Here is a 50,358-nt window from a genome sequence, read left to right as displayed (position 1 = left end):
GCAGCATCGGCAACGTGGGGGCGGTGCGGTCCAGCGCCTGGATCTGGGGTTTTTCGTCCACGGCGAACACGACCGCCGCTTCTGGCGGGTTCAGATACAACCCCACGATGTCACGGATCTTTTCGATAAGCTCTGGATCGGGAGAGACCTTGAACGAGTCCTGCTGCCACGGCTTGAGCCCGAACGCCCGCCAGATCTCAGCCACCGTGGTCTTGGACAGCCCGTGCTTTTTCGCCAGATCACGCGTCGACCAGTGCGTCGCGTCGGCAGGTGCGGACTCCAACGTGTCGACCACCACCGCCTCGACGGTCTGATCGGAGATGGTGCGTTTGGCGCCAGGCCGCGGAGCGTCCACCAGCCCCTCCAGGCGATGCTCGGCGAACCGGCGCCGCCACTTGCCCACCGTGACCGGATTGCACCCCAGCTCGGCCGCGACCTCGACGTTGCTGGCACCCTGCGCGCAGCCCAACACAATCCGGCAGCGCAACGCCAACGCCTGCGACGACGTGTGCCGCCGCGCCCACCGCTGCAAGGTCTGCCGCTCGTCGTCGTTCAGCTCGATCGCCACCGTCGGTCGCCCCGCACGCCCCATGCCAGCTCCTGGTCGCCACCATCAGCCCGTCACAGGGAATCTACACCCGCCCAGCCATTATTTACCGTATTTAGCGGACGGCACACTAGATATCTGTGAGCCTCCTCGAGAACCACTAGCACAGGTCGAGGTCGGCCTATGCCTCCACTATCGGCTGGTGTACGAACGGCGGCTTCAAAGAGCAAGTGCATCACAACCCCAATGGCGAGTTCTGCGCTTGCTCTGGTACTCCGCTGAAGTCGAGAACGGAGACGGGTTTCGTGCCCCCCAGCCAGTCGTGCATCGCGGGTACAAGCGGGTCCGGCCCCTCAAATTCTCCTACTGGCTCCTGGAGGAACTTGAGCCTAGGATCTTGCAGTCCGAGCCTCAGCAACTCTGGCACTCGCCCATGGACGTCGAAGAACGGACCTTGGTGGGGAGGCTGTGCTCCCGGCCCATGGGGAACGTACTCAGCCGGAGTCAGGCTCGCCGCGTCACCCACCTTCACCAATTCGGCACTCTCCCTGTCACCCTTCGTTGCTACTGTCTCGCGATTCTCGCCGTCGAGCTCGTGCCAGACGGCCTTCAAGTCAAAGGGCACGGGCGTATCTGCCGTTACGGCCGCCGGATCTAGGTGTAACCAGTCAGCTGATGCCACGAATTCACGACGCGCGTCAGCGACGAGTTCCGTGAATCTTGCCTGTTGTCCCGCCTCCAGTCGTTCCCGCGAACACGCGAAGGACATCCAAGGCTGGTAGCGCCCAGTAGGGGACCTGCAATCTCTGATCGCCGGTGCCTAGGACGGATCGAACCTCGGCATCGTCGCCGAGTGCCTCGCCGTACTCACCATGCGGGTCGATGACAACGATGTTCGCTGATTTCCAGCCACCACGAGCGAACCCTTGCAGGATGGTCGCGACCGCGCTCGTCTTGCCGGCACCAGTCGAGCCGACGACGGCAGCATGTCGCGTCACGAGCCTTCCAACGTCCAAGGAGACGGGAACCTGCTCGGCTGCCGACAGCCGTCCGATCTGTAGATGCCCAGGTCCTGGAGGCGGAAACACCGCCGCGAGTTCAGCGGCTGTTGCGAAGTGGACAGGATCGTCGAGGCCCGGGTATGTGCCGACCCCGCGTTGGAACTGTCCAGACGCTCCCTGAATTTCTCCTAGCAACTGGACCTGAAGCCAACGCTCTCCAGTCTGAAGGGCTTCGAGCGGAGCTTGAGGGCCGCTTAGTTCCGCTATTCCGACAAGCGTGACGGTGGCAATCAGATCCACGAGGCCTTGGGGGATTCGGACAAGCGATCCGATCTGCCCCACGGGCATCAGCCGACCTCGGTAGATGGGGGCTACACCAGCGAGATTCGGATCGAGAGCGATTGTCACACGAGCGCCGAGGACGTGCCTTACTCTCCCGATGTATGTGGGGTTCCGTTCAGCCATCGGTCGGCATTTCTAGCTGAGCGAGCAATTCATCGAGTCGTGCCTGAACACGTCCTTGTTGCGCTGAGCTCTGTGCAAGGAACTGGGCGAACCGCGAGAAATCGCCGAGACGGAACGAACTCCAATTCCTTCCCCGCCATCCCCTCAGGACACGCTCCGTTGGCGGTCGCCGCGCACACCCATTGCGGCCAGATCGCGCTACCCGGTTTACAGAGCTGGTCATACCTGGCACTCATGTCCGACGAGCCGCAAGTCGTCGTCGACGGCTTCGCCCCACAGGACTATGGGGCTCCTAGGAACCAGCTCTTTGTGACGTGCGGCATTGGATTCAGCCTTGCCCCAATGAGGATCGCCGCTGCCCCACAGTTGGTCTTCTTCGAGCTCTCGGGCGCCTCGTGACGCGCAGAAGCCATTGCAACTCCGTACGTAGGTTTATCAACTTGTCTTGGCCCTAGTGTGGTGATTTGTACTGGTCCCCACCCGTAGCCAGAGGATCAGCCGCCACCAGGAGTAGTACGCGGTTGTCGCTCGCACCGATGAACTCACTGACGTCCTCCACGTCGACCGCGACCCGGACGGCCATCCCGTCGGCGTCGAGTTCCTCGACCGCGTTCACGCACTCCGGACACCGGGCTGGTGCGAGACCGCTACGGCGTCGAGCTCGTTGTGCCGTTCTCGTTCGCTGCCTGAGCCGGCAGCACACCAGCCGCCGAGCTGTGCGCAGCGTCACACCTGACGGGCACGATGTCGCGTCGACGTCGAGGCGGTCGACCGGTGGTTCCTGGACTGGTTCAGGGCGGGCCGAAGGACGTCGGCGTCTCGACGAGCCAGGTGCTGGGAAGCGTGTGCTCACCAGGCGAACTGCCGGGCGCCGCCCGCCGGTACTACGAACGGGACCCGGGGCGAGCCGCCGGCAACGGCAGCCTCATGCCCGCCGCGCCGGTCGCCCTCGCCCACCTCGGCGACGCGACGCCATCGCCGCGGCGGCCACCGAGGTCTCGTTCTTGACGCACGGCGACCCGTTGGCCGCCGAAGGTTGCGTCACGTGGTGTATCGCCATCGACCGTGCGGTCGCGAGGCCCACCTCGGCGGCGTGCGCGACGGCCTGGACCTCCTACCGGCCCCCATCGCGTGACCGCTGGGCCCGGTGGCTGGGGGAGGCCGAGTCGCAGCCAGCCGCGTCCTTCTCGAACAACGGGTTCGTCGTCACCACGCTCCAGGCCGGCCTACGCGTCCATCCTCGGACGCCGGTGCCCGACGATGCCCCACCACGGCACCTCGAGGAGGCGTTCGGACCGCGCCGGCCTGGTCGGTGACGGGGACCGTGAAGGTCGAGCCCTGCCTTCGGCCTAGAGGAGGCCTTAGAGGACGTGCTCGGCCAGCGCCTTCTGGACGCCCATGATGTTCGACTTCTTCCCGAACGTCTTGCGGATCGGTGCCGCGCCGCCGGAGACGTGGATCTCGAGCTCCGCCTCGGCGTCGAACGTTCCGGCCGTTTCGACCTTGAACTGCGTGATCGCGCGGTAGGGCACCGAGTGGTACTCGACCTTCTTCCCGGTCATCCCCTGCTTGTCGACGAGCAGCAGGCGGCGGCTGCTGAACACGAACAGGTCACGGAACACCGCGAAGGCGACCTCCACCTTCTCGTCGGGTAGGAGGAGGTCGGAGAGGTCCTCCTGCACGCTCGCCGCGTCGACGTCGGAAGCGTTCCCCATCAGGTTGTCGAGCAGACCCATCGTTCGCTCCTCGTCGGTCTTCGGCCGTCGTGGTGCACCGAAACGGTCGAGATGCCGTGGCAGACGCGAGGCGACCTACGCTCAGCGTCGTGATGGACCTGGCCGGCCTGCGTGCGCACTGCCTCGCGCAACCGGGTGCCGCCGGGAGCTACCCGTTCGGGCCCGGCGCCCTGGTCATGAAGGTCGGCGGGAAGGTGTTCGCGATCATCGGCGAGAACGACCAGCCGTTGACGATCAGCGTGAAGTGCGATCCGGATTGGGCACTCATCCTGCGGGATACCTACGACGCGGTGCAGCCGGGCTACCACCTGAACAAGCGGCACTGGAACACCGTCACCCTGGACGGCACCGTCGACGACGACGAGGTGCGGGACTGGATCGACGCGTCGTGGGACGCCGTCGTCGACGGTTTGCCACGGGACGTCCGACGCGGACTGCGTGACGGACACGAGTGAGTCACAGTGGCGCCGGGCGTCACGCCTGGAGGGTGCCGGCAACCAGGGTCGTGGTGCCGCCACCGACCCAGATGGTGCCCTCACCGTCCTGGTCGATCCGAGGCCGGCCGGTGCGTCCGAGCCGGGTGCCCTGACTCACGACGTATGGCGGCTCGACACGGCCGGTGCGCACCAGCCACTGGGCGACGGACGCGTTGAGGCTGCCGGTGACGGGATCCTCCATCATCGGCCGCGCTCGTCGTGGAACAGCGCGCGCACCTCGTACGCGGACGGTGACCCGGGCGGGTAGAACCCGACGAGCCCGACGTCGAGCGGGCCGTCCCCGTCGTGGACGGCGACGTCGGGCTCGACCGCCAGGACCGACTCGGCATCCGGCAGCAGGACCGCCACCCAGCCGGGTCCGTTGTCTACCCACTCCGCGTCGACGATCGCGTCCCGCTCGACGCCGAGGACCGCCGCCATCCGCTCGAGGAGGAGGTCGTCGACCGGTCCCGACCGGACCAGTGGCGGGGCCTCGAACGCCAGACCGTCGTTGGTCCGGCGCAGGCGCACCGGTCCGGCGCCGCACTCCTGCACGACGGTGTTGTCGCGTGCCGGTCGGCCGCCGGCTCGCAGCCACACGTGGCAGCTGCCGAGCGTGGGGTGACCGGCGAACGGCAGCTCACCGGACAGTGTGAAGATCCTGACGCGGTAGTCCGCCTGCCCGTCGGAGGGAGGGAGCAGGAACGCCGACTCGGAGAGGTTGAACCAGCGCGTGATCCGCAGCATGTCCTCGGTGCTGAGCCCCTCGGCGTCGACCACGACTGCCAGCGGGTTGCCTCGGTAGGGCTCGGGGGAGAACACGTCGACCATCTCGAACGCGTGCTGCACGGCCAGCCTCCCACCACACGCCGGAACCGCACCGTAGGCGCGAAGGTCCGCGTGCTCGAGTGCGACTCGCCGGAGGCCACCACCTCGACCGAGTGCTTCGGCCCCGAGGCCACGCGTCACCTCCCGGAGCTGCTCGGCGGGGTCGGCGCCGAGGCTGGTCGCCGACCGCGAGGACACCGACCCCGAGGACACCGACCGCTACGACCTCGTCAACCGAACTACGGTCAGGTCCGTGGGTTACGGAGAGTGCTCAGGCGTCATGTAAGCCTCAGCTGGAAATCTTCACCTGCGAGTGCTGCTCGATCATTGGAACGTCCTGCTGGCAGAAGGTCATATTCGAACCGCGTGAATGCCTTCATCTCAGCGAGCCACAGGTCCAGATCGGTCTGGCCAGCCCATCCACCTGACGACCGCGCTCGTGGCCTCCGTCGCGGATGCCGACACCTACCTTGACCGCGCCCGTGCACTGGGAGCCGCAGGCGAGGGGCCGGCGAGGAGCCGACTCAGTGCCGCTAAAGCAGCCTACGTCGTCGACCCTGAGGGCCAGACCTTCGGACTGCTGAGCGAGCGGTAGCGCAGAGGAGCCGACAATCAGCGAGCCGAGCAGGACGATGGCGCGGCGTGCGACTCACGTCTCGTTGGCCCGTCCAGACCGCGCCGGGCGGCGGGCGGACGAAGGTGCGACGCAACCCTGCCCAAACTGTTCGGCCGCCCTTGGTTCCCCCACGCCCGCTTCCGGCGAGCTGTTTGCTCTGGCGGAGGAGCCACCGGATTGCGCTGCTCGCGATCGTTGCTCGCACCCAACGACGCTCGACAGGATCCGCATGCGTCCATCCCGCCAGGACCTGCGATTTCCGTCGACCGCTCGGTGCCAGACTTCGAGTCAAAGAACAAAACCGCGCGTCGAAGGCCTTCGTCCTCCGTCACTTCACAAACGTGGAGGCGCTCGCGCAAGGACCAGCCGTCCTCGTCCGGGTGGCACAGCCGTGACGGACGAACCCTTGTGAAATATAGGATCTCGGATCCGACGGAATCTTGCCTCAGATGAGAGTTCCGCCCGTATGACCGCAACCATTGTCGTCCTTGGCGATGGCAGCAGTTCTCGGCCGTAGGCTCAGGCTCAGGTCGCAGCGGAGGGTGCGTGGGCATGCTGGTCGTGAGTCGCGGTGAGGTCGAGGCGCTCCTCGACCTCGACCGGCTGGTCGAGGCCGTAGGCGCGGCGATGGCGGATCTGAGTGCGGCCCGTGCGTCGATGCCGGCTCGGATCGCGGCTCGGGTGGTGGATCGCGACGCGTTGCTGGTGGCCATGCCCGCGTTCCTGCCGTCGTCCCGGGCGCTCACCACGAAGCTCGTTTCGCTGTTCCCGCACAATCGCGACCGGCCGACCCACCAAGCCGTGATCGTCTGCTTCGATGCCACGAACGGCACGCCGATCGCCTTCTTGGACGGCACGGCCATCACCGCCGCCCGCACGGCTGCAGGTTCGGCGCTGTCAACGAAGCTTCTCGCCCGTCCGGATGCCAAGACGCTGGCGATCCTAGGCACGGGCGTGTAGGCGAGGGCTCATGCTCGTGCTGTCGTCCGGGTGCGCCCGATCCGGCGTGTGCGCGTCGCCGGCCGCGACCCTGACAAGGCGCGGCGAATGGCGGCCGAGCTCGCCACGGAGCTCGGTGTGCCGGTGGATGCGGCGCCGGACTTTGTGGCCGCCTTGCGTGACGCCGACGTGGTTTGCGCCACGACCCATTCCCCTGCGCCGGTCGTGCGTCGGGCCTGGCTCTCTCCGGGTACCCACGTCACCTCCGTGGGCTACAACCCCGAGGGCCGCGAGGTCGACGCCCCCACCATCGTGGACGCGCTGGTGGTGGTCGAATCCCGCGCCTCCGTCCTGGCACCCCCGCCGGCGGGTTCCAACGACTTGCTTTGGCCGATCCGTGACGGGCTCATAGGGCCCGATCACATCCGCGCCGAGATCGGCGAGCTGGTCGCCGGGACTGTCGCCGGCCGCACTTCCTCACAGCAGATCACCCTCTACAAGTCGGTCGGCGTGGCAGTGCAGGACGCGGCGGCAGCCGCGCTGGTCCTTGACGCTGCCCGCCAGCGCGGCGCCGGCACCGAAGTGGAGGTTTAACACCGACCTCTTCGACGATTTGGCTATGGACCCTGCCCAGCTGCCACGGCTGCTTCAGATCGAACGAAACACCGAGGAGCGCCTCGAGGAAGCCCGCCAGCAGCACTTCTTGGGAGAGGCCCAAGCTCGAACTGGATCTGCAACACATCGGGGAGAAGAAGGCCCAGGTCGAGCGAATCCACCAACAGCTCACGACCGGGGCGCTGCCCCTGCTCAGTGGCGAGCCGGCGCACGCACAGTCACTGATAGCCGTTCCTGGCAAGTACAGAGAAACCGCTACCTCCGCCACGTGTGGACGGCCGACGGGACGTTCGTCAACGAGCGGATGGTCGCCGACGGGTTCGGCGAGGCGGTCCGGTACGAGCCCAACGACCGCTACATCGAGCGTCTGCGCACCGCCGAGACCAGTGCGCGCGACGCCGGCAGGGCATGTGGACGGCGTGCGCCGCGCCGCCACCGCCGCCGGCGGATGAGCCGACCGGGGGCGGCGGTGAGGGCTGCGATCCCGCCTACCCCGACGTGTGCATCCCACCGCCACCACAGACCTGGACTGCGGCGACATCTCCCACCGCCGGTTCCGCGTCCTGCCGCCCGACCCGCACCGCTTGGACGGCAACGACGACGACGGGCTGGGCTGCGAGTCCGGCTGACCGACACAGGTCTGCGCTCCCCGCGACATGCTACTATATGAGCATGCCGAAGACCCGGCGGCTCCAGGTGCTCCTCGAGCAGGAGCAGTGGGACCGTCTCGAGGCGCTCGCGCGCGAACGCGGGGTCACGGTCGCGGCCGTCGTGCGTGAGGGCATCGACCTCGTCGTGCCGCTCGAGCGCGAGGTGCGCGAAGCAGCCTTCCGGACGGTCCTCCAGGCGGCCCCCATGGACGTCCCCGAGCCCGACAAGCTGCCGTCCGAGCTCGAGGCCATCCGAGCGCGCTCCGGGTGATCGTCGTGGACACGACCATCCTCGTGTACGCGGTCGGCGGCGACCACCCGCTGGCGGACCCGTGTCGGAGCCTGCTGGCAGAGGTCGCCTCCGCCAGCGTCCGTGCGACGACGACCGTGGAGGTGATCCAGGGGTTCGCGCACGTCCGGGCGCGCCGACGCGGACGCGAGGACGCCGCGCGGCTCGCACGTAGCTACCGGCAGCTGCTGCACCCGCTCGTTGCCGTCTCCGAGGACGACCTCGAGGCAGGACTCGACCGGTTCGCGTCGGACGAGCGTCTCGGCGCGTTCGACGCGGTCCTGGCGGCACGGGCGCTGCGGCTGGGAGCCGCCGTCGCGTCGGCGGATCGCGCCTTCGCGGGCATCGACGGCCTCACCCACCTCGACCCGGCGGACGCCGACTTCACCTCCGCCGTACGAGCCGTGGGCAGTTCACGCTGACCGTCCGCTGACGACGGCGTCGACCGCCTCGTCGATCGGCGTACCGCCGGCGACGAGCTCGAGGACGTGCCCGGCCGTTCGGTCGTCGCGGGCGACCGCAGCGAGCACCGCGGCGACGTCGTCACGCGGGACCTCACCGCGTTCGACGTGCTCGGCCAGCGTCACGCGCCCCGTGCCGGCGTCCTCGGTGAGGTGTCCGGGGCCACGATCGTCCAGCGCAGGCCACTCGAGCGCAGCTCGTCGTCGGCCCGCGCCTTGGCGCGGAGGGAGACGGCGAACACGTCGTCGCCGGCTGGCGGATCAGCGGCTCCCATCCCGCTGACCTGACGTACCGGGCGACACCCGAACGCCGGCAGGCCTCGATGAGCTTCACCGCGCCGCCGTACAGGTCACCTGGGCCCACGGGCGCCCCACCCTGCACCCCCCGGACACCGCACCGGCCCCGGCCCGTGATGCTGTGAACGCGTCGGACGCCAGGACGGCCTTGACTCCGTCCCTTGCTGGGTACGGTCGACGGATGGGCCTCCCCGAAGCGCACCTGACGCACCGTGGCGTGATCTACCGGCCCCTCGACCGGGACGCCGGCGACTACGAGCAGGTGGTGGATCTGCAGGCCGAGATCTGGGGCCCGACCAACGTCACGCCGGCCTCGCACCTGATCGCCGCCGCATCCTGTGGCGCGATCCTGATCGGCGCTTTCGACGACATGAGCGGCTCGTGCGTCGGCTTCTGCTACGGGTTCCCGGCCCACGACCGTGGCCAGGTCTGGCTGCACTCGCACCAGACCGCGGTGTCTCCCGGGTCACGCGACCGGCAGGTCGGCGAGACGCTGAAGTGGTTGCAGCGTGCGCTGGCGCTCGATGCCGGGCACGAGCAGATCACGTGGACCTTCGATCCGCTGCAGGCCCGCAACGCCCACGTCAACCTCGAGAAGCTCGGCGGGACCAGCCGTCGGTACCTCGTCGACTACTACGGTCGCATGCGCGACCCGCTCAACGAAGACCTCCCGACCGACCGGCTATGGCTGGACTGGTCGCTCCGCGCCGCGCGTGTCCGGCGCCGGTTCGCCGGCTACGTCGCCCGCAGCGGTGTCCAGTGGCCCGCCGCGCTCGGGGGCGGTGCAACCGACACGCCCAGCGCCCCGGATGCCCCCACGCCGTCCTCCCCGCAGTTGGTGTTCTCGACGGTCTGGTCGGACGTCGACGTCACGCTGCCCGCAGGTGAGCCGCTGGTGGAACTCGACGCCGTCGCGGTCGTCGTCGAGGTCCCCGCCGACCTCGGCCGGGTCCGCGCTCAGCTCGGGATGGACGCGGCGTCGCGTTGGCGGCTGCAGGTCCGGAGAGCCTTCCTGGCGTACCTCCGCCGCGGGTACGTGGTAGCCGGGTTCCGTCGCTGGGACGACGACCGCGGTCGCCGGGGCGGGCACGTGCTGGTCGACCCGGCGCAGGTCGGCCCGGCCGTGGGCGGCATGTGACCGTCGAGTGCCCCCGCGGTGCGCGGTCGGCCCGATGAACGTCACCGGCCACGTCGTGGGCGCGGGCGCTTACCGGCACACGTCGTCGACGAGCTGGTCGAGGACCTGTTCCTCGTGGACGGCGACACCGCGGCGCTGCATCCGCGGCGCCAGTGCCGGATCCCAGGGGGCCGGAACCGCCCGGCCGTGGAGGCGAGGCCCCGCCGGGGCGCGGGCGTAGGACGCGGCGTCGAAGCGCCACGGCCGGGCATCGAACCGCTCCATCACCAGACCTGCGATGCGCAGTCCCGCCCAGTCGAAGTCGCCGTGGTAGGCCAGGTCCGCGCCGGCGTCGCGGAGCTGGGTCAGCAGCGTCTGCGCCGCGGAGGCCGGTTGGCCTTCCACGCAGACCAGCGGGGCGGACGCGTCCGCCAGCGTGTCGGCCGCAGCGGCGATGACGGCGGGGTTCTCGCAGACGAACACGCGCCGTGCATGCAACGGCGAGAGGTCGGGTGGGTGGCGGACGAGCTGGCGCAGGGTGAGCCGGGCGGGTTCCCCGGACTCACCGCAGGCTCGCAGCATCACGTCGGTGACGCCGCTCCCGGCAGCCAGCAGGTTGACGACCAGGACGGGGCGGGCCAGCTCCCCCAGCAGGATCCCGGCGGAGGCCCACAGCGCCCGGCGTTCCTCACCGGTCGGCAGCGGACCGGCCGCGCGTCGGGGTTCACGGCGGTGGCGCAGCGCCCGCAGCACGAGTGTGGCGATCGGGCGATCGTCATCCAAGCCGTGGCTGTCGGACAGGACGGCCGCGGCCAACCGCTCGCGTCCGACGCCTGTGGCCGGGAGCGCGGCGATCACCTCGGTCGCGTGCTGCAGCAGCCTGCGGCCCCCGGCCGGGTCGCCCGCGAGGCGGCGGACGAGCCCGCTGGTGCGTACCTCCTGCACCCACGCCGCCGCCCACGGCTCATCGGGGATCCACCGCTCGGCGTCGGCGAACACGTCTTCCCATGCTGCTTCCTCGGCCTCCTGACGAGCCCGCCGGTCCTCCACCGGGCCGTCGAGCGTGACGACCGCCGCGGCCAGACCGTCGCAGATCCCCGATCTGCGCAGGATCCCGTCGACCTCGTCGAGCCGCACGGTCAGCGCCGCACCGGACGTGGGTCTGCGCCCGACCAGCCGGTCGACGCCTTCGCGCTGGCGCGGGGTCGGGTCGCGGAGCGTCGCCGTGCCCCCGACCGCTCGCCCCGTCTCCAGGCGTGCACGCACCCGGGCGCGGAGCCAGGCCAGCTCGGGGCCGCCCAGCAGCTGCTCGAGCCGCGCACGGTCGCCCGCGACCGGTCCAGTCACGCAAGCCGCGCGGGGATAGCGGCCTGGCCGTCGCCTGCCGCGACGCGCTCGCGACCGTTCCACACCCAGCGGCTCACCCCCACGGCGTCGATCCCCGGCCGGGTCGTGAGCTGCGCGATCGCGATCGCCGGGACGGTCGGGTAGCAGCCCCACTCCCGTTCGCTGGTCATGACCAGATCGAGGTCGAACTGTTCGAGCAGCCCCATGCACTTGCTGCGCATGTCCGAGTCGATCCCGACGAACGCCTCGTCGAGCATGATCAGACGCGGGGCGTGAGGGTCGGCGCTGCGGTAGTGGGCGGCTGCGGCGGCGAACTGCGGGACGGTGAGGGCCAGGGCCTTCTCGCCGCCGGAGCTGGTGCCGTGCGTGCGGCGGGTCAGCGGCTTCCACTCGCCGTCCTGGTGCCGTTCGACCACGAAGCTGTGCCACAGGCGGTAGTCGAGCGCCTCGGCGAGGTGCTGCTGCCAGGTCCCGGTGTCGTCCGCTCCCCGCACCTCGGCGATGCGTTCCTGGAGGAACGCACCGACATCGTGCCGCTGCTCGGGGGACCAGCCGGCGTGGTGGGCGAGCATCCGCCGGCGTGCCTCTGTCAGCCCGGCCGGGCCGTCCGACCTCGGCCGCCAGGCGAACCGCAGCTTCATGCCCGTGGAGGTCGGCATCCGTTCGAGCTCGGCGTTGACCTCCGCCACCCACTCCTCGCCGGCCCGCAACAGCTCGTGCAGGTGCGCCGCGACGTCCCCGATCAGGTGGTTCTCGATGATCTCGCGCTCGCGTGCGCTGAGCAGCGCTTGGCGGTTCTCGATTTCGGACGCCAGCAGGTCACGGAGGGCGGGGATCGCGCGGACCTCGCCCTGGAACGTCGTCGTCACCACGAAGAGTTCGTCGTCGAAGCTGCCCGCCGGCCGCAGGTCGTGAGCCAGCAGCTCACGTTCGAGGTCGGAGAAGTGCCCGAGGATGGTCTGCTGCGTCCGCGTCCAGGCCACGTCGTCGGTCGCGACGTCGTCGAGGGCTTGGTCGATGCGCCGGGCTGTGCGCACCGCCCGGTCGGCGGACCACTCGTCGGCCGTCCCGGATCGCGCGTCATCGTCGTCGACGCCGGCGACGGGCAGCAGCCCGGCACGCACGGCGGCGGCGAGACGTTCGATCGCCTGACCACGTCGTTCCGCGTCGCCGGCCAGCGCCTCGGTGAGGTCCTCGATGCGGGTCTCGGCGACCCCGACCGCGACCCGGGCCTCCTCGTGGGCGGTCTGCAGCGCGTCGAGGCGTCGCTGGGTCGCCTCCATCCGGCGCTTGGCGTCCTCGAGGCGGGACAGGATCTCCTCGACCTCCGCACCGACGGTGGCCTCCAGCGTGTCGCGGCGGGACGCCGCGGCGATCGCGTCGCCGCGCAGAGCCGCCGCCCGCTCCACCAGCCGGGCGTGCTCGGCGGCGGCCGCGGTGTGGTCGGCCGTGGCACGGTCGAGGTCGTCGAGCCGGGCGGCGTGCCCGTCGAGGGTCGGCCACAGCCGCGCGAGACGTTCGCGGTAGTCGGCGAGCGCAGCTGTGAGCCCGTCGAGCCGATCGAGGTGGTCGGCGAGTCCCAGGTCGGTGGCTGCCTCGGTCCGGGCGCGCTCCGCTTTCTCGAGCTCGCGGCGACGTGCGGCGACCGCCTCCTCGCCGACGGCCACCTCACCCCGCAGGCGCGCGACGCGCGCTGCGGCTTGCGCCCGGGCGGCTTCGGCCGCGCGGATCGCGGTGTCGGTCGGGGCAGCCTCGACCTCGGCGGCGAGCCGCACGGCGCGCCGGTCGATGCGGTCAGCGTCTGCGGCCAGGCCGTCCAGCCGCTCATCGATCGCGGCCAGTACCCGGTCGAGTTCGGCCAGCCGGCGGCGTCGGGCAGCCTGGCGGGCAGCGTGGCCCAGGTGCTCGGCCTGCTGCTTGTGCCACACGCCGTGCAGGGGTCCGACCCGGAAGCGTCCGTCGGCGGACACCCATACTTCACCGGCGTCGGGGGCGGCGCCGATCCGGGCCAGGACGTCGGCGACGGTGGCGTCACCGACGGCGGCGGCCTGGGGATCGTCGCGGTCGATCGCCGGCCGCAGGAGGCGGGCCAGCCCGCCATCGGGGGCGGGCGCTCCCGTCGCCAGGATCGCGGTGTCGTGATCGTCGGCGTCGAGGACTCGACCGTCGGGCGTGACCCAGGCGTCGAGCAGGCCGGCGGCCTCCAACGCGGACTCGTACCCGGCGACCTCAGCGGCGACGCCGTCGGTGAGCTCGACCAGCTGCCACAGTGGCGCACCCGCCCGACCCTGTCGTGACGTCGCGTCGCGGGTGTGCGGCGGAGGTGGCGGCAGGTGCCGCGCCGTCGCGACCTGCTCGTGCTCCGCCGCCACCTCGGCGCGTTCCTGCTCGGCGTCACCGCGGCGCCCGTCGAGCTCGGCACGGTCGGTGGCGAGCGTGGCCCGCGCCGCGGCCACCGCGTCGTCGACGGCGACGGTAAGCGGTGAGCGGCCGTCGTCGACGGCGCGCCACGCCTCCAGCTGCCAGGCGACGTCGTCGGCGTCCACCGCCCGCACCTCCCGCGCCTCCGTCGCCCAGCGCCGGTAGCGCTCGAGCGCTGCGGCCACGGCCCGTTCACCGGCCGCGGCCGCCTCGACCTCCTCGTCGCGGGCACCAGCCAGCGCGCTCACCTGGGCGCCCAGCCGGGTCCTGGCGTCGCGGACGTCGCCGGCGGAGCGGTCACGTGCGGCGGTGAGCTGGCGGAGGTGCGCCAGACCGCGGCCGCGGCGCTCGACCGCGTCGGCGAGTCGGTCACCGGCGGCCAGGCGTGACGCGCCATCACGGACGTCGGGGAGACCCAGCCCCGTGACCCACCGCGCGTGGTCGTCGTCGACGGCGGCCCCGGACGCCGCCTCCTGCGCCCACCGGCTCGCCTCGCGTACCTGCTGGCGGGTCTGGTCGCTGGCGGTGCGGGCCGCGTCACGGCGACGCTCGCGCTCACCCAGCGCGTCCCCGGCGCGCGCGACGTCCTGATCGGCGTCGTCGGCGAGGCGCTTCGTGGTGGCTGCGTCCTGACGGGCGTGGTCCAGCTCGCGGGCGCGGTCCATCGCCGGGGACGCCTCGAGGGTCCGGACCTGTTCGCCCCGGCGTCGCGCGTCCTCGCGGGCGTCACGCCGCTCCCCCTCGATGCGGTCGAGGTCCGACCGGGCCTCTTCCCCGGCGGTCGCTGCGGCGCGCAGGCTGCGCTGCGTGGTCTCGTACGCGCTGTTGGCGGAGGTGACCGCCTTCGCGCGCCGCCGGACCGCGATCCCGGCGTAGCGTCGGTACGCGCCGAGGAACGCTCGGGTCGCCTCGGCCGCAGCGACGAAGGAGGCGAGCGCGGCGCGGTCGTTCTCGAGCGTGCGGAACGCCTCGGCGACGTCGTCGACGACCGCCTGGGGCAGCGGCGACAGCGACTCGGACAACGCGGCGGACAGCGCCGCCTCGTCGAGCTGGCGGGACAGCTGCGGCCGACGCAGCTGGATCAGCAGGTCGACCAGAGCCTCGTAGCGATGCTCGCCGAGGCCGAACAGGCGACGGTCGACGTCCGCACGGTAGGCCTTCGCGGTGTCGTGGACGTGGCCGCGCTCGCCCAGCGCCTCCTCGAGCCGTCCCTTGGTCAGCGCCTGCCCGGCATCAGCGACGAGCGCAAGGTCGACGCCCACGCGCCGCTCGGTGGTGAAGTACCAGCGCTGGGCGACCCCCTTGCCGCGCACCGCCCGCATCCCGCACCCGAGCGTGACGTAGCGGGCCACCCCGGCGTCGAGACGGCCGAACTCGATCCACGTGTAGCCCAGGCGGTCGTCGTGGCGGCCGAGCAGCAGGTTCCACTCGGCACGCTTCGCCGGGTCCTGGTCGGGCTCTAGGCGGTGGGGGGCGAGCTCGCCGTCGAGGAGGAACGGCAGGGTCAGGGCCAGGATCCGCGACTTGCCGGTGCCGTTGTTGCCGCGCAGCAGCAGGCGGCCGCCTTCGAAGCGGAACTCCTCGGCATCGAAGCGGTACATGTTGAGCAGGCCGAGACGCAGCGGCTGCCAGCGGTCGCCCCGCGCTGGGCCCGGCAGGCCATCCTCGGCGCGGCGCTGGCCGTTCGAGCCGTTCGAGCCGTTGGAGCCGTTCATGTCGCGTCCTTCCGGTCGCAGGTGGTCGCGTCGAGGAGCGACGTCCGGTTGGTACCGGCGACGGTCGGTTGGGCGGTCGCGTAGCGGGCGATCGCGGGCAGCGGCGTGATGCCGTGGTCGTCGCGGCGGGCGAGACCCAGCGCGACCAGCCGGTCGATGGCGTCCGCGGCCAGGGACACCTCCGCCCCCGGCTCGCGCACGTCGCGACGCCAGTGGTCGGCGTGCTCGGACACGCAGCGTGCGACGACCGCTTCGACGTGGGTGGCGGCGACCGGTCCGCCGCCGTTGCGCAGGTGCTGGGCCAGATGCTCGGCGACCAGGAGCGTCAGGTGCCCGTCGGTGCCCTGGTCGGGCATCTTCACGTCGGTGAGGGCACCGCGGTCGTCGACCATCGCGAGGCCCTCGGCCCTGACCTCGGCAGCGAGCCCGGTGGCTTCCTCGATCGTGGAGACGATCCGATGCCGCTGCCGCGTGAGGTACGCGAGCTCCTCGTCGGACAGGTCGTCGTGGTAGACGACCGGGTCGTCGAGCAGTCGGCGGGTGAGGTTGGTGCGGATCGCGCGGTTGCGTGCGTCGTGGGTGTCGGGCACCGGTTCGGCGACCAGCGCGGCCAGCCTCCCGGTCAGATCGGCCGCCTCGATGGTGGACGGCGGACGTCGCGCGGTGAGGAGCGTGGCGAGGACCGCCCGCTCGACGTTGTACAGGACGTCGCCGTGACCGGCGACGTAGTCGACCTCGTCCCCGTCGACGCGGTGCAGCACGCCGAGGTCCAACAGCAGGCGGACCGTGGCGACGAGGTCGCGGCGCTGGTCGCGGCTGGTGAGGTCGAAGTCGATCCCGGCCTCGGCGAGGGCGGGATCGGCCGCGACCGCCCCGAGGATGCCCTCGGCGAGGTGACCGAGCGTGGTCTGGCGGTCGGCGGTCTCCAGATACGCGAGCGCCAGGCACACCAGCACGTACCGCCGCCGGGAGAACGGGGGGTCGCTCGCCCGGGCGCGCGCGCAGCGGGTGCGGTCGTCCAGGGTCGGGGTGATCTTGCGCAGCCGTGCCAGGCTCGCATCGACCGTGAGCGTCCAGCCTGCCTCGTGCGCGAACCAGTCCTTCAGCCACGCGGCGTGGCGCCGGACCAGACGGTGGGCGTCCGGGTGGTGGGCGGCCGGCAGCAGCGGACGGGTGAGCAGTGCACGGATGGCGCGGCGCCGTTCGTCGGCGGTCTCCGCGTCGAGGCGGTGGCGGACGCTCCCCGTCGAGGTCACGCGCCGGTCTCCACCGGGACGCGTCGCGGTTCTTCGGTGTGGCCCGACCCTCCGACGTCGGGTGCGGTGTCACCGGCGACCAGGTCGACGATCGTGACGTGGTGGTCTTCACCGTGCAGGTCACCGTCGGCGGTCCGGATCGTGGCGGTCGCCCCGTCCCCGGTCGGCGTCAGCGTGATGTGCATGCTGCCGTCCGCGGTGGTCGCCTCGACGGTCTCGTGGGGGTCGACCTTGGTGGCCAGGGCCTCCCCGAGCAGGTCGAGGAACAGGTCGAACGCGGCCCGGTCGAGGTCGCCGAGGACCGACAGTCGCGTGCGTCCGCCGGTGGCGAGCCGGCGGCGGGCGGCGGCCGCCTGCGCGGCCTCTCGTTCGGCCTGCGCGGCCAGCAGCGCCTTCTCGCGGCTGCGGTCGATCACCGCCTTGGGCATCCCGCGCCGGATGTAGCGTCCGGTCTTACGCAGCTGCGGCGAGATCCGCAGCGGCTCGTCGTCCAGCCAGCTGGTGCTGCTGGCGACGGGGTCGTCGTCGCGCGCGTCGAGGGTGTCGGCGTCGACGGCGAGATGGCGGGCGGAGGTCAACCCGAACGCGGCCCGCCACAGCCGGTGCGCGTCGGCGTCGCTCTCCGCCTCGGCGAACCACCGGGCCAGGGTGCGCAGGTCGGCGGCGCGGTCGGTGCGCGACACCCGGCGCTCGTTGATTTGCGACACCGCACGCAGCAGGTCGGGGACGGCCTTGCGGGCGCGGGCACGCAGCACGTCGGACTGGGAGGCCTGGCCGGGCGGCGCGACGAACCAGGCCGTCAGCCCCCGCCACCGGGCGTCCCACCGGTCGCGGGTCGTCGCGGCGCGGTCCTCGTCGTCGACGTCCAGCGCGTCGCTGAGCTCGCGTTCGGCGGCGAGCGTGAGCAGCCGCCCCGCCCCGGCTGCCTCGATCTCGGTCAGCAGCGCCGCGATCGTGGCCTGTGCGGTGACCAGATCCCCGATGAACCGCTCGAGGTAGTCGATCAGGCGGTCCTTGTACGCCAGGAAGGCGTCCAGGTCGATCTCGTGGAGCTCGACCGTGCGCTGCAGGCCTACGATGAACGTCTGCGCCCGGTCGGTCAGTTCCTCGAAACGATCGGCCAGAGAGCGCAGCGTGAGGTGGACCTTCCCGGCGTCGGGTGCCTGCTGTCCCGCCAGCCCGACCAGTTCGCGCAGCAGATCGGCGATGTCGGTGAGGGCGGTGGTCTGGAGCTCGCCCGGCGTGAGCAGCGTGTCCTCGAAGTGGCGCACCGCCCGCTCGGCTGCTTGCCCCTCGGCGGTCAGCTGATACAGGTACCGGGGCCGGTTGAACTCCTCGACGGTCGCGACCTCGGCCGTGTCGACGTCTCGGCGGAGGTTGCCCCACTCGACGAGCTGTGTGAGGGCCGCCCGCACCGCGTCGTCGTCGAGCGCCAGGTCGGTGGCGAGGTCGCGGGCGCGCAGGTGCAGGCGGAACTGCTCCTTCGCCGCCACGAACGTCCCCATGACGGCGCGGTAGACGTCGGCCTTCTCCACGGTGAGGTAGGAGAAGACGTCCAGCCGCCCCTTGGTGGCCACCGCTGCGTCTCCTGGCGTCGGAATCTGGCGTCGAACCGTGCGTCGGAACCTGGCGTGGGAACCGTCTCGCCGGCCCGGACACAACCATGCGGCTGTGACACCTCTCCGCGCACCCACAGCCGGATGCTAACCATGTAACTACGCCCATGCGAGGCTCGCGCGAGTGGAGGACGCGGCGTGCGGCTGCCGTCCGCACTCGTCGCGCAGGAGCCTCCCACGACCTCAGGAGCATCACGACGAACAGCATGGACCGACGAGCGGGCCGCGACGGTCACATCGTTGGTGGGGACGCGGGCGGTCGGTACGCTCGCTGCAACAACAACCCTTTAACGACCGGTCCTGCGAGGCCGGGAAGGGACACAGAGCGTGACCAGCGACGCCCCGACGGGCGCTCCCGCCACGACGCGCGACCCCGGGCGTGTCCTCGGCGCCGACGATGTCAACCGGATCGTCACGCGCATCGCGCACGAGATCCTCGAGCGCAACCGCGGCGCGGGTGACCTCGTCCTGATGGGCATCCGCACGCGCGGCGTGCCGCTCGCTGCCAGGCTCTCGGAGGCGATCCTGCGCATCGAGGGCGTGGCGGTCCCCCACGGGGCGCTCGACGTCACCCTGTACCGCGACGACCTGTCGCGCCGTGGCCCGCTCCCGCTGGGCGAGACCCGCTTCCCGTGTGACGTCAACGGGCGGGTCGTGGTCCTCGTCGACGACGTCCTGTACACGGGCCGGACCGTCCGCGCCGCTCTGGACGCGCTGTCGGAGGTGGGACGTCCCCGGGCGGTCAGCCTCGCGGTGATCGTCGACCGGGGCCACCGGGAGCTGCCGATCCGCGCCGACCACGTCGGCAAGAACCTGCCGACGTCCCACGACGAGGACGTGCGCGTGCTGCTCCGCGAGATCGACGGCGAGGACGGGGTCGAGATCGTCGCCCGGGAGGGGCGACGGTGAAGCCGCTGGGCCACCTGCTGTCCATCGAGGACCTCGACGTCGACCAGGTCGAGGCCATCCTCGACACCGCCGAGCAGCTGCGCGACATCGCCGAGCGCCCGATCAAGAAGGTCCCCACGCTCCGTGGCCGCACCGTCTGCAACCTGTTCCTCGAGGACTCCACGCGCACGCGTCTCAGTTTCGAGGTCGCGGCCAAGCGGCTGTCGGCGGACGTCATCAACTTCACCACGCGAGGTTCCAGCGTCAGCAAGGGCGAGTCGTTCAAGGACACCGCGCTGACGCTGCGGGCGATGGGCGTGGACGCGATCGTGGTTCGGTCGCACTCGTCCGGCGCCCCGCTGCAGCTCACCCGGTGGGTCGACGCGAAGGTGCTCAACGCCGGTGACGGCTGGCACCAGCACCCCACCCAGGCGCTCCTCGACCTGTACACCATCCGCCGGCACCTGGGCCGGCTGGAGGGGGTGAGGGTCGCGATCGTCGGCGACGTCCTGCACTCGCGGGTCGCCCGCAGCGAGGTCCAGGCGTTGCAGCTGGTCGGTGCCGACGTGACCCTGATCGGCCCGCCCACCCTGCTGCCCCCCGCCGTGGACAGCTGGGGTGTGACCGTGTCCACCGACCTGGATGCCGCGCTCGGCGACCTCGACGTGCTGTACCTGCTGCGGGTGCAACGCGAACGGATGGGCGCAGGCGATGGTGCGGCGGCGGACGCACCGCTGGCCGCTCCCGGGGGCGGCGGTCCGGCGCGGGCGCGTGTGACGCGGACGTTCCTGCCGTCCATCCGCGAGTACGCCCGCCTGTGGGGCGTCGACGCGGCCCGGCGGGCGCGTCTGCCCGACCACGCCATCGTGATGCACCCCGGGCCGATGAACCGGGGGGTGGAGATCGCCGCGGACGTCGCCGACGGGGAAGGGTCGGTGATCACCGACCAGGTCACCAACGGGATCGCGGTCCGCATGGCGTTGCTGTACCTGATGCTCGGCGGCGGCGACGGCCCGACGTCCGCGGTCCTGCCGGTCGAGGAGGTACGCGGCTGATGGTGGCGCGGTCGCGGCCGAACACCGGGCGGGGCGCGGAGCACGGTGCGCTGCTGCTCAAGGCCGGACGGGTCGTGGACCCCGCCACCGGCCGCGACGAGATCGCTGACGTGCGCGTCGTCGACGGCGCGATCGTCGAGGTCTCCCCGCAGCTGGATCGCGGCACCGCCACGGTGGTGGACTGCGCGGGGCTGTGGGTGGCGCCCGGGTTCGTGGACCTGCACACCCACCTGCGCGAACCCGGTTTCGAGGACGCCGAGGACATCGCCACCGGGAGCGCCGCCGCCGCCGCCGGTGGGTACACCGCCGTGTGCCCCATGGCCAACACCGACCCGGTGTGTGACTCCGCCGCGGTCGCCGAGCTGGTCCACCGCCGCGCCCGCGAGGTCGGCCTGGTCGATGCCTTCCCGGTCGGGGCGATCACCCGGGGGCTGGCCGGTGAGGTCCTGGTGGAGATGGGCGAGCTGCACGCGTGTGCGGCGCGGGTCGACTGTTTCAGCGATGACGGCCGGCCGGTCGCCGACGCGCTGGTGATGCGCCGCGCGCTGCAGTACGCGGGGGCGTTCGGGGCGGTGATCTGCAACCACAGCGAGGACCCCGACCTGACCGAGGACGCCCAGATGAACGAGGGTGCGCTGTCGTCGGTGTTGGGGTTGCCCGGCTGGCCACGCGAAGCCGAGGAGGTGATGGTCGCCCGCGACCTGATCCTCGCCAGCGGGCTCGGCGCACGCCTGCACGTCCCGCACGTGTCCACCGCGGGGACCGTCGAGCTGATCCGCACCGCGAAGGCCGGCGGTGTCCGGGTCACCGCAGAGGTCACCCCACACCACCTGACGCTGGACGAGCGGGCGGTCGCGACCTTCGATCCCAACCTCAAGGTCAACCCGCCGCTGCGCACCGCCGGCGACGTCCGCGCGCTGCGTGCCGCGCTCGCCGACGGCACCATCGACGCGGTCGCGACCGACCACGCCCCGCACGCGCTCGAGCACAAGGAGCAGGAGTGGGAGCACGCCCCGTGCGGGATGCTGGGGCTGGAGACCGCCTTCGCGGTGGTGTTCACCGAGCTGGTGGCATCCGACGGTGACCGTGAGCCCGACCTGGACCTGCTGACCGCCCTGGCGCGGTTCACCACCGGCCCGGCGGCGGTGCGCGACGTCGACGGTCACGCTGGCGGTATCAGCCCGGGTCGGCCGGCGAACCTCACCGTGATCGACCCGGAGGCGCGCTGGACCGTGGACGCGCGCCGGCTCAGGTCCCGGTCGCGGAACACCCCCTTCGACGGGCGGAAGCTGACCGCCCGCCCTGTGCACACGCTGCTGCGCGGACGCTTCACCCTCCGCGACGGCGAGGTGTGCCAGTGAGCGCCGCGCCGCCAACCGGAGAGGGTCTTCGGTCTGCTAAGGGCGAGCCGGAACGGATCCAGGACCGGCGCGAGAGGAGCAGCGTGTTCGACGCGCTGGTGGTCCTCGAAGACGGCACCGCGTTCCGCGGGGTGTCGTTCGGAGCGCCGGGCACCAGCTTCGGGGAGGCGGTGTTCAACACTGGGATGGCCGGGTACCAGGAGATCCTGACCGACCCGTCCTACCGCGGTCAGATCGTGACCATGACCGTGCCGCACGTGGGCAACTACGGCATGAACGACCGCGACGCCGAGTCGGGGCGGATCCAGGTGGCCGGCTTCATCGTCCGCGAGGCGGCCCGCCGCCCGTCGTCGTGGCGGGCAGAGAACGACCTGCGCACCGCGTTGGCCGACGCGGGGGTCGTCGCTGTCGAAGGGGTCGACACCCGCCGACTGACCCGCCACGTCCGCGAGCGCGGGGCGATGCGGTGCGCGATCTCCACCGACGTCCTCGACGTCGACGCGCTGCTGGCGCAGGTCCTGGACAGCCCCACCATGGTCGGCCGTGACCTGGCCCGCGAGGTGACCACCGCCGAGCCGTTCGAGGTGGCGGCGGCGGGGGAGGGGCGCCACCGTGTCGTGGCGCTCGACTACGGCATGAAACGGTCGATCGCGCGCAACCTCGCCGAGCGTGGCCTGCACGTGCACGTGCTTGGGGCCACCGCCACCGCCGACGAGGTCCTCGCCTACGAGCCCGACGGGGTGTTCGCGTCCAACGGCCCGGGCGACCCCGCCGCGGTGACGTACGGCATCGACACGCTGCGGGGACTGCTGGGCCAGGTGCCGGTGTTCGGCATCTGTCTGGGGTCGCAACTGCTCGGGCACGCGCTCGGGGCGGACACCTACAAGCTACGGTTCGGCCACCGCGGCGTGAACCAGCCGGTGCTGCGGCGCGACGACGGGACGGTCGAGATCACCAGCCACAACCACGGGTTCGCGGTCGACGCGACCACGCTCGGCGAGCAGATCGGCGAGCACCGCTACCGCACCGCCGCGCACGGCGAGGTCGAGGTCAGCCACGTCAACCTCAACGACGGCACCTGTGAGGGGCTGACGTGCGTCGACCTGCCCGCGTTCAGCGTGCAGTACCACCCGGAGGCCGCACCCGGCCCCCACGACGCCGAGTACCTGTTCGAACGGTTCGCGCGGATGATGAGGTAGGGCGCGACATGCCGCGACGCGACGACCTGCGGTCGGTGCTGGTGATCGGATCCGGCCCGATCGTGATCGGCCAGGCCGCCGAGTTCGACTACTCGGGGACGCAGGCCTGCAAGGTGCTCCGTGAGGAGGGCCTTCGGGTCGTGCTGATCAACTCCAACCCGGCCACGATCATGACCGACCCGGCGTTCTCGGACGCCACCTACATCGAGCCGCTCACCGCCGACGCGGTCCGGGCGGTGATCGAGCGTGAGCGCCCCGACGCGCTCCTGCCCACCCTCGGCGGGCAGACCGCCCTGAACCTCGCCATCGAACTGCACGAGCGCGGCGACCTGGACGCGCTCGGGGTCGAGATGCTCGGCGCGGACCCCGAGGCGATCGCCACCGCCGAGGACCGCCAGCGGTTCAAGGACGCCATGGTCGAGTGCGGGCTCGAGACGCCGCACTCGACGTACGTGCGCACGGTGGAACAGGCGCTGGCCGCCGCCGCCGAACTCGGCTACCCGCTGGTGCTGCGACCGTCGTACACGCTGGGGGGGAAAGGCGGCGGCATCGCCCGCGACGAGGCGGAGCTGCGCGAGATGATCCGCCAGGGTCTGGCCGACTCGCCGGTGCACCAGGTCCTGGTCGAGGAGTCGGTCCTGGGCTGGAAGGAGTACGAGCTCGAGGTGATGCGCGACCGGCTCGACAACTGCGTCGTGATCTGCCCGATCGAGAACCTCGACCCGATGGGGGTCCACACCGGCGACTCGATCACGGTGGCACCGGCCATGACCCTGTCCGACCGCGAGTACCAGCAGATGCGCGACGCGGCGTTCACGGTGATGCGCCGCATCGGGGTGGAGACCGGCGGGTCGAACGTGCAGTTCGCGGTCGACCCGGCAACCGGCCGCCAGGTCGTGATCGAGATGAACCCACGCGTGTCGCGCTCGTCGGCGCTCGCGTCGAAAGCCACCGGCTTCCCGATCGCGAAGATCGCCGCAAAGCTCGCGATCGGCTACACCCTCGACGAGATCGCCAACGACATCACCCGCAAGACCCGTGCGGCGTTCGAGCCCACCATCGATTACGTCGTCGTCAAGGTCCCACGGTTCAACTTCGAGAAGTTCGCCGGCGCCGACCACGTCCTGACGACCCGGATGAAATCCGTCGGGGAGGTGATGGCGATCGGGCGGACGTTCAAGGAGTCGTTCCAGAAGGCACTGCGGTCGCTCGAGGACGGCGAGACCGGTTTCGGGGCGGCCGGCGTCCGGCCCGGGCCGGACGGGTCCGGGCCGCACCGCGGGGTGGTGGACGTGACCGCCGACGAGCTCGACCGGCTGCTGCGCACGTCGACCGCGGGCCGGTGGACCGCGGTCGACGAGGCGCTCAGCCGCGGCCACACGGTCGATCACGTCGCGGCGGCCAGCGGGTGGGACCCGTGGTTCGTCGATCAGCTCGCCCAGCTGGTCGAGCGGCGCAAGCAGCTGCGCGCCGTGGAGCGCCTCGCGGCCCTCGACCGCGACCTGCTGCTGGCCGCGAAACGCGACGGGTTCGCCGACGCGCAGATCGCGGCGCTGCTGCACGCCACCGAGGACCAGGTCCGCGCCCGCAGACGGGAACTGGGCCTGTCCCCGGTGTTCAAGACGGTGGACACCTGCGCCGCCGAGTTCGAGGCCTACACCCCCTACCACTACTCCACGTACGAGGAGGAGGACGAGGTCACCGAGTCGGAACGGCCCAAGGTGATGGTCCTGGGCAGCGGACCGAACCGGATCGGGCAGGGCGTCGAGTTCGACTACTGCTGCGTGCACGCGGTCTTCGCGCTGCAGGAGGCCGGGTACGAGACGATCATGGTCAACTGCAACCCCGAGACCGTCTCGACCGACTACGACACCGCCGACCGGCTGTACTTCGAGCCGCTGACGTTCGAGGACGTCCTGGGCGTGTGCGACCGCGAGGCGCCGGTCGGGGTGTTGGTCGCGTTCGGTGGGCAGACCCCGTTGAAGCTCGCCGGCGCGCTGGAGCGCGCGGGCGTGAAGATCCTGGGGACCCCCCCCGACGCCATCGACATGGCCGAGGACCGCGGCCGGTTCGGCGATCTGATGCGCCGGCTGGGCATCCCGATGCCGGCCGGTGGGGTGGCCCGCTCGTTCGAGGAGGCCCGGACGGTGGCCGGCTCGATCGGCTACCCCGTGCTGGTCCGCCCCTCGTACGTGCTCGGCGGACGGGCGATGGAGATCGTCTACAACGAACAGATGCTGGAGCGGTACCTCGCCTCAGCGGTGGCCGCCTCCGACGTCGACCACGGCGGCTGGCCGGCAGCCCCGGCGATCCTCGTGGACCGGTTCCTCGAGGACGCCATCGAGCTGGACGTCGACGCGGTCTTCGACGGCGAGGAGCTGTACGTCGGCGGGGTCCTCGAGCACATCGAGGAGGCCGGGATCCACTCCGGGGACTCGGCGTGCGTGATCCCCCCGTACACGCTGAGCCGCAGCCACCTGGCCACGGTCCGCCAGTACATCTCGGCCATCGCCCGCGGTCTGGGGGTGGTGGGCCTCGTCAACGTCCAGCTGGCCCTCAAAGACGACGTGATGTACGTGATCGAGGCCAACCCGCGCGCGTCGCGGACCGTGCCGTTCGTGTCCAAAGCGACCGGCGTGCCGTTGGCGAAGATCGCCGCGCGGGTGATGGCCGGCGACCGCCTCGCGGACCTGCGCCACGACGGTCTGGTCCCGCCGGTCGACGCCACCACCGGCCTGACGCTCGAGCACATCGCGGTGAAGGAGGCGGTGCTGCCCTTCGACCGCTTCCCGGGGGTGGATGCGCTCCTGGGTCCCGAGATGCGCTCCACGGGCGAGGTGATGGGCATCGACGACTCGTTCGGGGCGGCCTTCGCCAAGTCGCAGGCGGGGACCGGGACGATGGTGCTGCCCACGGGCGGGACCGTGTTCGTCTCGGTCGCCAACCGCGACAAGCGCGCGATCGTGTTCCCCGTCAAGCGCCTGGTCGACCTGGGGTTCGAGGTGGTCGCCACCGACGGCACCGCGGAGGTGCTCCAGCGTGCCGGTGTCCCCGCCGGCGTGGTGCGGAAGGTCTCCGAGACGGGCGCGGGTCCCCACGTGGTGGACCTGATCGGCGACGGCGACGTCGATCTGATCCTCAACACGCCGTACGGGATCGGGCCGCGCGGCGACGGCTACCTGATCCGGACCGCCGCGGTGACCCACGGCGTGCCGTGCATCACGACGATGTCGGGGATCCTGGCCGCGATCCAGGGGATCGAGTCGCTGCAGGCCGGTCCGCTCGTGGTCCGCCCGCTGCAGGACCACCACGCCCGCCTGGGAGCCGGAACGTGAGTGCGCACCTGCGGCCGCGCGGCCAGACGGTCTTCGGGCGCCCCGACGGGCCGGTGCGTGCGGTGTGCGAGGTCGTCGGGCGCCGCCCGGAGGGTGCCTACGTCTCGCTGACGGTCGCCGCACCGCAGATCGCTGAACGGGCACTGCCGGGCCAGTTCGTCAACGTCGCGGTCGAGTGCCGCGGCGCCCTGCTGCGCCGACCATTCTCGATCTACCGCACATCGCGTCAGGGGCCGTGGGTGGGGACGGTCGAGTTCATCCTCGACCCGCACGGGCCCGGGACGGCGTGGCTGGCCGAACGCGCACCCCACGAGATCCTCGACGTCGTCGGTCCGCTGGGCAACGTCTTCCCCGTCCCCGCGCAGCGGGTCCCGTGCCTGGTGGTGGGCGGCGGGTACGGAGCCGCCCCGCTGTTCTTCCTCGCCGAGCGGTTGCGCGCCGAGGGCCAGCGGGTCGACATGCTGCTCGGGGCCGCGACCGGCGAGCGGATCTTCAACGCGATCGAGGCCAAACGCACCAGCGCCAGCGTCACGTTCACCACCGACGACGGGTCGTACGGCCTCCGCGGCCGGGTCACCGATGCGCTGCCGGACGTGGCACGCGATCATGGGACCGGTGTCGTGTACGGCTGCGGGCCGATGCCGATGCTGCGCGAGGTCGCGCGCGTGTGCGGCGAGCTCCGTCTGCCCTGCCAGATCGCCGTCGAGGAGCACATGGCGTGCGCCACCGGGGTCTGCTGGACCTGCGTCGTCCCAGTCCGCGGCAAGGATGGCCGTGTGCGCATGAAGCGGTCGTGCATCGACGGGCCGGTGTTCAACGGCGCGAGGGTGGCATGGGACGAGAGCCGCTGGGTCCCGGCTCCGGTCGACGAGGAGTTCCTGCCCAACGTCGGCGCGCCGGTCCCGCGGGTGGCCACTGCACGGTCCGGCGAGGAGGACCGCTGGTGAGCCGCCAGTCGCGCTCCGACGTGGTGGTCACGCGAGCTCGGCGTGTCGACGAGGACTCGCGGGCCGCCGTCGACCTCGCCGTGGAGCTGGGCAGGTTGCGGCTGGCCAACCCGATCCTGGCTGCATCGGGGTGCTTCGCCAGCGGACGCGAGATCGACCGCTTCTACGACGTCAACCGCCTGGGCGCCGTGATCGTCAAATCGATCACCGTGGAACCGCGCGAGGGCCTGCCCCCGCCCCGGATGGCGGAGACAGCGTCGGGGATGCTCAACGCGATCGGGTTGCAGAACCCGGGGATCGAGCGGTGGATCGCCAAGGACCTGCCGTGGCTGCAGCAGCGCGGCGTTCCGGTGGTCGTGTCGATCGCGGGGAAGACGGTGGACGAGTACCGCAACCTCGCCCGCCGGCTGCGGCGTCAGGGGGGCGTGGTCGCGCTCGAGGTGAACATCTCGTGCCCGAACGTCGAGGATCGCAACATCGTCTTCGCGTGCAGGGCGGACTCGTCCGCGACCGTCATCGACGCGGTGCGCCGCGAGGCCGACGTCCCGGTCTTCGCCAAGCTCACCCCCGACGTCACCGACATCACGCAGATCGCCCGGGCCGTGGTCGAGGCCGGGGCGACCGGCGTGTCGCTGATCAACACGCTGCTGGGCATGGCCATCGACGTCGACACCAGACGCCCCAAGCTCGCCAACACCGTCGGTGGCCTGTCGGGACCCGCGATCCGGCCGATCGCGGTGCGAGCGATCTGGCAGGTCCGTCAGGCGCTCCCCGATGTGCCGATCATCGGGATGGGAGGGGTCGCCAGCGTCGACGACGCTGTGGAGCTGATGCTCGCCGGCGCCGACGCCGTCGCGGTCGGGACCGCGAACTTCACCGACCCGTTCGCGGCCCTGTCGATCCTCCAGGATCTGAACCGGTGGTGCGACGCGCGCGGGATCGCCGCGGTGCGCGAGCTGCGCGGTGCCCTCGACACCGGGCCGTGACGGCGACGGGAGCAGGCCACCCGGCCAACCCCCTGCCGGCCAACCCCCTGATCGTCGCGGTCGACACCGACGACCTCGCCGAGGCGATCGCGGTCGCGCGCACGCTCGACGGCGTGGCCGGACACATCAAGGTCGGCCACCTGCTGTTCGGGGCGCACGGCCCAGCCGCGGTCCGGGAGCTGGGCAAGTACGCCCCGGTCTTCCTCGACCTCAAGCTGCATGACATCCCCAGCGTGGTCGCCCGCGCGGCACGCACCTACGCCGCACTGGGCGTGGCGATGCTGACCGTGCACGCCGGTGGAGGCGCCGCGATGGTCGCCGCCGCGGTCGAGGGAATGGCGGCCGGCGCCCCGGCGGCTTCCCCGGCGCCGATGGTCCTGGCCGTCACCGTGCTGACCAGCCTCTCCGACCAGGATCTGTCGGCGATGAACGTGCCGCCCGCCGCCGTCCAGACGCCGCACCTGGCCGCGCAGGCGGTCGCCGCCGGCGCGCCGGGCGTTGTGTGTGCGCCTTGGGACGTGCGCGGCGTCCGGGCCGCCGTGGGATCCGACCCGGTGGTGGTCACCCCGGGGGTGCGTCCGTCGGGCAGCCCAACCGACGAGCACGCACGGGCCGCCACACCGGCCGAAGCCCTGGCGGCCGGAGCGACCCACCTGGTGGTCGGTCGCCCCATCACCGGCTCCCACGACCCGGTCGCCGCCGCGAGGGCCATCCTCGCCGCGGCCAGCTGGCCGCGCTGACGGCCAGGTCGTTACCGCCGGCGACGTCGTGGCGGTGGCGGCACGGTCAGGCGGGAGTTGGGGTATGTGCCGGCGCGCCGACGAGTGGATCGCCGCTCTCACGCCGCGGTGCGCCCTTGCGATCGGCGGCGGGGGTGGCCGGCGGGGGAGAGGTGGGGGGACACGGTCGTGCAGGTGCGGGGCACCGACGGGGCGCGGGAGCTGCTCACCGGCCGTGTCCTGACGCTGGATGACGGCCGTCTGCGACTCGCCGACGCGTTCGCGCACCTGCTGGTGGCGCTGGTCTCGTCGACGTGAGCCGGCCGCCCATAGGGACGGCGGGTTTTCCCCAGGTTCGGTTTGACGTCGACGCTGGATGTCGCAGGGCGTTGGTAGTGTTCGACTCGAACACAAGTTCGGTAACAGGGTTCGGTGACAGAGTCTCCAGGGAGATGGCGATGGCTGTGGGAACCGAAGACCGCGAGCGGGTGGGTGAGGCCACGGCCGCGCGGGGGGTTGGGGCGCTGGGCGAGTTGGGGCGCCTGCTGGAGGAGCGAAACCGCCTGGACGCCGCGATCGTGGAGCTGGTGGGCGAGCTGCACGCGGCGGGGGTGGCCGAGCAGGTGGAGGGGTTGCCGTTGGATCTGCACCTGGCCGCCGCCCACCATCTGACGGGGGCTGAGCGGTGGGTGTTGATCACCGCCAGTCAGGTGCTGCGCCACCTGCCGGTGACCGCGGGGCTGTTCAACGACGGGCGCCTGTCGTGGTCGCAGGTGCGCCGCATCGTGGGCCGCGCCCGTGACCTGACCGTCGAAGACCGCCAGGTGTTGGACGGGCGCATCGGCGCGTCGGTCGACGACATCGACGGTTTCGACCCTGATCAGCTGCTGTGGGCGGTGGACCGTGCGGCCGATGAGCTGGCTGGCACCCGCCGGGTCCGGGCGCGTGAACGCCGCGCGGAGCGCGCCAACTTCTTGGCGGTGCAGCTGGCCTTCGACGGGCGCTCGAGGTGGTACGGGGAGTTCGATGCGGTGTCGACCGCGACCGCGCTCAACGCCATCGACCGTCGCGTGCACCTCGACGGGGCGGGCCGCGACCCCGAACCCGGTGAGCAACGACCGTTGGCCACGGCCCGCGCGGATGCGCTGATCGAGGTGTGCGCCCAATCGCTGGCGGGCACCGGCGCGGGGCGGGCGCGCCCGTCGGTGGTCATCCACTGCGACCTGGACCGGGTCACCGAGACGGCCGCGGGCATGCTGGAGGTCAACGCCCCCGGGTACCTGCCCACGATCTGTGCGGCGACCCTGGAGCGCCTGGCCCGCGACGCCGACCTGCAGGTGGTGCTGTTCGCCGGGGCGCGTCCGTTGGCGGTGTCAGCCAAGGTCAACGCCAAGGACATCCCCAAAGACGTCCGCCTGGCCGTGCGCGCCCGCGACCTGGGTGACCGCTTCCCCGGCTCGCGTGCGCCGGTGGGGTGGACCCAGATCCACCACATCGCCGCGCGCCCCCACGGTACGCACGTTCCGGAGAACCTGGTGTGCCTGTCCAAGGCGACGCACCTGCGCCAGGTCCACCGCTACGGCTGGAAGATCTCGGTCGACGGCGACACCGGCGAGGTCACGATCCAACGCCGCGGGCGCGTCTACCGGCGCCTGCCGCCCGGCACCCACCTGCGCCGCCCCCCACCCCAACCCGCCGCAAGCAACGGCAACGCCCCACCCGCCCCCGGCGACGACCCGCAACTGCCACTCGACCACGACCCCGACCTACCCTTCTAACAGGGCGCCACAAGCCGAACGGACACGCTGCCAGGCCCCATGTCCAACAGCGGCCCGCGCATCCAACCGTGCGCCGGGCCGCCCACCGCTGACCCAACCCGTCGACCGCCGCTACGACGCCAGGGCGGCCTGCAGGCCTCCCACAGTGGCATCCGAGACGGCGGCGGACCCCCCCGCCACCAGCAGTCGTGGATCCCCCCAGCGCAGCGCCCGGACCCAGGCGCGGCTGTCCTCGTCGAGCTGCCCGCCGGGGACCAGGACGAACGTCACGTCCAAGCGCCCCGCCAGGGCGCCGGCGGACAACCCGTCGGGGAAGTTGTCGCCGGTCGCGACCAGCAACGTGCCGGCCGGTGCAGGCACGTCCTCGGCGACCGCGCGGCTCGTCGCGTAGCGTTCACGCCCCGCCAGGCGGCGCACGGAGAAGCCACGGGCCTCCAGCTCACTGCGCACGCTCGCCGGGATCGTGGCTTCCCCGCCGACGAGCACGACCTCTCGCACCAGCAGCTCCCGGAGCACCTGCCACGTGGCGTCCGGCACGCTCGTCCCAGTGACAAGCACGGGGCGCGGCGTTCCCGCCCGGGCGAGCCGGGCCGCGGGGCCCGACACCGCAAGCGCGTCCGGCCAGCTCCGCGGGTGCCCGGGCGCGCTGAACACCAGATAGGCGGTACCAGCCGGGACCGGCTGTAGCCGCCGAGCGATCGCGGCGGCCGTCTCGACCCGCGTCGGGCCGGAGAGGCGCTGGACGTCGTTCACCCCGGCTCGACGCAGATCGGCCGCGACCTGGGGTGACAGGGCCTTGTCCCCGCCGAGCAGGTACGCGGCGGTCGCACCCAGTCGAGCCACCTCACCGGACACGAGGGGATGCAGCGCCTCCGAGCCGGTGGTCAACAGCGGGGCGTGCAGCTTCCCGGCCAGCGCCGCCCCGGCGAGCGCGTCGGCGGCCTCGTCGGCGCGGGCGATCACCACGGCACCGGCGCCCTGTGGCCACCCGTGCCGCGACATCGCGACCGAGGTCCCGATGCGGTGGCGGTTGTCCAGATCCTGCAACCGCAGCGTCGGGACGCGCGGCACCGCCTGGACGTGGACGAGCGCGGAGTACACCCCGAGCTTCCAGCGCAGCTGCTCGCCGGAGAACCAGCGGGCCACCCGCTCGATGGTCCCGTCGGCCTTCTGGATCGTCCCCACGACCTTCGCGCCGTCGGGTGCGCTGTCGCCGTTGACGTCCCGGGTCGTCGGTCGTCCCCCCGCCCCGCGGGTCTCGACCGTCAACGACTCGAACGACGCCAGTTGGAACCGCGTGGCCAGGTCAGCGTTGGTGAAGCCGACCGTCCACCGTTGCCGCGGGTTGTTGGCCGCCCGCTCCCAGTTCGACGTGTCGACCGCCTTGAGGTAGGGCACCTCCGTGCCCCAGACGTCGAGCGCGCTGTCGCTCCACCCGCCGTGCGATGACGAGTAGAACGCCTCGACGATCCGTGCGGCGCCCGTGGCCGGGTCCCGGTAGCGCGGGACCTGCCCGGCGGTGGCCGTGACGGCGGTCTTCCACCGGCCGCCGGTGGCGACCTGATCGTCGTGCTCCCGCTGCCACCCCGTCCAGTGCTGGTCGGCCGTGGTCGGGTACAGGTCGCAGCGGCAGTCGCGCTGCCGTGACGCCAGCCCGATGCGGTTGTGGGCGTAGGAACGTCCGGCCAGAGCCTGGCTCTTGAGCGCTTCGACGTGCCAGCTCGCCGGGACCTCCTCCAACCCCCACAGGTAGCGGTCGATGGCGCTCGCCCCGTTGCCGCCGGTGATGTGCTCGACCACGTAGAGCTTCCCGTCACCGCCGGCAACCGAATCGAACCGGGTGAGACCCCAGCGGCTGCGGCGGGTCAGCGTCGGCGTCGCGATCCTGACGACGGTGCCGTCGTGCAGCGCGTCGAGCTCGTCGTACATGTTGCCGCCCCGGAACACCTCGGCGCCGGTGACTGCCTCCGTGATGACGTACTCGCCGGAACCCGACGCACGCACGTTCCAGGTGCTGCCCCCGCGCTGCACCCCGACCTGCGTCGTCGCCCCCGAACCGGTGCACCCGATGGCCGGATCCGAGCACGGGTGCATCTCCCAGCGCACGTCGCCGTCCTCGGCTGTCACCGCCACGGTCGCGCCGTTGGCCTGCGAGCGGGGGTCGAGCAGGCCGACCCGGACGACCGGGGGGCTGGCCTGGTTGTCGACCTGCGTCCCCGGGTAGTACGCGCCGAGGATCGTGCGGTAGTCGCAGCCCGACAGCGCCCCCCCCTGGGCGCCGTACTGGCTCATCCCCACGCCGTGACCCCACCCGCCGCCGACGACGGCGACGTCCTTGTCGGACGTGACCGCCGGGTCGGCGACGAACGGCGTGTCGGCTCCACCGGGCGGCGGGCAGCTGGCGGCGTCCGCAGCGGAAGGCGCTCCCACCAGCACGGTCGCCACCATCGCCACCGCCACCGTCAGCGCCAGCCAGGTGCGGGCAACCGTCACGACAACCACCTCGACGCGGCTCGGCGCAGGGTAGCGAGGACCGGCCCGCGTCCAACGGCAGGTCCCACGCCACCGTCGTCGACGGTGCAGCGCGTCGATCAGTCCTGGGCTGACGGACGCGAGGCGCCGTCGCGGACGGTCTCGGTGCCACCGACGACCTCCGCGGAGCCGAGGACCACGTCGCGGCCCATGCGCGCTCCGGCATCGACCCGGGCCCCGTGGCCAGCCACCAGGCCGGGGGCCGAGACACCGTCTCCCACGACGACGCGGTCGTGCAGGACCGCCCCTTCGAGCGCGGCGCTGCGTCCCACCCGCACGTCGCGGCCGAGGACGGTGGCCGGTCCGACCGTCGTGGCAGACCCCACCTGGCTCCCCCCGAGGATCAGCACGGGCGCCACCACGGTCGCGTCCGGATCGACGTCGGCGTCCGCCGCGATGCGCAACCCGTCCGTCCGCGCCGGCACGTCATCCAACGGCGGCCAGTGCAGAGCCCCGGACAGCGCGAGGCGGTGGCCCGCGCGGTACCGGTCGGGGGTGCCGAGGTCCGCCCACACCCCATCCCACACGAAGCCCTCCAGGACGTCGCCGCGTTCGAGGAGTCCCGGGAAGACGTCACGCTCGAACGACAAGCGACCGGTCGGGTGCGCCAGCAGGACGTGCGGTTCCAGGACGTACGTCCCGGCGTTGATGGCACCCGGACCGCTGAACGAACCCGGGTCGGGCTTCTCGACGAACTCCACGATGCGCGTCCCGTCGCGGACGGCGACCCCGTACGACGACGTGTCCTCGACCTCGGTGAGGACCATGGTGGCGTCCGCCCCGACGTCGACGTGGCGGCGGCCGACCGCCGCGTAGTCGACGTCGGTGAGGATGTCGCCGTTGAGGACGAGGAACGGTCGATCGAGGCGGTCGGCGACCGATCGCACCCCCCCGGCGGTGTCGAGCGGTTCCGGTTCGGGAACCATGTCCAGCTCGACGCCGTGTGCGTGGGCGGCCGGGCGCAGGATCTCGAACGGGTCGGTGTCCGCGCCGACGACCAGTCGGATCCTCACGACGCCGGCGGCAGCCAGCCGGCGGATCACGCCTTCCAGGAACGGAGCACCGCAGAAAGGCAGCAGGGGCTTGGGGAGGTCGTGTGTCAGCGGTTGCAGGCGCGTGCCGCGTCCCCCGGCGACGATCAGGGCGTCGCGGACCGGGCTGGTGCGCTGATCACTCACCGGTGGTGCTCCTGATGCCCTGCCGGACGCCGACGACCACGCCCCACGCCAGCACCGCCAGGACCCACAGCGCCAGCCCGACCCGGATCACAGGGCGCAGCCACCGTCCGGGCCCCGTCGCGTACGCGCGTCCGTAGAACCGGTCGAGGCTCCTGGCGTGCTCGATCACCATCCACGCGCGGCGGCGCCGGGTCGAGGCACCCACCGCGTGGATGACCTCCGCGTCGGGCGCGAAACGGACCTTCCAGCCGGCCTGCTGCAGACGGTAGCCGAGGTCGACATCCTCCACGAACATGAAGTAGGCCGGGTCGAAGCCTCCCACGTCGACGAACGCGTCGCGGCGCAGGGCGAACGCACAGCCCGACAACCAGTCGACCTCCCTGGCGACGGTGGGATCCTCGTCACGCATCCGGTACGCCCGCGTCCAGGGGTTGTCGGGCCACCACAGCCCGAACATGGCGTGACCGATCGCCTGCCCGATCGTCGGGAACCGCCGTGCACTGGCCTGCAGCCCGCCGTCGGGGTAGCGGACAAGCGGCCCGGCCGCCCCAGCGTCGGGATGGCGTTCGAGGTCGTCCGCCAAGGCCGCGACCGCTCCTGCCTCGAAGCGGGTGTCGGCGTTGGCGACGACCACGTACGGGGCGGTGGTCCTGGCGACGCCGACGTTGGCCGCCCGTCCGTACCCGACGTTGGGGAGCTGCACGACGGTGACGTCGGGGAACGCATCCCGGACCGCTTCGGCGGTCCCGTCGCTGGAGCCCGAGTCGACGAGCACCACCTCGCCGGCACCGGTGCCGGTCAGGCTGCTCAGACACGCCAACGCCTCGTCGCGCGTGTCGTGTGTGACGATCACCGCCCCCGCCTGCTGCGTCACCGCTGCCCGACGCCGATCAGTGCGATGCCCACCATGATCAGCAGCGCCCCGATCCACACGGTCAGCGCCGGCCGCTCCCCCAGGACGATCACGCTGAACGCCAGGATCAGCAGGTACGACAGGCTCACGATCGGGTAGGCGACCGACAGCGGCAGCCGCGACAACGTCACGAGCCAGAACATGGCCGACAACCCGAACACGCCGAGCCCCAACGGGACCTGCCAGGTCGTCAGCGCCCGGCCGAGCATCCCACCGACACCGACCGACGACACAAGCCGCACCGGCTCGCCGACCTCCACCATGCCGGCCTTGAGCAGCAGCTGGCCGACCGTGGCCAACGCGATCGCGGTGAAGGCGATCAACAAGGTGCTCACGGCGCCGGCGCCGCCACGGTCGCCAACTCGTCGAGGAACCGCCCCAACCCGTCGCGCCAGTGCGGCAACGGCCGCAGGCCCGACAGCCTCGCGTGGCGCTCGCCCAGGACCGAGTACGCGGGGCGGGGCGCGGCCCGGTCCACCTGGTCGGACGAGATCGCGGAGAGGTCCACGTCGATCGCCGCGAGCCTGAAGACCGCAGCGGCCAGCTCGTACCAGGAGCAGGTGCCGTGGTTGGTGCGGTGGTAGGTGCCGTAGCGTCCGGTGACGGCCAACTCCCTGATCGCGGCGGCGAGGTCACGGGTGAAGGTCGGCGACCCGACCTGGTCGTCCACGACGCGCGCTGAACCCTGTTCGCGACCGACCCGGAGCATGGTGGTCACGAAGTTCTTCCCGCGCGCCCCGCAGACCCACGAGGTCCGCACGATGTAGTGCTCGTGCAGCGTCGCTCGAACCAGCTGCTCGCTCGCCGCCTTGGATCGCCCGTACTCGTTGATCGGGTCGGTCGGGTCGAACTCGCCGTAGGGACGGGGCTGGCCGTCGGGCCCCGTGCGACCGCGCCCGTCGAACACGTAGTCGGTCGACAGGTGCACCATCGCGGCGCCGGTCAGGTGGCACGCGCGCGCCACCCACCAGGGACCGAGGGCGTTGACCACGTGCGCCCGGTCGGGATCCTGCTCACAGCCGTCCACGTCGGTCCATGCGGCGCAGTGCACAACGAGGTCGGGTTCGTGATCCCGGACCGCCGCGACCACCGCTGCCTCGTCGGCGACGTCCAGCTGCGCATGGGTCAGGCCCGCCACGTCGTGATCGGCGAACGCGTCGAGCATGTCGAGGCCCAGCTGACCGCCCGCTCCGGTCACCAGTGTCTTCACTGCGGCAGCATGCCCTGGCGTCGCGACGCCCCGCGTCCCTTCAACGGGCGCCACCACCACTCGTTGTCGCGGTACCAGCCGACGGTCGCGTCCAGCGCCTCCTCGAACGTGTGCTGCGGCTTCCAGCCCAGTTCGCGGATCCGGGTGGTGTCGACCGAGTAACGCAGATCGTGGCCAGGCCGATCCGCGACCAAGTCGATCCACTCATCGGCCTCGTCGCCGACGTACCCGAACCGCGCCAGGATGGCGTACGTCAGGCGCTTGTTGGTCATCTCGTTCCCGGCCCCGACGTTGTACACCTCGCCGGGGGTGCCCTCGGTCAGGACCAGCCACTGTGCCTCGCAGTTGTCCAGCACGTACGTCCAGTCACGGACGTTGTGCCCCTCGCCGTACAGCGGGACCTTCTCGCCGTCGATCAGGTTCGTGACGAACAGCGGGATGACCTTCTCCGGGTAGTGGTAGGGCCCGAAGTTGTTGGTGGTCCGAGTGACCGTGATCGGGTAGCCGTAGGTCTCGCGGTAGGCGCGTGCGAGCAGGTCCGCGGCCGCTTTTGAGGCGGAGTAGGGGCTGTTGGGTTCGAGCGCGTCCCCCTCGACGAAGCCGCCGGGTTCCCCGATCGATCCGTAGACCTCGTCGGTGGAGATGTGCAGGAAGCGGGGGATCTCCAGCCGCATCGCCACCCCGAACAGCGTGTTGGCGCCGGCCACGTTGGTCTCGATGAACTCGTGGCTGGCGGTGATCGACCGGTCCACGTGGCTCTCCGCCGCGAAGTTCACCACCGCATCGTGTCCGGGGAGGACCTCGGACAGCAGTGCTTGGTCGCAGACGTCGCCCTGCACGAACGTGTACCGCTCGTCGTCGTCGACGCCCCGGAGAGAGTCGAGGTTGCCGGCGTAGGCGAGCTTGTCGAAGTTGGTGACGCGCACGTCGGCGTGGGTGTGGAGCAGGTAGCGCACGAAGTTCGCACCGATGAACCCGGCCCCACCGGTCACCATGACCCGCACGTCACGCTCCTCTGTCTGCCGACGCGGCGATGCTAAGGAAGGCTGCGAGCGTCAGATACCCACCTGCGAGTGATCACCGAGCATGAAGCGGTAGGACGCGGGCTTGCGATCGGACCGGCGGATCTCCACCTTGCGGCCCAGGAGCGAATCCGTGACCCGGTTGACCTCGCTGACGTGGCAGTGCTCGAGCATGACGGAGTGCTCGATCTCGGTGCGCTCCAGCGTGCAGTCCGCCGCGATCGAGGTGAACGGGCCGACGTACGAGTCGACGATGCGGGTGCGGGCACCGATGACCGCGGGTCCACGGACGAAGGAGTTCACCAGCTCGGCGCCCTCCTCGAGCACCACCCGGCCGTTGACCTCCGACCGCTCGTCGAGCGAACCCTCGATGCGTCCCTCGACCGTCTCGAGGACGATCCGGTTCGCCTCCAGGAGCTCGTACAGCTTGCCCGTGTCCTTCCACCATCCTCCGACCCGAGAGCTCTTGATCCGGCAGCCATGATCGATCATCCACTGGATGGCATCGGTGATCTCCAGCTCCCCGCGGGCGGAGGGCTCGATGTTCGTGGCCGCCTCGTGGATCGCGGGAGTGAAGAGGTACACCCCGACCAACGCCAGGTCGCTGGGTGGCACGTCGGGCTTCTCGAGCAACGCGATCACGTCGCCGTCCTCGTCGAGCTCGGCAACCCCGAACCGTTCCGGGTCCTCGACCTTGGCCAGGAGGATCTGGGCATCCGGTCGTTCGCGCCGGAAGTCGTCGACCAGATCGGTGATCCCCCCGGCGATCAGGTTGTCGCCGAGGTACATCACGAAGTCATCGTCGGCCAGGTACTCGCTGGCGGTGAGGACCGCGTGCGCCAGTCCGAGCGGAGCCTGTTGGCGGATGAACGTCGGGGTGATGCCCCACCGTGATCCGTCGCCGACGGCCGCCTCGATCTCCTGTTGGGTGTCGCCGACGATGATCCCCACGTCGGTGATCCCGGCGTCCGCGATCGCCTCGAGGCCGTAGTAGAGGATCGGCTTGTTGGCCACGGGGAGGAGCTGCTTGGCGCTGGTGTGTGTGATCGGTCGCAGACGTGTCCCTTCCCCGCCAGCGAGCACGAGAGCCTTCACGGTCTTTCCTCTCCTCCGCCTGCACCGGCCGGCGGGGCGTCCGCACCCACCGCGACGATGACCTGCACGCCGTCGGGGAACCGTACGTCGCCTGGCGTGGGCACCACGGTCGCGCCCAGCGTGGCAGCCACCCACGCAGCGCGCAGCTCATGGCTCGGCGACGCGTACACGACCGTGCTCGACGGTGGCGCTGCAGGGCCGGGCACCACCTGCTGCACCGCGAACGCGGACCAGAACAACGTTCGCCGCACCAGCTCCGCGGCGGCGTCGCGTCCGCCGCTCCAGATCCCGACCCCGGTCGCGCGACGCTCCTGGGGCGCTCCCCGTGGCGGGATCGGCCACCCCAACCGCAGCGAGCGGTACAGCGCCCGTGCTCCGGGCTGGTAGGCCACCGCGTAGTCCTTCGCCCCCAGCTGGTCGGTGTAAGCGGGAACGACGACCATCGGGACCTGACCCTCGGCCAGCCCCCGCAGCTCGTTGGCCAGGGATCGCATCTGCCCGACGCCGAGGTCGGAGTCGGTGGTGATGTTGCTGGAGATGTGGTCGACGACAGTGAACAGCCGCGGGACGTCGACCAAGGTACGGGTGGCGACCAACCGATCGAGCAGCGCCCGCATGAACACCTGCTGGCGTTCGATCCGGTCGAAGTCGCCCAGCGGCGTGCTCCGTGACCGGACGAACGCGAGCGCCTGCGCCGGCGTCAGCTCGTGGCAGCCCTGCTGCAGGTCCGCACCGGACTTCACGTCGCGCAGCTCGTAGTCGATGCACAGTTCGACTCCGCCGATGGCCCCGAGCACGCCGAGGAAACCCGGGATCGACATCTCGACGTAGTGGTGGATCGGCACCCCCGTCGCGCGCTGCAGCACCTCGACCACGTGGTCGGGGCCGCCGGCGAACGTCTCGGTCAACTTCGACTCGCGTTCGCCATCGACCACGAGCAGATCGCGCGGGAACGACACCACTGCAGCGTCGGCACGGTCGGGGCTGATCGACACCAGGATCACGCTGTCGCCGCGTTGACCCGCGTAGGCAGGACCCAGGACGTATCTGTGACGTTCCTCTGGCGTCAACCCGTCGCGCGAGTCCGAACCGACGACGAGCACGTTGATCGGTTCGGCGGCGCTGGTCTTGTCTGCCAGGGCCGGCAACTGCACCCGCTCGACGTTGTGGTCGGCGACCCGGTACAGGGACCCACCGATCACGGCGACCGCGACCATGGCGACCGCGGCGACGACGGCCACGATCCGCATGGCCTTGCGCCCTCCGCCCCCGAACCCCCACCTGACCGGCAGTGCCCCCGGTGCCTGCTCCGCCGCGCCGTTCACGGCGACCGTCTCAGACGCATGTGCTGGCCGGGGCTGGGGGCGCAGGAGCGGTGGGCGGCTCATCGACCGGCGGTGGCCGGGCGACCTGGGGCGCCGCCGCCCAATCGGTCCCCAGGATGACCTGGACGTTCCCCTGCCCCGTCATGTCCGTCTCGGCCAGGTCCGCGTCGGGGAAGAACCCGGCGACGAACCGGGCGAGCGGCAGGTCGCCCGGACCGTACATGATCACGGTGCGCTCACGCCCGAAGTCGTCGACGTTGCCGGTCTCGACCACCTCAACGCCCGCGTCGGTCAGCTGTTGCGCAGCCCCGGCAGCCAGGCCGTCGACCCCCACGCCGTTGAGGATGGCCAAGCGGATGTCGCCGGGTTCGACGACCGTGACCTCCTCGCGGGCCGGGACCGGCTCGTCGACCCGGATGGCCTGGAACAGAGCTTCGGCCTCCTCGGGTCGAGCCTCGACGTAGCGCGGGCCGAGATCGGAAGGCACCGTCACCATGGTCAGCGATCCGGGATCCAGATCCTTGAACGACCACGTCAGGCGCAGCATGTCGGACGTGGTGAACCCCGAGTCGGTGACCACGGCGGACGCCGCCTGGTCGATGAGGCGTTTGACCCGCAGCGGGTTGACCAGCGTCGCTGGGGCGAGAACCTTCCGCAGCGCTTGGCGGATGAAGCGCTGTTGGCGTTCGATGCGGCCGAGGTCACCACGCGGGTCGCTCTTGCGCGCACGCACGTACGCGGCAGCGTCGGATCCGCGGAGCACGTGCTCGCCTGCGGCGAGGTCGGCACCGGCCGCAGCATCGACGAGTGGCTCGTCGAGACAGACCTCGACCCCATCGATCAGGTCGACGAGCCTGAGGAAGCCGGCCAGGTCCAGCTCGACGTAGTGGTGGACGGGGATACCGGTGTAGTCCTCGACGGTTCTCACCATCAGCTCCGGCCCGCCCAACGCCCGCGCCGCGTTGATCCGGTTGCGTCCCTCTCCGGGGATGTCGACGCGGAGGTCGCGCGGGAAGGACACCACGACCGCGTCGTCACGCCGCGGCGAGAGGTGAACGAGCATGATGGTGTCCGCCCGGTCCGGTCCCTGCAGCTGTTCCGTGCCGAGCTGCTCGAGCTCCGAGGGGGTCAAACCGACACGACTGTCGTTACCCACCACCAGGACGTTGCGCACCCCGTCGACCGGCTCGACAGCGTTGGTCTCGCCGCAACCGGCGGTGCGGTCAGCGAGGCAGTCGATGGGGTGCTGGGCGAACCGCTTCCCGGCGTAGGCGTACAGCGCCCCGACCGTGACCGAGGCCAGCAGCGCCAACACCGTGACAGCCGCGAAGGCCAGACGGACCACCCGCCTCACCGCCGACCGGCGCTTGGCCGACCGAGCCGAGACGAACAGCGAGGAGCGTGCGTCGGGCTGCACAGCGTCGAGTGGCTCCCACATCCGGCTCCCAGCGGCATCCGCCGCCAAGGGGCGACAGGCGACCGCGACGGCGGGCCGACGGCGCCCATCCGCCCGACCGACGGCGCAGGGTATCAGCGCAGGTCGGTTCGGCCGAAGGAGCGTCGCAGGTCGCGTGAAGACGCTGCCTTTTGGGACGAGGGGCGGGGGGTGGTCGAGTACCGTCCGGCCACGACGCGCGTCGCACCAGCCAGGAGACGACCGTGGAGCTCGGCCGCCCCCGCCGGCGTCCCCCGGACGCCACCGACCTGGCCCAGGCACTGCGCGGGGCCGCTGAGTCGCTGGGTCACCGCCCGGCGATCACCGTGGTCCGGCCCGACCGTCGCGACGAGCAGGGGTTCGCCTCGCTCCTGCGGTGGACGGCGAAGGGAGCGCACCTGCTGGAGCTGGAGTGCCTCCTGGAAGCCGGGGACCGTGTCCGCCTGCACAGCCCCGCCGGCTGGCCGGCGGCCGTGGTGTGCTTCGCGGCGTGGTGGATCGGCGCCAGCCTCACCGTCGACCGTGACGCCCCGGTCGCGGTCCACCACGAACAGCTGCACCCCCCCGAGGACGCCCACGACGTCTACGCGGTCGGCGACGCCCCCGACGGGACACCGACCGGGCAGACCAGCTCGGAGCCCTGGGCCGTGGCCGTGCAGACCTTCCCCGACGTTCATCCCAACCCACAGGCGGCGGCGGAACGCGCTGCTCTGTTCACGGGCGGCGAGGAACGCACGCAGGCGGGGCTGCTGGCGGCGGCGCGCCAGTGGGAGGACGAAGGGGCCCTGGGCGTCCCCGCGAACGCCGAACCGGCCGTATGGATCCCCGCGATCATCCGCCCGCTGGTGACCGGAGAACCGACCGTGATCCTGGCCGGCGTCGACCGGGGCGCGGCCAGCGCCGAACGGGTCGCGGTGTGGGCGAGGTGATCAGGCTCCCTGCAGCTGGCCCGCGCGCGTAGGGACGTGCGGGCAGCCGACAGAGGCCGCCAGCCGCGAGGCTACGCTCGGGCGCCGCGAGCAGGGGGAGGTCGGGACTGGCCCGCGACGACGACACCGCCGCGCGTCGCCCTCGGACCCGACCCAGCGTGCGGGTCCGGCCGCGGGTCCCCGCGCCGCTCCGGGCGTTGGGCGCCGCGCTGGGCCTGCCGGTCACCGAGGTCACCCGCTTCTGGTACCGCGAACGCCAGGCGATCCGCCGCGGACTGGCGGCGTTGTCGCTCGGGTTGCTGGCGACGCTCGTCGCGGGGATCGTGCTGGGGTCGTCCACCCAGCGCCTGGAATCCTTGCCCGGTCTCCTCGTGCTGATCCCCGCAGCCATCGGGATGCGCGGGAACAACTTCGGGGCGCTGGCCGCCCGGCTGTCGACCGGCATCCACATCGGCGAGTTCAGCATCGAGCTGACCCGCAGGAACTTCTTCGGCCGGCAGATCGAAGCCGCGACGGTGCTGACGTTCACCACCACTGCGGAGATCGGGGTCCTGGCGTGGTTCATCGGCCGGGCGTTCGGGATCGATGCCGACCTGGCGGACCTGATGGTCATCTCGGTGGTGGGTGGGACCCTGTCGTCGGTGGTGCTCCTGGTCGTGACGATCCTGTTGGCTCGACAGGCGTACGCCCGCGGGTGGAACATGGACGACGTGGGCGCTCCGACCATCACCGCCACCGGCGACCTGGTGACGGTCCCGATGCTCCTGCTGGCGTCACTGCTGGTGGGGATCGCGATCCTCACGCCGGTGCTGGCCGGGGCCAGCATGGCCGTGGGAGCCGCCGCGCTGTGGTACGGATGGCGGCATCCCGATCACAACGTCCGCCGCATCGTGCGCGAGTCGATCTTCGTGCTCACCTTGGCCGCGACCGTCGACATCTTCGCCGGCACCGTCGTCGAGGCACGTGCCGAGGAGTTCTTCAGAGTCCCGGCGCTGCTGGTGCTGATCCCGCCGTTCATCGCCGCGTCCGGGTCGCTGGGGGGCATCCTCGCCAGCCGCTTCTCGTCGGAACTGCACCTGGGCCTGCTCGAACCGCGCCCCCTCCCGGGGAAGACCGCCGGGCTGGACATCTCGATGACGTTCCTCTTCGCGACCACGGTGTTCACGGGGGTGGCGGTGGTCACCCGGATCGCGGCGGCGCTGCTGGGGCTGGCAACGCCGACGCTGCCGCAACTGCTGGGCATCACGCTCTTCGGAGGCGCGATCGCGTTCGTGCTGCTCTCGGCAGTCGCGTACAGCGCCGCGACCGCGACCTACCGGTTCGGGCTCGACCCGGACAACCACGGCATCCCGATCGTGACCGCGACCATGGACCTGCTGGGTGTGCTCTGCCTGATGGTCGGCATCGCGGCTGTCCTGGGGGGTTGAACATGCGACCACAACGCCGCACCGTCAAGGAGCTCCTGGTCAGCGCCAAGGACGCTGCCGAGCTGATGGTGGACCTGGCCTACGCAGCCGTGTTCTTCGACGACGTCGACCTCGGCCGGGAGGTCCTGCGCCTGGAAGACAACCTCGACCAGGCCCTGCACGAGCTCCGCCTGGTGTGCATGCTCGCCGCGCGCACCCCCGAGGACGCCGAGCGGCTATCGGATGTGCTGCACCTTGCCGTGGCGATCGAAGGCATCGCTGGCGCCGCCGAGGAGATCGCCCGTGTCGCGCTCCGCGACCTCGGCGTCCCCCGTGAACTGCGCGACGACCTGCGGCACGCCGCCGAGGTCGTCGCCCGCGTCAAGATCCGCCCCGACAACCAGCTGGAGGGCCGCAGCCTCCGCGACCTGGCCCTGGCCGCCCATACCGGCATGTGGGCGATCGCGGTCCGCCGGGACGCGGAGTTCGTGTTCGGCCCCGGCGGCGACCTGATCCTGAGGGAGGGTGACGTCCTGTTCCTGCAGGGCCCCTCGGACGGCGTCGACCTGGTGCGTGAGCTGGCCGGCGCCGCCCCCCGGGAGCGACCACCACCGGCCGAGCGGCGGACCTTGTCCAACCTCGACCGTGCGGTGGACCTCTGCGTCGAGCTCAAGAACGCCAGCGAGGTCGCGGTCGGGTTGGCCTACTCCGCGATCCTGCTGCGGGATCGGGGACTGGCAGCCGAGGTCGCCGTGATCGAGGACCGCACCGACGTCCTGTGGAACGAGCTGGAGGCCTGGGTGCTACGGGCCGCAGCCGAAGCGGACGACCCCCTGTCGCTGCGCGGGCTGATGCACCTGGCGTCCGCGTCGGAGCGCATCGCGGACGCGGCCCAATCCATGACTCGCATCATCGAGCAAGAGGACCTCCCGCATCCGGTGATCGCCCAGGCGCTGTCCGAAGCCGACGAGATCGTGGCCGAAGCGGTCGTGGCGCCCGGATCGGCGGCCGAGGAGCGCACCTTGGCTGACTTGAGATTGCAGACGGAGATCGGGATGGAGGTGCTGGCGGTCGAACGCGAGAGCCGCTGGGTGTACCGGCCGCGTTCCTCGCGGCGGCTACAGGTCGGCGACCGGATCCTGGCGATCGGCCCCGAGGAGGGCGCCCCGGCGCTGCGCGCGATCAGCGGCGACACCCGCCCCGTGGGCGACGAAGGCTGGCACGAACCGGAGATCGCGTGAGCGCAGAAGCGAACGATCTGCCCGAACGGACCGTCCACCACGAAATTCGCGTATCCTGGTCGCGACAGGGACACCATGCGGTGGGGACGTGAACGATCCATCGGTTCAAATCGGATCGAACATCCGACGGCTGCGAAACGCCCAGGGGCTGTCGCTGTCGGCGCTGGCTCGACGTTCCAAGGTGGCCAAGGCGACCCTGTCGTCGCTCGAGGCCGGCAGCGGCAACCCGACCGTGTCGACGTTGACGGCCCTCGGCGCGGCGTTACGGGTTCCGGTACGCGATCTGCTTCTGGAGCGCGAGGGCCCCCCGTTCCATGTGATCCGAGCCGGCGACGCGGAGCGGCCGGGGACCGACGACGTCCCGATCGACGCGTTCGTCCCGCACGGTGCGGTCGAGGTCTACGACCTTCGCTACGAACAGGGGATGCGCATCGAGTACACCCCGCACGGCAGCGGGACGACCGAACGCGTGCTGGTGTACGAGGGCGTCCTGAAGGTCGGACCCGCCGAGGCCCCCACCGAGCTGCGCCCCGGCGACTACATCTCGTTCGCCGCCGACCGCGCACACGTCTTCGAGGCGGTCGAGGGCAAGGTCCGCGCGGCGCTGATCGTCAGCTACCTCGGTGGAGTCCCCGCCGAGTCGCCACTGCACGAAGCGAGCCGCCGCTGACGGTCAGCGTTCGCTCGCCAGACGCTTGACCACACCCTTGATGTCCTTGCGGTACCGGCCGAACCGGCGCTTGTGCAGCACCGACAGGGTGGCGCGCGGCCCGTCGTGACCGGGACGGCTCTCGTCGGCGCGGCCCACGCCGGGCCAGTCCATCGGCAGCTTCGACCATGCTTCCAGGACCGGGACCAGGTACATGCGGGCGCCGTCGGGCATGGTCAGGTCCACCCGGAGCCCGGCACGCAGCAGCTGGTCGTGCACGTGGCGGATCAGCTGCTCGGCGGCTGCCAGCTGTGGGCGGTTCACCCCGTACAGCTCCAGGTCGGGGATGTCGAAGCGGGCTGCGCCGTGTGAGTGCACCCAGTGGGTGCCCCGGCCTTCGGCGTGCACGTGGATCGCGTCGGAGACCTGCATGTCGCCGCCGGCGACGCGCGCCAACCACCCCGGCTCGTGGTCCTGCGCGGCCGACAGGTCACGCACGCCACGGACGCGGTCCCCGAGCTGGCGGGCCAACGACAGGAGCAGCTGGGCGTGGCGGCGCATCCCGTTGCGGATCCCCTCCGCCCCGATGTAGGCCTCGGCGCGGAGCATCGGGGCACCATCCTGGCCTTCCACCGCGCGGACCACCGCCTTGCCCATCCGGCCGCCCCAGGCGACCTCCTGGGCCTCCGCGGCGGTGCCCACGGGCGCGTTGCGGTCGACGTCGCCGGCGTCACGGGCCGCGTCGACCACCGCACCGACGTCCTCGACCGGGCGGTCGACGACCAGTGCGATCAGGCTGGTGTACTTCTCGGGCATGCTCGGGCGAAGCTACCGGCTGATCACAGCAGGCCCAGGTGACGGGCGATCAGCAGCCGCTGCACCTCGGAGGTCCCCTCGCCGATCTCGAGCACCTTCGCGTCCTGGTAGAACCGCCCGACGCGGTACTCCGTCATGTACCCGTACCCGCCGAAGACCTGGCAGGCCGCCCGGGCGGCCGTCACCGCCTGCTCGGATGCGTACAGCTTCGCGATCGACGCCTCGTGGCTGTACGGCGACCCCTGAAGCTTCCGCCACGCGGCGTGCCAGTACATCGCACGGGCGGTCTGGGCGGCGACCTCGAGGTCGGCGATCGTGAATGCCACCGCCTGCAGTTCGGCGATCGGCCGGCCGTACGCCTCGCGCTGGCGGGCGTAGGCGCTGCACTCGTCGACACAACCCTGGATCAGACCGACCGCCAGCGCGCTCATCGCGATCCGGCCGTCGTCGAGGACGGCCAGGAGCTGGGCCAGTCCGCGACCCCGCTCCCCGAGGAGGTGGTCCTGGGGGACGCGGACCCCGTCGAGGATCACCTCGCGGGTGTCCGAGGCGTGCCAGCCGACCTTGCGGTAGGGCGGTGAGACGCTGAACCCGGGGGTGTCGACGGGGATCACCAGACACGAGATCTCGTCCTGCCCGGTGCGGGCGGTGACCGTGCACAGGGACGTCAACGGCGTGCCTGCGTTGGTGATGAACGCCTTCCGGCCGTCGATGACCCACTCGCCGTCCTCGAGCCGGGCTCGTGTGGTGGTGGCCCGCCGAAGGTCCGAGCCACCGCCCGGCTCGGTCAATCCGAACCCGGCCAGCGCCTGTCCCCGTGCGAGCGCCGGGAGCCAACGGCGGCGCTGTGCGTCGGTGCCGAACCGCCGGATCGGCTCGGCGCCCAGCCCGACGGCCGCCTCGAGCGTGATGCCCAGTGACTGGTCGACGCGGCCGATCTCCTCGATCGCCAGGCACAGGGTGAGGAAGTCGCCGCCCATCCCCCCGTACTCCTCAGGGAAGGGGATGCCGAACAGCCCCATGTCGCCCATCTGGCGCACGATGTCGACCGGGAACTCGCTGGCGGAGTTGAACTCGGCCGCCGCCGGGGCGATGACGGCTTCAGCGAACGACCGCACCACGCGGCGGAACTCCTCTTGCTCGGGGGTCAGCGCGAAGGAGATCGCCACGCGCGCTCCGGTGGGACGACCAGCAGCAAACTACTGAGTTCCTCCGGGGCTGTCCTCGCGGCGGAGGTGTTCGACGTCGCCGGCCCTCACGGTGACGGTCGTCTCGGCCGTGCGCAGCACCAGCCCTCCGCTGTCGTCGACATCGACAGCCTCCGCCACGACGACCCGGTCGGCCAGGGTCACCCGCACCCGCGACCCGATGGTGGCGCAGCGTTGGCGGAACGCGGGGCGCAGCGTCGACGGCGGCTCCTCCAACCAGCGATCGAACGACTCGAGCAGGTCCGCCAGAAGCCCCCAGCGGTCCACCGGCCGGCGCGTGGCTTCCGCGATCGAGACCCACCGGGCGGCCTCGCCGTCGCGGGGCGTGCCACGCCAGTCGACGTTGACGCCGACGCCGACGACGAACCGGAGCTCGCCGGTCGGTCCGGGGACCGCCTCAATCAGGATCCCGGCGCACTTGCGGTCGTCGAGGAGGACGTCGTTGGGCCACTTGAGGCGGGGTGAGGCACCGGCTGCCGCGATCGCGTCGGCGACCGCGAGCCCCGCTGCGAACGGCAGGAGCCCTGCCTGCGCGCCGGCAACATCCACCAGCACGCTGGTCAACAGCGAGCCACCCGGGCGGTCCTCCCAGCGGCGCCCCCGCCGACCCCGGCCGGCCGTCTGTCGGTCAGCGACCACGACGAGGCCGGCGGGCGCCCCGCGGTGGGCCCGCTGCACCACGACGGTGTTGGTGGAGGGGGTCTCGTGGAGGTGCTCCAGACGACACCAGCGGCCGGGACCGTTCAGCAACGCCTCCAGCCGGGGCGTGGGGGGGAAAGGCATGGCGACTACGCTCCGGTCGGTGACGTCAGCATGGCCTGCGTGGCGCGGCGTCGCCACGCGACCGACCCGAGGACGTCCCGTGCCGCAACCCACCACCAAGGAGAAGCTCGAGGAGCTCCGTCGCCGCCGCGACCTGGCCCTGACCGCCGGTGGCACGCCAGCCATCGACAAGCAGCACGCCAAGGGCAAGCACACCGCACGGGAACGCATCGACCTCCTCCTCGATCCGGGGAGCTTCGTCGAGACCGACATGTTCGCGGTGCACCGCTCCCACGCCTTCGGTATGGACGAGCACCATCCTCTCGGCGACGGGGTGGTGACCGGGTACGGCACGATCGACGGCCGCCAGGTATGCGTCTTCAGTCAGGACTTCACCGTCTTCGGCGGCTCGCTCGGGGAGGTCTTCGCCGAGAAGGTCGTCAAGGTGATGGACCTCGCTCTGGACGTCGGCTGCCCGGTGATCGGCCTGAACGACTCCGGCGGGGCCCGTATCCAGGAGGGCGTCGTCTCGCTGGGTGGCTACGGCGACATCTTCCACCGCAACGTCGCCGCGTCGGGGGTCATCCCGCAGATCAGCGCGATCATGGGCCCGTGCGCCGGCGGGGCGGTGTACTCACCGGCGATCACCGATTTCGTGTTCATGGTGCAGGACACCGCACACATGTTCATCACCGGTCCCAACGTCATCCACACGGTCACCGGTGAGGAGGTGACCATGGAGGAGCTGGGTGGGGCCATGGCCCACGCCGCCCGGTCCGGTGTCGCGCACTTCGCGTCCCCCGACGAGGGATCCTGCCTGGACGACATCAAGTACCTGCTGTCGTTCCTGCCGAGCAACAACCTCGAGACGCCACCGCTGCTGGACCTCGGCGACGACCCGCGGCGCGAGATCCCCGAGCTGGACACGTTCATCCCCGACTCGCCGAACCAGCCCTACGACATGCGCGACGTGATCGCCAGGATCGTCGACGGCCAGGAGTTCTTCGAGGTCCACCGGCACTACGCAGCCAACATCGTGGTCGGTTTCGCGCGGCTCGACGGTCACGTCGTCGGCGTCGTGGGCAACCAGCCCCAGCACCTCGCCGGGGTCCTGGACATCGACAGCTCCGAGAAGGGCGCCCGGTTCGTGCGCACCTGCGACGCCTTCAACGTCCCGCTCCTGACGTTCACCGACGTGCCCGGGTTCCTACCGGGCGTCGAACAGGAGCACGGCGGGATCATCCGCCACGGAGCGAAGCTGCTGTACGCCTACTCCGAAGCGACCGTGCCGAAGCTGACGGTGATCACGCGCAAGGCCTACGGCGGCGCGTACGACGTCATGGGCTCCAAGCATCTGGGCGCCGACGTCAACCTGGCCTGGCCCACCGCAGAGGTCGCGGTGATGGGGCCGCAGGGGGCCGTCAACATCCTGTTCCGCCGCGAGCTGGCCGAGGCTGACGACCCGGACGCTCGTCGCGCCGAGCTCGTGGACGAGTACAACCGCGAACTGGCCAACCCGTGGAAAGCGGCCGAGCGCGGCTACGTCGACGCCGTGATCGAGCCGTCGCGCACACGGGCGGAGCTCGTGCGGGCCCTGCACCTGACGCTGAGCAAGCGGGTCCCGCGGCCATCGCGGAAGCACGGCAACATCCCACTGTGAGTCGACCGGCGCTCCGTCTGCGGCGCGGACGACCCATCGACGCGGAGGTCGCCGCGGTCGTCGCCGCCCTGATGGTGATCGGTCGGCGCCCGCCCCGGGCCGATCAGGTCGCGGGTTGGCGCCGAGCTGCTCTCCTCGAAGGTGTCGGCGGGGCGCCGGTCGTCAGCGCCTGCGACCTGTCCGCCCGGCGAGGCGGGGCGTCGGCTGACGCTTCGGCTCCCCGTCCGGCCTCGTCTGGCCTCGTCCTGGCCTCGTCCGAGGCCTAGTCCGTCTGCTGCGGCACCGGCTCGGGACCTTCTGGCTGGGAGGTGGCCGGG

39 protein-coding genes and 4 pseudogenes (1 of these 43 running past the window's edge) are annotated in these 50,358 nt (G+C 71.5%); 20 read left to right on the top strand and 23 right to left on the bottom strand.

Annotated features, from left to right (window positions below):
* The 4 genes and pseudogenes from KY462_04965 to KY462_04950 form a co-directional block, all read right to left on the bottom strand.
* Window positions 1–592: IS630 family transposase (locus tag KY462_04965; GenBank protein MBW3577081.1), on the bottom strand; the 592-nt coding region annotated here is incomplete at its 3' end.
* Between the two features lie 29 nt (window positions 593–621).
* Window positions 622–1,950 (bottom strand): annotated as a pseudogene (locus tag KY462_04960) (ATP-binding protein).
* 514 nt (window positions 1,951–2,464) lie between these two features.
* A complete protein-coding gene (locus KY462_04955) occupies window positions 2,465–2,629 on the bottom strand; it encodes a hypothetical protein (protein MBW3577080.1) in 165 nt (54 codons plus the stop codon).
* Between the two features lie 745 nt (window positions 2,630–3,374).
* Window positions 3,375–3,749, bottom strand: a complete 375-nt coding sequence (locus KY462_04950; protein MBW3577079.1) for a PH domain-containing protein — start codon at window positions 3,747–3,749, stop codon at window positions 3,375–3,377.
* Window positions 3,750–3,841: 92 nt separating this feature from the next.
* Between KY462_04950 and KY462_04945 the strand changes: the two genes are divergently transcribed.
* Window positions 3,842–4,204 (top strand): MmcQ/YjbR family DNA-binding protein, encoded by a 363-nt coding sequence (locus KY462_04945; protein MBW3577078.1) that lies wholly within the window; start codon window positions 3,842–3,844, stop codon window positions 4,202–4,204.
* A 19-nt stretch (window positions 4,205–4,223) separates the two neighbouring features.
* Here the strand turns inward: KY462_04945 and KY462_04940 are convergent.
* Window positions 4,224–5,056, bottom strand: a pseudogene (locus KY462_04940) (PhzF family phenazine biosynthesis protein).
* Between the two features lie 1,165 nt (window positions 5,057–6,221).
* Here KY462_04940 and KY462_04935 point away from each other — a divergent pair.
* From KY462_04935 to KY462_04920, 4 genes and pseudogenes are all read left to right on the top strand, one after another.
* A pseudogene (locus KY462_04935) lies at window positions 6,222–7,202 on the top strand (ornithine cyclodeaminase family protein).
* A gap of 289 nt (window positions 7,203–7,491) precedes the next feature.
* Window positions 7,492–7,893, top strand: a complete 402-nt coding sequence (locus KY462_04930) for a hypothetical protein (GenBank protein MBW3577077.1) — start codon at window positions 7,492–7,494, stop codon at window positions 7,891–7,893.
* On the top strand, window positions 7,890–8,144 hold the full coding sequence (locus tag KY462_04925) for an antitoxin (protein ID MBW3577076.1): 255 nt from the start codon (window positions 7,890–7,892) through the stop codon (window positions 8,142–8,144). The genes KY462_04930 and KY462_04925 overlap by 4 nt, the downstream gene beginning before the upstream one ends.
* Window positions 8,141–8,584: a type II toxin-antitoxin system VapC family toxin gene (locus KY462_04920; GenBank protein ID MBW3577075.1), complete on the top strand. Its 444-nt coding sequence runs from the start codon at window positions 8,141–8,143 to the stop codon at window positions 8,582–8,584. Before KY462_04925 ends, KY462_04920 begins: the two co-directional genes overlap by 4 nt.
* On the opposite strand, the pseudogene KY462_04915 reads toward KY462_04920, so the two are convergent.
* Window positions 8,576–8,898: pseudogene (locus KY462_04915) on the bottom strand (NAD(P)H-binding protein). The gene KY462_04920 and the pseudogene KY462_04915 overlap by 9 nt on opposite strands.
* 203 nt (window positions 8,899–9,101) lie before the next feature.
* On the opposite strand from KY462_04915, the gene KY462_04910 reads away from it, so the two are divergent.
* Entirely contained in the window at window positions 9,102–10,058 is a 957-nt protein-coding gene (locus KY462_04910) for a hypothetical protein (protein MBW3577074.1), read from the top strand.
* Between the two features lie 69 nt (window positions 10,059–10,127).
* Here KY462_04910 and KY462_04905 read toward each other — a convergent pair whose 3' ends face one another.
* Genes KY462_04905 through KY462_04890 form a run of 4 tightly spaced genes read right to left on the bottom strand, consistent with a single transcriptional unit; the run spans window position 10,128 to window position 18,335 of the window.
* Window positions 10,128–11,384, bottom strand: a complete 1,257-nt coding sequence (locus KY462_04905) for a TIGR02679 family protein (GenBank protein ID MBW3577073.1) — start codon at window positions 11,382–11,384, stop codon at window positions 10,128–10,130.
* Window positions 11,381–15,520: a TIGR02680 family protein gene (locus KY462_04900; protein ID MBW3577072.1), complete on the bottom strand. Its 4,140-nt coding sequence runs from the start codon at window positions 15,518–15,520 to the stop codon at window positions 11,381–11,383. The genes KY462_04905 and KY462_04900 overlap by 4 nt, the downstream gene beginning before the upstream one ends.
* Window positions 15,517–16,776 (bottom strand): TIGR02678 family protein, encoded by a 1,260-nt coding sequence (locus tag KY462_04895; protein ID MBW3577071.1) that lies wholly within the window; start codon window positions 16,774–16,776, stop codon window positions 15,517–15,519. The genes KY462_04900 and KY462_04895 overlap by 4 nt, the downstream gene beginning before the upstream one ends.
* On the bottom strand, window positions 16,773–18,335 hold the full coding sequence (locus tag KY462_04890) for a TIGR02677 family protein (protein ID MBW3577070.1): 1,563 nt from the start codon (window positions 18,333–18,335) through the stop codon (window positions 16,773–16,775). The genes KY462_04895 and KY462_04890 overlap by 4 nt, the downstream gene beginning before the upstream one ends.
* Window positions 18,336–18,719: 384 nt before the next feature.
* On the opposite strand from KY462_04890, the gene pyrR reads away from it, so the two are divergent.
* The 9 genes from pyrR (at window position 18,720) to KY462_04845 (ending at window position 30,660) form a co-directional block, all read left to right on the top strand.
* Window positions 18,720–19,301, top strand: a complete 582-nt coding sequence (pyrR, locus tag KY462_04885; GenBank protein ID MBW3577069.1) for a bifunctional pyr operon transcriptional regulator/uracil phosphoribosyltransferase PyrR — start codon at window positions 18,720–18,722, stop codon at window positions 19,299–19,301.
* A 5-nt stretch (window positions 19,302–19,306) separates the two neighbouring features.
* Complete coding sequence (locus tag KY462_04880; protein MBW3577068.1) at window positions 19,307–20,335, top strand: aspartate carbamoyltransferase catalytic subunit; 1,029 nt, start codon at window positions 19,307–19,309, stop codon at window positions 20,333–20,335.
* Window positions 20,335–21,696, top strand: coding sequence for a dihydroorotase (locus KY462_04875; GenBank protein ID MBW3577067.1), 1,362 nt, complete (start codon window positions 20,335–20,337; stop codon window positions 21,694–21,696). Before KY462_04880 ends, KY462_04875 begins: the two co-directional genes overlap by 1 nt.
* Before the next feature lie 83 nt (window positions 21,697–21,779).
* Entirely contained in the window at window positions 21,780–22,895 is a 1,116-nt protein-coding gene (gene carA / locus KY462_04870; GenBank protein MBW3577066.1) for a glutamine-hydrolyzing carbamoyl-phosphate synthase small subunit, read from the top strand.
* 8 nt (window positions 22,896–22,903) lie between these two features.
* Window positions 22,904–26,230 carry a carbamoyl-phosphate synthase large subunit gene (carB, locus tag KY462_04865; GenBank protein MBW3577065.1) on the top strand — a complete coding sequence of 1,109 codons (3,327 nt, stop codon included), beginning with the start codon at window positions 22,904–22,906 and terminating at the stop codon, window positions 26,228–26,230.
* Window positions 26,231–26,238: 8 nt separating this feature from the next.
* Window positions 26,239–27,177, top strand: coding sequence for a dihydroorotate dehydrogenase electron transfer subunit (locus KY462_04860; GenBank protein MBW3577064.1), 939 nt, complete (start codon window positions 26,239–26,241; stop codon window positions 27,175–27,177).
* Window positions 27,063–28,163 carry a dihydroorotate dehydrogenase gene (locus KY462_04855; protein ID MBW3577063.1) on the top strand — a complete coding sequence of 367 codons (1,101 nt, stop codon included), beginning with the start codon at window positions 27,063–27,065 and terminating at the stop codon, window positions 28,161–28,163. The genes KY462_04860 and KY462_04855 overlap by 115 nt, the downstream gene beginning before the upstream one ends.
* Window positions 28,160–28,903, top strand: a complete 744-nt coding sequence (pyrF, locus tag KY462_04850) for an orotidine-5'-phosphate decarboxylase (GenBank protein MBW3577062.1) — start codon at window positions 28,160–28,162, stop codon at window positions 28,901–28,903. Before KY462_04855 ends, pyrF begins: the two co-directional genes overlap by 4 nt.
* Before the next feature lie 437 nt (window positions 28,904–29,340).
* A complete protein-coding gene (locus KY462_04845; GenBank protein ID MBW3577061.1) occupies window positions 29,341–30,660 on the top strand; it encodes a 13E12 repeat family protein in 1,320 nt (439 codons plus the stop codon).
* Between the two features lie 111 nt (window positions 30,661–30,771).
* Here the strand turns inward: KY462_04845 and KY462_04840 are convergent, their stop codons facing one another.
* The 9 genes from KY462_04840 to KY462_04800 form a co-directional block, all read right to left on the bottom strand.
* Window positions 30,772–33,153, bottom strand: a complete 2,382-nt coding sequence (locus tag KY462_04840) for a cell wall-binding repeat-containing protein (GenBank protein MBW3577060.1) — start codon at window positions 33,151–33,153, stop codon at window positions 30,772–30,774.
* A gap of 98 nt (window positions 33,154–33,251) precedes the next feature.
* Window positions 33,252–34,370: an NDP-sugar synthase gene (locus tag KY462_04835; protein ID MBW3577059.1), complete on the bottom strand. Its 1,119-nt coding sequence runs from the start codon at window positions 34,368–34,370 to the stop codon at window positions 33,252–33,254.
* Window positions 34,363–35,223 (bottom strand): glycosyltransferase family 2 protein, encoded by an 861-nt coding sequence (locus tag KY462_04830; protein MBW3577058.1) that lies wholly within the window; start codon window positions 35,221–35,223, stop codon window positions 34,363–34,365. The genes KY462_04835 and KY462_04830 overlap by 8 nt, the downstream gene beginning before the upstream one ends.
* A gap of 17 nt (window positions 35,224–35,240) precedes the next feature.
* A complete protein-coding gene (locus KY462_04825) occupies window positions 35,241–35,618 on the bottom strand; it encodes an EamA family transporter (GenBank protein ID MBW3577057.1) in 378 nt (125 codons plus the stop codon).
* Complete coding sequence (rfbD, locus tag KY462_04820) at window positions 35,615–36,448, bottom strand: dTDP-4-dehydrorhamnose reductase (GenBank protein MBW3577056.1); 834 nt, start codon at window positions 36,446–36,448, stop codon at window positions 35,615–35,617. Before rfbD ends, KY462_04825 begins: the two co-directional genes overlap by 4 nt.
* A gap of 41 nt (window positions 36,449–36,489) precedes the next feature.
* Window positions 36,490–37,497 (bottom strand): dTDP-glucose 4,6-dehydratase, encoded by a 1,008-nt coding sequence (gene rfbB / locus KY462_04815; protein ID MBW3577055.1) that lies wholly within the window; start codon window positions 37,495–37,497, stop codon window positions 36,490–36,492.
* A 51-nt stretch (window positions 37,498–37,548) separates the two neighbouring features.
* On the bottom strand, window positions 37,549–38,610 hold the full coding sequence (locus KY462_04810; protein MBW3577054.1) for a glucose-1-phosphate thymidylyltransferase: 1,062 nt from the start codon (window positions 38,608–38,610) through the stop codon (window positions 37,549–37,551).
* The gene (locus tag KY462_04805; protein MBW3577053.1) at window positions 38,607–39,860 is read right to left on the bottom strand and encodes an LCP family protein; all 1,254 of its coding nucleotides are present in this window, start codon (window positions 39,858–39,860) and stop codon (window positions 38,607–38,609) included. The genes KY462_04810 and KY462_04805 overlap by 4 nt, the downstream gene beginning before the upstream one ends.
* A gap of 85 nt (window positions 39,861–39,945) precedes the next feature.
* A complete protein-coding gene (locus KY462_04800; GenBank protein MBW3577052.1) occupies window positions 39,946–41,373 on the bottom strand; it encodes an LCP family protein in 1,428 nt (475 codons plus the stop codon).
* A 221-nt stretch (window positions 41,374–41,594) separates the two neighbouring features.
* On the opposite strand from KY462_04800, the gene KY462_04795 reads away from it, so the two are divergent.
* From KY462_04795 to KY462_04780, 4 genes are all read left to right on the top strand, one after another.
* Complete coding sequence (locus KY462_04795; protein MBW3577051.1) at window positions 41,595–42,299, top strand: hypothetical protein; 705 nt, start codon at window positions 41,595–41,597, stop codon at window positions 42,297–42,299.
* 158 nt (window positions 42,300–42,457) lie between these two features.
* A complete protein-coding gene (locus tag KY462_04790) occupies window positions 42,458–43,726 on the top strand; it encodes a magnesium transporter (GenBank protein MBW3577050.1) in 1,269 nt (422 codons plus the stop codon).
* 2 nt (window positions 43,727–43,728) lie between these two features.
* The gene (locus KY462_04785; protein ID MBW3577049.1) at window positions 43,729–44,946 is read left to right on the top strand and encodes a potassium channel protein; all 1,218 of its coding nucleotides are present in this window, start codon (window positions 43,729–43,731) and stop codon (window positions 44,944–44,946) included.
* An 88-nt stretch (window positions 44,947–45,034) separates the two neighbouring features.
* Entirely contained in the window at window positions 45,035–45,616 is a 582-nt protein-coding gene (locus KY462_04780; protein MBW3577048.1) for an XRE family transcriptional regulator, read from the top strand.
* Window positions 45,617–45,619: 3 nt separating this feature from the next.
* Here KY462_04780 and KY462_04775 read toward each other — a convergent pair whose 3' ends face one another.
* Genes KY462_04775 through KY462_04765 form a run of 3 tightly spaced genes read right to left on the bottom strand, consistent with a single transcriptional unit; the run spans window position 45,620 to window position 48,402 of the window.
* Complete coding sequence (locus KY462_04775; protein ID MBW3577047.1) at window positions 45,620–46,411, bottom strand: hypothetical protein; 792 nt, start codon at window positions 46,409–46,411, stop codon at window positions 45,620–45,622.
* A 23-nt stretch (window positions 46,412–46,434) separates the two neighbouring features.
* On the bottom strand, window positions 46,435–47,580 hold the full coding sequence (locus KY462_04770) for an acyl-CoA dehydrogenase family protein (protein MBW3577046.1): 1,146 nt from the start codon (window positions 47,578–47,580) through the stop codon (window positions 46,435–46,437).
* A gap of 30 nt (window positions 47,581–47,610) precedes the next feature.
* The gene (locus KY462_04765) at window positions 47,611–48,402 is read right to left on the bottom strand and encodes a biotin--[acetyl-CoA-carboxylase] ligase (GenBank protein MBW3577045.1); all 792 of its coding nucleotides are present in this window, start codon (window positions 48,400–48,402) and stop codon (window positions 47,611–47,613) included.
* On the opposite strand from KY462_04765, the gene KY462_04760 reads away from it, so the two are divergent.
* Window positions 48,401–50,041 (top strand): acyl-CoA carboxylase subunit beta, encoded by a 1,641-nt coding sequence (locus KY462_04760; protein ID MBW3577044.1) that lies wholly within the window; start codon window positions 48,401–48,403, stop codon window positions 50,039–50,041. The two genes, KY462_04765 and KY462_04760, sit on opposite strands and share 2 nt — an antisense overlap.
* Window positions 50,042–50,303: 262 nt before the next feature.
* Here KY462_04760 and KY462_04755 read toward each other — a convergent pair whose 3' ends face one another.
* On the bottom strand, window positions 50,304–50,358 hold the final stretch of the coding sequence (locus KY462_04755) for a hypothetical protein (protein ID MBW3577043.1). It continues 581 nt past the right edge of the window; only the last 55 of its 636 coding nucleotides appear in the window; the start codon falls outside the window, past its right edge; it ends in the stop codon at window positions 50,304–50,306.

It is taken from the genome of Actinomycetota bacterium, assembly GCA_019347675.1.
Classification (GTDB): Bacteria; Actinomycetota; Nitriliruptoria; order Nitriliruptorales; family JAHWKO01; genus JAHWKW01.
Note: the sequence above shows the minus strand (reverse complement) of the source record. Positions and strands in the feature narration are given on the sequence as shown.

What these genes read in the sequence shown, in the direction of transcription:
- KY462_04950 (MBW3577079.1), bottom strand. Translation starts at nt 3,749, where the DNA reads ATGGGTCTGCTCGACAACCTGATGGGGAACGCTTCCGACGTCGACGCG.
- KY462_04945 (MBW3577078.1), top strand. Translation starts at nt 3,842, where the DNA reads ATGGACCTGGCCGGCCTGCGTGCGCACTGCCTCGCGCAACCGGGTGCC.
- KY462_04925 (MBW3577076.1), top strand. Translation starts at nt 7,890, where the DNA reads ATGAGCATGCCGAAGACCCGGCGGCTCCAGGTGCTCCTCGAGCAGGAG.
- KY462_04910 (MBW3577074.1), top strand. Translation starts at nt 9,102, where the DNA reads ATGGGCCTCCCCGAAGCGCACCTGACGCACCGTGGCGTGATCTACCGG.
- KY462_04900 (MBW3577072.1), bottom strand. Translation starts at nt 15,520, where the DNA reads ATGAACGGCTCCAACGGCTCGAACGGCTCGAACGGCCAGCGCCGCGCC.
- KY462_04875 (MBW3577067.1), top strand. Translation starts at nt 20,335, where the DNA reads ATGGTGGCGCGGTCGCGGCCGAACACCGGGCGGGGCGCGGAGCACGGT.
- carB (MBW3577065.1), top strand. Translation starts at nt 22,904, where the DNA reads ATGCCGCGACGCGACGACCTGCGGTCGGTGCTGGTGATCGGATCCGGC.
- KY462_04855 (MBW3577063.1), top strand. Translation starts at nt 27,063, where the DNA reads ATGGGACGAGAGCCGCTGGGTCCCGGCTCCGGTCGACGAGGAGTTCCT.
- KY462_04845 (MBW3577061.1), top strand. Translation starts at nt 29,341, where the DNA reads ATGGCTGTGGGAACCGAAGACCGCGAGCGGGTGGGTGAGGCCACGGCC.
- rfbD (MBW3577056.1), bottom strand. Translation starts at nt 36,448, where the DNA reads ATGCTCGACGCGTTCGCCGATCACGACGTGGCGGGCCTGACCCATGCG.
- KY462_04805 (MBW3577053.1), bottom strand. Translation starts at nt 39,860, where the DNA reads ATGCGGATCGTGGCCGTCGTCGCCGCGGTCGCCATGGTCGCGGTCGCC.
- KY462_04800 (MBW3577052.1), bottom strand. Translation starts at nt 41,373, where the DNA reads ATGTGGGAGCCACTCGACGCTGTGCAGCCCGACGCACGCTCCTCGCTG.
- KY462_04785 (MBW3577049.1), top strand. Translation starts at nt 43,729, where the DNA reads ATGCGACCACAACGCCGCACCGTCAAGGAGCTCCTGGTCAGCGCCAAG.
- KY462_04775 (MBW3577047.1), bottom strand. Translation starts at nt 46,411, where the DNA reads ATGCCCGAGAAGTACACCAGCCTGATCGCACTGGTCGTCGACCGCCCG.
- KY462_04760 (MBW3577044.1), top strand. Translation starts at nt 48,401, where the DNA reads ATGGCGACTACGCTCCGGTCGGTGACGTCAGCATGGCCTGCGTGGCGC.
- KY462_04765 (MBW3577045.1), bottom strand. Translation starts at nt 48,402, where the DNA reads ATGCCTTTCCCCCCCACGCCCCGGCTGGAGGCGTTGCTGAACGGTCCC.